General features: G+C 33.5%; 37 protein-coding genes, 1 other RNA gene and 1 pseudogene (2 of these 39 cut by a window edge). 20 read left to right on the forward strand and 19 right to left on the reverse strand.

Annotated features, from left to right (window positions below; translation table 11 throughout):
* Positions 1-246, reverse strand: partial view of a hypothetical protein gene (locus tag ACXX80_RS12100; protein WP_458553416.1) — the beginning only. It extends 261 nt beyond the left edge of the window; only the first 246 of its 507 coding nucleotides appear in the window; its start codon is at positions 244-246; its stop codon lies off the left edge, out of view.
* A gap of 117 nt (positions 247-363) precedes the next feature.
* Complete coding sequence (locus ACXX80_RS12105; RefSeq protein WP_458553417.1) at positions 364-1,203, reverse strand: UDP-2,3-diacylglucosamine diphosphatase; 840 nt, start codon at positions 1,201-1,203, stop codon at positions 364-366.
* A gap of 194 nt (positions 1,204-1,397) precedes the next feature.
* Between ACXX80_RS12105 and aroC the strand changes: the two genes are divergently transcribed.
* From aroC to ACXX80_RS12120, 3 genes are all read left to right on the forward strand, one after another.
* Positions 1,398-2,456 (forward strand): chorismate synthase, encoded by a 1,059-nt coding sequence (aroC, locus tag ACXX80_RS12110; protein ID WP_458553418.1) that lies wholly within the window; start codon positions 1,398-1,400, stop codon positions 2,454-2,456.
* A 149-nt stretch (positions 2,457-2,605) separates the two neighbouring features.
* A complete protein-coding gene (locus tag ACXX80_RS12115) occupies positions 2,606-3,886 on the forward strand; it encodes a dicarboxylate/amino acid:cation symporter (RefSeq protein WP_458553419.1) in 1,281 nt (426 codons plus the stop codon).
* Between the two features lie 216 nt (positions 3,887-4,102).
* Positions 4,103-6,310 carry a response regulator gene (locus ACXX80_RS12120; protein WP_458553420.1) on the forward strand — a complete coding sequence of 736 codons (2,208 nt, stop codon included), beginning with the start codon at positions 4,103-4,105 and terminating at the stop codon, positions 6,308-6,310.
* Between the two features lie 128 nt (positions 6,311-6,438).
* On the opposite strand, the pseudogene ACXX80_RS12125 reads toward ACXX80_RS12120, so the two are convergent.
* The 3 genes and pseudogenes from ACXX80_RS12125 to ACXX80_RS12135 all read right to left on the reverse strand — a co-directional run bounded on the left by ACXX80_RS12125 (position 6,439) and on the right by ACXX80_RS12135 (position 9,387).
* Positions 6,439-6,777, reverse strand: a pseudogene (locus ACXX80_RS12125) (Hsp20/alpha crystallin family protein).
* Positions 6,778-6,962: 185 nt separating this feature from the next.
* Positions 6,963-8,216: a DEAD/DEAH box helicase gene (locus ACXX80_RS12130; RefSeq protein WP_315208460.1), complete on the reverse strand. Its 1,254-nt coding sequence runs from the start codon at positions 8,214-8,216 to the stop codon at positions 6,963-6,965.
* 139 nt (positions 8,217-8,355) lie between these two features.
* Positions 8,356-9,387, reverse strand: a complete 1,032-nt coding sequence (locus tag ACXX80_RS12135; protein ID WP_458553421.1) for a formimidoylglutamase — start codon at positions 9,385-9,387, stop codon at positions 8,356-8,358.
* A gap of 105 nt (positions 9,388-9,492) precedes the next feature.
* Between ACXX80_RS12135 and ACXX80_RS12140 the strand changes: the two genes are divergently transcribed.
* Positions 9,493-10,377, forward strand: a complete 885-nt coding sequence (locus ACXX80_RS12140) for a DUF8428 domain-containing protein (RefSeq protein ID WP_458553422.1) — start codon at positions 9,493-9,495, stop codon at positions 10,375-10,377.
* A 50-nt stretch (positions 10,378-10,427) separates the two neighbouring features.
* Here ACXX80_RS12140 and hutI read toward each other — a convergent pair whose 3' ends face one another.
* Complete coding sequence (gene hutI, locus ACXX80_RS12145) at positions 10,428-11,666, reverse strand: imidazolonepropionase (RefSeq protein WP_458553423.1); 1,239 nt, start codon at positions 11,664-11,666, stop codon at positions 10,428-10,430.
* A gap of 12 nt (positions 11,667-11,678) precedes the next feature.
* Positions 11,679-12,752, reverse strand: a complete 1,074-nt coding sequence (locus ACXX80_RS12150; protein ID WP_458553424.1) for a glutaminyl-peptide cyclotransferase — start codon at positions 12,750-12,752, stop codon at positions 11,679-11,681.
* A gap of 88 nt (positions 12,753-12,840) precedes the next feature.
* On the opposite strand from ACXX80_RS12150, the gene ffs reads away from it, so the two are divergent.
* The 4 genes from ffs to fsa all read left to right on the forward strand — a co-directional run bounded on the left by ffs (position 12,841) and on the right by fsa (position 14,834).
* Positions 12,841-12,938, forward strand: an RNA gene (gene ffs, locus ACXX80_RS12155) — signal recognition particle sRNA small type.
* A gap of 80 nt (positions 12,939-13,018) precedes the next feature.
* The gene (locus ACXX80_RS12160; RefSeq protein ID WP_458553425.1) at positions 13,019-13,822 is read left to right on the forward strand and encodes an SDR family oxidoreductase; all 804 of its coding nucleotides are present in this window, start codon (positions 13,019-13,021) and stop codon (positions 13,820-13,822) included.
* A gap of 3 nt (positions 13,823-13,825) precedes the next feature.
* Complete coding sequence (locus ACXX80_RS12165) at positions 13,826-14,026, forward strand: hypothetical protein (RefSeq protein WP_458553426.1); 201 nt, start codon at positions 13,826-13,828, stop codon at positions 14,024-14,026.
* Between the two features lie 151 nt (positions 14,027-14,177).
* On the forward strand, positions 14,178-14,834 hold the full coding sequence (gene fsa, locus ACXX80_RS12170) for a fructose-6-phosphate aldolase (RefSeq protein WP_066078774.1): 657 nt from the start codon (positions 14,178-14,180) through the stop codon (positions 14,832-14,834).
* A gap of 114 nt (positions 14,835-14,948) precedes the next feature.
* On the opposite strand, the gene ACXX80_RS12175 is transcribed toward fsa, so the two are convergent.
* The 3 genes from ACXX80_RS12175 to ACXX80_RS12185 all read right to left on the reverse strand — a co-directional run bounded on the left by ACXX80_RS12175 (position 14,949) and on the right by ACXX80_RS12185 (position 18,546).
* The gene (locus ACXX80_RS12175) at positions 14,949-16,610 is read right to left on the reverse strand and encodes an MFS transporter (protein ID WP_458553427.1); all 1,662 of its coding nucleotides are present in this window, start codon (positions 16,608-16,610) and stop codon (positions 14,949-14,951) included.
* A 192-nt stretch (positions 16,611-16,802) separates the two neighbouring features.
* The gene (locus tag ACXX80_RS12180; RefSeq protein WP_458553428.1) at positions 16,803-17,504 is read right to left on the reverse strand and encodes a LytR/AlgR family response regulator transcription factor; all 702 of its coding nucleotides are present in this window, start codon (positions 17,502-17,504) and stop codon (positions 16,803-16,805) included.
* Positions 17,494-18,546, reverse strand: coding sequence for a sensor histidine kinase (locus tag ACXX80_RS12185; RefSeq protein ID WP_458553429.1), 1,053 nt, complete (start codon positions 18,544-18,546; stop codon positions 17,494-17,496). Before ACXX80_RS12185 ends, ACXX80_RS12180 begins: the two co-directional genes overlap by 11 nt.
* Before the next feature lie 274 nt (positions 18,547-18,820).
* On the opposite strand from ACXX80_RS12185, the gene ACXX80_RS12190 reads away from it, so the two are divergent.
* The 5 genes from ACXX80_RS12190 to ACXX80_RS12210 all read left to right on the forward strand — a co-directional run bounded on the left by ACXX80_RS12190 (position 18,821) and on the right by ACXX80_RS12210 (position 29,775).
* Complete coding sequence (locus ACXX80_RS12190; protein WP_458553430.1) at positions 18,821-21,850, forward strand: SusC/RagA family TonB-linked outer membrane protein; 3,030 nt, start codon at positions 18,821-18,823, stop codon at positions 21,848-21,850.
* A gap of 12 nt (positions 21,851-21,862) precedes the next feature.
* Entirely contained in the window at positions 21,863-23,467 is a 1,605-nt protein-coding gene (locus ACXX80_RS12195) for a RagB/SusD family nutrient uptake outer membrane protein (protein ID WP_458553431.1), read from the forward strand.
* 289 nt (positions 23,468-23,756) lie between these two features.
* The gene (gene nagB / locus ACXX80_RS12200; protein ID WP_458553432.1) at positions 23,757-25,694 is read left to right on the forward strand and encodes a glucosamine-6-phosphate deaminase; all 1,938 of its coding nucleotides are present in this window, start codon (positions 23,757-23,759) and stop codon (positions 25,692-25,694) included.
* 117 nt (positions 25,695-25,811) lie between these two features.
* Positions 25,812-27,779, forward strand: a complete 1,968-nt coding sequence (locus ACXX80_RS12205) for a beta-N-acetylhexosaminidase (RefSeq protein WP_458553433.1) — start codon at positions 25,812-25,814, stop codon at positions 27,777-27,779.
* 376 nt (positions 27,780-28,155) lie between these two features.
* Positions 28,156-29,775, forward strand: coding sequence for an ABC-F family ATP-binding cassette domain-containing protein (locus ACXX80_RS12210; RefSeq protein WP_458553434.1), 1,620 nt, complete (start codon positions 28,156-28,158; stop codon positions 29,773-29,775).
* A gap of 96 nt (positions 29,776-29,871) precedes the next feature.
* On the opposite strand, the gene ACXX80_RS12215 is transcribed toward ACXX80_RS12210, so the two are convergent.
* Positions 29,872-30,018 (reverse strand): hypothetical protein, encoded by a 147-nt coding sequence (locus tag ACXX80_RS12215; protein WP_458553435.1) that lies wholly within the window; start codon positions 30,016-30,018, stop codon positions 29,872-29,874.
* A gap of 231 nt (positions 30,019-30,249) precedes the next feature.
* On the opposite strand from ACXX80_RS12215, the gene ACXX80_RS12220 reads away from it, so the two are divergent.
* The 7 genes from ACXX80_RS12220 (at position 30,250) to ACXX80_RS12250 (ending at position 35,850) form a co-directional block, all read left to right on the forward strand.
* Positions 30,250-31,434 (forward strand): DUF418 domain-containing protein, encoded by a 1,185-nt coding sequence (locus ACXX80_RS12220; RefSeq protein ID WP_458553436.1) that lies wholly within the window; start codon positions 30,250-30,252, stop codon positions 31,432-31,434.
* Positions 31,435-31,519: 85 nt separating this feature from the next.
* On the forward strand, positions 31,520-32,059 hold the full coding sequence (gene pyrR, locus ACXX80_RS12225) for a bifunctional pyr operon transcriptional regulator/uracil phosphoribosyltransferase PyrR (protein ID WP_282716456.1): 540 nt from the start codon (positions 31,520-31,522) through the stop codon (positions 32,057-32,059).
* Between the two features lie 52 nt (positions 32,060-32,111).
* A complete protein-coding gene (locus tag ACXX80_RS12230) occupies positions 32,112-33,038 on the forward strand; it encodes an aspartate carbamoyltransferase catalytic subunit (protein ID WP_458553437.1) in 927 nt (308 codons plus the stop codon).
* 71 nt (positions 33,039-33,109) lie between these two features.
* Positions 33,110-33,442: a ribonuclease Z gene (locus ACXX80_RS12235; protein ID WP_282743709.1), complete on the forward strand. Its 333-nt coding sequence runs from the start codon at positions 33,110-33,112 to the stop codon at positions 33,440-33,442.
* A 96-nt stretch (positions 33,443-33,538) separates the two neighbouring features.
* Positions 33,539-34,444, forward strand: a complete 906-nt coding sequence (locus ACXX80_RS12240; protein ID WP_458553438.1) for a ribonuclease Z — start codon at positions 33,539-33,541, stop codon at positions 34,442-34,444.
* A 94-nt stretch (positions 34,445-34,538) separates the two neighbouring features.
* Positions 34,539-35,183 carry a pyridoxamine 5'-phosphate oxidase gene (gene pdxH, locus ACXX80_RS12245; RefSeq protein WP_458553439.1) on the forward strand — a complete coding sequence of 215 codons (645 nt, stop codon included), beginning with the start codon at positions 34,539-34,541 and terminating at the stop codon, positions 35,181-35,183.
* A gap of 163 nt (positions 35,184-35,346) precedes the next feature.
* The gene (locus ACXX80_RS12250; protein WP_458553440.1) at positions 35,347-35,850 is read left to right on the forward strand and encodes a CAP domain-containing protein; all 504 of its coding nucleotides are present in this window, start codon (positions 35,347-35,349) and stop codon (positions 35,848-35,850) included.
* A gap of 333 nt (positions 35,851-36,183) precedes the next feature.
* Here the strand turns inward: ACXX80_RS12250 and ACXX80_RS12255 are convergent, their stop codons facing one another.
* The 8 genes from ACXX80_RS12255 to ACXX80_RS12290 all read right to left on the reverse strand — a co-directional run.
* Positions 36,184-38,124 (reverse strand): OmpA family protein, encoded by a 1,941-nt coding sequence (locus ACXX80_RS12255; protein WP_458553441.1) that lies wholly within the window; start codon positions 38,122-38,124, stop codon positions 36,184-36,186.
* Between the two features lie 43 nt (positions 38,125-38,167).
* The gene (locus tag ACXX80_RS12260) at positions 38,168-38,563 is read right to left on the reverse strand and encodes a tetratricopeptide repeat protein (RefSeq protein ID WP_458553442.1); all 396 of its coding nucleotides are present in this window, start codon (positions 38,561-38,563) and stop codon (positions 38,168-38,170) included.
* A gap of 11 nt (positions 38,564-38,574) precedes the next feature.
* Positions 38,575-39,483 (reverse strand): PorP/SprF family type IX secretion system membrane protein, encoded by a 909-nt coding sequence (locus tag ACXX80_RS12265; RefSeq protein WP_458553443.1) that lies wholly within the window; start codon positions 39,481-39,483, stop codon positions 38,575-38,577.
* A 162-nt stretch (positions 39,484-39,645) separates the two neighbouring features.
* Entirely contained in the window at positions 39,646-49,830 is a 10,185-nt protein-coding gene (locus tag ACXX80_RS12270) for an HYR-like domain-containing protein (RefSeq protein WP_458553444.1), read from the reverse strand.
* 750 nt (positions 49,831-50,580) lie between these two features.
* Positions 50,581-52,521 carry an OmpA family protein gene (locus tag ACXX80_RS12275; RefSeq protein ID WP_458553445.1) on the reverse strand — a complete coding sequence of 647 codons (1,941 nt, stop codon included), beginning with the start codon at positions 52,519-52,521 and terminating at the stop codon, positions 50,581-50,583.
* A gap of 43 nt (positions 52,522-52,564) precedes the next feature.
* Entirely contained in the window at positions 52,565-52,960 is a 396-nt protein-coding gene (locus ACXX80_RS12280; protein WP_458553442.1) for a tetratricopeptide repeat protein, read from the reverse strand.
* 11 nt (positions 52,961-52,971) lie between these two features.
* A complete protein-coding gene (locus ACXX80_RS12285) occupies positions 52,972-53,880 on the reverse strand; it encodes a PorP/SprF family type IX secretion system membrane protein (RefSeq protein ID WP_458553446.1) in 909 nt (302 codons plus the stop codon).
* A gap of 150 nt (positions 53,881-54,030) precedes the next feature.
* Positions 54,031-57,671: the final stretch of a CLIPPER-2 domain-containing protein gene (locus ACXX80_RS12290; RefSeq protein ID WP_458553447.1), read on the reverse strand. It continues 18,670 nt past the right edge of the window; the window shows 3,641 of its 22,311 coding nt (coding positions 18,671-22,311); its start codon lies beyond the right edge, outside the window — the gene reads right to left on this strand; it ends in the stop codon at positions 54,031-54,033.

The raw sequence follows: 57,671 nt of genomic DNA on the forward strand, positions 1-57,671 counted from the left end.
TTCGATGTTCCAAACCCATTGATATATCCCTGTTAATTTTAAAGCATCAACATTGTTGCTGTTTCTCCAACCTAAGTCTAATTCTAAACGGTTGTTATCGCCTAAACCTCTTTGGTAAGAAAGTTCTCCACCAAATCCGTCATTATCACCTAAACGTAATCCCAATGCATTTTTTGAAATATCTTGTGCTTGTGCGGTAAATGCTAATCCAATTAACATTATTGCCGATAAAATAATTTTTTTCATAAGTAAGTTTTTATAGGTACAAATGTATAATTAAGTAGGGCATGAAGTTTATAAAATTTTATAGAAAAGTTATATAATTTACGTTTTTTAGGATTTTGATATTCTTCTATATTAGTATTACATTAGGATGTTTTGTTTGGAGAAAAGCGCTGAAGACACTATTTGATTACTTAAAATATCTTCCATTTCAAAAAGGTTCTCTTCTTCGACATAGTTTACTTCGGAATAATTATATAATTTCCAACGTTTTTTGTTGTACTCCAATGCTGTTAAATTCTCAACCCAATCTCCAGAATTTAAATATAAGGTAGTTCCATTTTTGGTTTCTTTATGAATCATTTTTGGTTCATGAATGTGTCCACAAATAACATAATCGTATTTTTTCTCGATGGCTAATTCAGTTGCAGTTGCCTCAAAATCAGAAATGTGTTTTACTGCTTTTTTTACGCTGGCCTTTATTTTTTTAGAAAAAGAATATGGTTCTCTTCCTATTTTGGACAAACACCAATTGACAAAACGGTTTGAAAGTATTAAATAGTCATAGCCTAAGCCACCAAGTTTAGCTATCCATTTTGAATGTTGCACTGAGGCATCAAAAACATCACCATGAAATATCCACGCTTTTTTGTCATCAAGATCTAAAACTAACTTGTCTACTAAAGCGAAATTACCCAGATTCATGTCACTAAATTTTCGGAGCATTTCGTCATGATTTCCTGTGATGTAGTAAACCTTTGTCCCTTTGGAAGCAAAGCTTATAATTTTTTGTATAACTTTTAAATGCGCTTTTGGAAAATATGATTTTCGGAATTGCCATACATCTATAATATCACCATTCAAGACTAACGTTTTAGGTTTTATAGAAGATAAATAATTATAAAGTTCTTTAGCATGACTGCCATAAGTTCCTAGGTGTACATCAGAAATGACCACTAACTCGACTTTTCTTTTTTTCAATGTATTTGAATTTGAAGTTTACCAAATTAATAGAATTATTAGCAATAGAAATGGAATAAAAGGTTAAGAAATCTAAGACAAGATTAAATTAATATCAATAAATGTGAAATGTTTCTTAAAACTTTATCCCGAAATCTCGGGATAAGCTTTTAAACTTTAAACTAAAATGGTACTTTTGTTAAAAACTAATTATAATGGCAGGAAATAGCTACGGAACACTATTTAGAATAACAACTTTTGGAGAATCACATGGTGAAGCATTAGGCGGTATAATAGATGGTTGCCCTCCTGGAATAACTATAGATTTAGATGCAATTCAATTTGAAATGTCAAGAAGAAAGCCGGGTCAATCGGCTATAGTTACCCAACGTAAAGAGCCAGATGATGTACAATTTTTATCCGGAATATTCGAAGGAAAAACTACAGGAACACCAATAGGTTTTATTATTCCTAATACCAATCAAAAATCAGACGATTACTCTCATATAAAAGATAATTACAGACCCAGTCATGCTGATTATGTATATGAGAAAAAATATGGTGTTCGTGATTACCGTGGTGGCGGACGAAGTTCTGCACGCGAAACGGCCAGTAGAGTAGTTGCTGGAGCGGTAGCAAAGCAAATGCTGTCAGAAATAAAAATCAATGCTTACGTTTCTTCTGTAGGTCCAATATTTTTAGAAAAACCATATCAAGAATTAGATTTTTCAAAAACCGAAAACAACCCTGTTCGTTGCCCTGATGAAGCATCAGCGGTAATCATGGAGGAGTATATACGAGATATTCGTAAACAAGGTGACACTGTAGGTGGAACCGTAACTTGCGTGATTCAAAATGTGCCTATTGGTTTAGGAGAACCTGTTTTTGACAAACTTCATGCTGAATTGGGTAAAGCTATGCTCTCTATTAATGCCGTAAAAGGATTTGAGTTTGGAAGTGGTTTTGATGGAGCAAGAATGAAAGGAAGCGAGCATAATGATTTATTCAATGTTGACGGTACTACTAAAACCAACCTTTCAGGTGGGATACAAGGCGGAATTAGCAATGGAATGGATATTTATTTCCGTGTGGCCTTCAAACCTGTGGCTACCATTATGCAAAAACAAGAATCATTGGATAACAAAGGTAATATTACTGAAATGACAGGAAAGGGACGTCATGATCCTTGTGTAGTACCACGTGCTGTGCCTATCGTTGAGGCTATGGCTGCAATTGTACTAGCTGATTTTTATTTGATAAACAAAACCTATTAATATTAATTTTTGAAGTTTTTCCTGCTTTACATTTTATGTTTCCTTGCTTGGTAGCAAACAAGAAATTAATTATTGTAAAGAAAATTCACTAAACACATATATTGTTGAGTGAAGTAACGGGTTAAAACTAAAACCTAACAATCAATTTAATGAATACCAAAACAACTAAAAAACCATCTTTTTTTTCAGGATTAACGGGACAAATATTAATTGCGATGGTTTTAGGTGCTATTTTAGGCATTGTAATTCACAATTCTATTTCCCCAGAAGCAGCCCAAGGCTTTAGCGCAAAAATTAAAATTCTGGCAACAGTTTTCATTCGATTAGTACAAATGATTATCTCGCCATTAGTTTTTACAACACTTGTTGTAGGAATTGCAAAGTTGGGCGATATTAAAGCTGTTGGAAGAATTGGAGGAAAAGCAATGGGTTGGTTTTTTACAGCTTCATTCATCTCTTTATTATTGGGAATGTTTTTTGTAAACATCCTTGAACCGGGAGTTGGCCTTAATTTATCAAATGTTGATTTAGCTTCTGTTTCTGAAGTTACTGCAAAAACTCAAAATATATCTTTTGAAAATTTTATTGAGCATATTGTTCCCAAAAGTATTTTTGAGGCAATGGCTACCAATGAAATTTTACAAATTGTGATTTTCTCTATTTTCTTTGGTTTGGCAGCAGCATCATTGGGAGATTATGTTAAGCCAGTTACAAACGCTTTAGATAAAACGTCACACATAGTTCTTAAAATGGTGAACTACGTAATGAAATTTGCTCCAATAGGAGTTTTTGGAGCTATTGCCGGAGTTTTTGCGGTAAGAGATTTTCAAGAATTAGCGATTACATATTTCAAATTTTTTGGTTCATTCTTAGTTGGAATTTCATCACTTTGGTTGGTATTAATAGTGGTGGGTTACATTTTTCTAAAAAGTAGAATGACTGTTTTACTTAAAAGAATTGTAAGTCCTTTGATTATTGCTTTTGGAACAACCAGCAGTGAAGCAGTTTTTCCAAAATTGACAGAGGAATTAGAACGTTTTGGAGTAAAAGACAGAATCGTTTCTTTCATGTTGCCATTAGGTTATTCATTCAATTTAGATGGAAGTATGATGTACATGACTTTTGCAAGTATTTTTATTGCTCAAGCCTACGGAATTGATTTAGATTTAGGAACACAAATGACTATGCTTTTAGTTTTAATGCTTACCAGCAAAGGAATTGCAGGCGTTCCAAGAGCAAGTTTAGTTGTAGTTGCCGCTACTTGTGGTATGTTTGATATTCCAATCGAAGGAATAGCATTAATTTTACCTATAGATCATTTTTGTGATATGTTTCGTAGTGCAACAAATGTTTTAGGAAATGCTTTGGCTACATCAGTCGTTGGGCAATGGGAAGGTGATGATGAAAATGAAACTGTAGATTCAGAATAGTTATAACGTTACATTTTTACAGTAAATAATATAGTTAAAACCTGTTCAATTAGTTGAACAGGTTTTTTTTATTTAAATTTTTTAATTATTCCTTATTTTAAAGGGAGGCATTGCTGTTTTTTAAAATGTGATTATTTAATTTATTTTAATTGATAATATGCATATTTCCCTCTTTTTTTATCAATAAAATGTATATTTGATAAACTTTAATTGTTTATGTATCATTTACGTATTGTTTTATTACTGTTGTTTGGGTTAAATTATTTAGGAAATAATTCAATTGCACAGACAAGAACATATTCTAAGAAAGAAATCACTAGACTAACTGATGAGGCTTCTCGATACCTAAAGGAGGCTAATTTTGAAAAATCTCTGGATATTTCTAAATTGGCACTTCGTTCCTCTATTAACGCTAATGATTTATATTTAACAGCTATTTCCTATATTACAATTGCGGCAAATTATGCTGAGATGGCTGAATTTGATAAAGCAATATTCTTCTATAATAAGAGTTTGTCTTATGCTGATGAGACCAGTAATGACACCTTAAAAAAACGGATAAATAATAATTTAGGCAATATCTATTGTTTTGAGAAAAAGCAATATGAAAAAGGGATAAATTTTTATGAAAACTCTCTTAAGTACAGTCAGAAATTAGCAGATACCAATCAGGTTTTTATGACTAAGCTTAATATTGCTTGGGCTTATTTTGATATTGGTCTTTTTGAAAAAGGATTTCCAAGTTTAGAATTCATCAACAAATACAATAAAAAATATGGTAATGAAACAAACGCTGTAGCGGTAAACATGCTGAATGGAATGTATTATAGTTACAAAGGTGACCATAATAAAGCTAAATTATCTTTTATTAATGCTATAAAATTTGGAAATGAAGGGGTTGAGAAGTCAGATTTATCTTTTTCATATCTTGAATATTCAAAATATTTATTAAAGAAAGGCGATTATAAAAATGCCTATGAAAATCTCGCACGTTACAACATCATTACTGATGAACTATATAACGAGGAAAAAATTAAAAAAGCTAATGTAGCCGGAATAAATTTAGAATTAGATGAATATAAAAGAGAGATAGATATAATTGAAACGGAGAAAGATGCTCATCTTCAGAGTTTAAGGAAGTCAAAAGTTATTGTATTCCTATTTGCAGTAGTTTTTTTCTTTTTGTTATTATTACTCTATATTTTATTTAAGAATAATAATTTTAAGAAAATAACCAATGCGGAGCTTTCTCAAACTAATATAGAATTACTGGTTGCAAAAGAAAAAGCAGAGGAAGCATCTATACTAAAATCACAATTTGTCTCTACAATCAGCCATGAATTAAGGACTCCTTTATATGGTGTGGTAGGAATTACAAATATGTTGCTTGATGAACATAAAGAATTAGCACATAGTCCACATTTAAGTTCTCTTAAATTTTCAGCCCGATATTTATTATCATTAGTAAATGATATTCTTCAAATTAATAAAATTGAAGACAATAGAATTATTCTTGAAAATTTAACTTTTAATATTTCTGATGAAATTAATATGATTAAAAGTTCCTTATCTTTTATAGCTAAAACAAATGATAATGTAGTCCATGTAAATGTTGATCGTAATATTCCGGAATATTTGATAGGTGATAAGTTAAGACTTTCTCAAATTATTATGAATTTAGTTAGTAATGCTTTGAAGTTTACAAAAAAAGGCGAAGTAAGTATTAATGTAAACTTGGTGAAAGTAGAGGGGACATCTCATTTTCTGGAATTTCAAATTCAAGACAATGGAATAGGAATTCATACTGATGATCAGAAAAAGATTTTTGATAAATTTGTTCAAGTTAGTAGAAAAGAAACTGATTATCAAGGGACTGGTTTGGGGCTTTCTATTGTTAAGCAACTGCTAGGGTTGTTTGATAGTGATATTTCACTAGAAAGTACCATAGGAAAAGGAACTTCATTTAAATTTGTGATTGCATTTGAATTTAACCCTGAGCGAACAACTGAAATAATCAATAACATTCAAGTTGATATGAGTTCAACCCAAATCGTCAATGTTTTAGTAGTAGAGGATAACCGTATAAATCAAGTTATTACCAGAAAAACAATCGAGAAGAACAACTACAAGTGCAGTGTTGTTGACAATGGTTACGCAGCATTGGAAATATTAGAAAAAGAGAATTTTGATGTGATATTAATGGATATTAATATGCCATTAATCAATGGTTTTGAAACCACAAGAAAAATTCGTCTTAAAGGTATTGGAATTCCCATTGTAGCGTTGACGGCATTTGATAAAGCTGAAATAACCGAAGAAGCTCTTTCTGCGGGAATCAATGATATCATCATTAAACCATTTGATTCGATTAAATTATTTGAGATTATCAGTATTCTAATATCAAAACCTAAAAGTATAGCTTAATCTATTTTTTCTAATCCTATTTTGAAAAATTGCCTGATGAGAATTTTAATAAATCTTATATTAAAATTAAAATCGTTAAATCTTTAAAACCAATTACTGATTCTAAGGATTTAACGATTTTAATATAATTATTTAATGGATATGGTTTTGTGTGCATTTTTCTTGCCATTTTCATTTTTGGATATGTCCACATGTAAAATTTCATCTTTATAACTAGCTTCAACTTTACTTTGATCAATGTATTTAGGTAAAGTAAAAGTTCTTCAGAATGATTGGTAATTAAATTCTTTACGAACTTAATTATCTTTTTTTTCTAGTTTCTTCTTTTCCTTCCTTTTTTTTGATGAAATCATAAGCATATTATTGTCAATTTCAACTTTGAAATCTTCTTTTGTCATTCCCGGAGCTGCTAATTCGACTTGTAATTCTTTAAAAAAATCATCGAAGAAGTATTTACATCGGGAAATAAACTGTTTCTTTTCACTTAAGTTTTAATTGTTTGAAATAAGTTGAATCAAAATTAATTATATTATTTATTTATAAACAGTATTTAGTTTGTAAAAATTTGTAAATTAGGTGATTAGTTATTAAAAACGTTTTTTACATAAACTTAAAAAGGCGTTTCTTACGGATGAAACCGGTATTAAATATTTTAATACCAGCGTTTTTTATTTTGTTTTGAAACTTCAGATTTTCTTGATTTATGAGCTCCACCACTACGGTTTGAATTTTTTTGTTGAGAACCAGGAGCAGTTTCCGGACTTCCAGAATGCCAATGATACGGATGATCATTTACCGTTTTTACATCCACTTTTATTAGTTTTTGGATGTCTTTCCAATAGGTATGTTCGTCTTTACTGCAAAAAGAGATTGCAATCCCTCCATTTCCAGCACGACCGGTTCTACCAATACGGTGAACATACGTTTCAGGAATATTAGGTAAATCAAAATTGATTACAAAAGGCAATTGGTCAATATCAATTCCTCTAGCTGCAATATCAGTAGCTACGAGAACACCAACTTCTTTGTTTTTGAAAGCATCCAAAACGCGTTGTCTTGCATTTTGTGATTTGTCACCGTGAATGGCTTCTGCGGCAATATTGTTTTTTCGTAATGCTTTTACAACATTATCAGCACCGTGTTTTGTTCTGGAGAAAACCAAAACATCTGATAGGTTTTCATTTTTAATTAAATGATATAGTAAGTTTCTTTTTTCTGCTTTTTCAACAAAATAAACGCGTTGCTCTACATTTTCAGCAGTTGAAGATACAGGAGAAACGGTTACTGTTGCAGGATCAGTCAAAAACATTTCAGCTAATTCTCGAATAGCAATTGGCATTGTAGCTGAGAAAAATAATGTTTGTCTGTTTTTTGGCGTAAGCTTTACAATTTTCTTTACATCATTTACAAATCCCATATCAAGCATTTGATCAGCTTCGTCAAGAACTAAAGTATGTAAATGGTCTAAATCAATAAAACCCTGTTTGTGAAGATCAAGCAATCTTCCAGGGGTTGCAATCAAAATATCTACACCATTTTTTAAAGTATCTACTTGTGGATTTTGTGAAACGCCACCAAAAATGGTAAGTTGTGTCAAGTTTGTGTATTTTCCGTAAGTATCAAAGCTTTGTCCAATTTGGACAGCTAATTCACGCGTTGGAGTAACTACTAAAGCACGAATTTGTTTAGCTTTTTTGGATGAGCCTACAATTCTGTGTAATTGATGTATGATAGGAATAGCAAATGCTGCTGTTTTTCCAGTTCCGGTTTGTGCGCAACCTATTAAATCTTTTCCCGATAATACAATTGGGATAGACTGTTCTTGAATAGGAGTAGGGTTAAGGTAGCCTTGTTCAAATACGGCTTTTTGTATACTTTTTGAGAGCGATAAATCTTCGAATAACATATTTTTGGTATTAAATATCATGTATTAAGTACATAGATAGCGCAACAAAGATAGTATTATTATTTTTGATGATAATTTATATGGTATTTAGGATTAGAACTTCTGGAATTTAAATCCAGAAATCCATCAATAAAACAGACTAAATAGTATTAGATTTAATAAAATCAGTTACTAAATATCCTATAAGTTTACCTATTAAATGATTGTTTTTTTCTTCACCTAAATCAGGTGCGCCTTCGCAAATGTGTAAATAGGCTGCATTTTTATTTTTTGCAAAATAGGAAATAAATTGACGAAGTTGCTCCACTGAGAAACCACTCAAAGTCATTGCGCTACAAGCAATATTAGGAATCGAATCTAAATCTATCTCAATTCCAAAAAAGTCGTCATTTATAAACTCTGAGGCTAGAGCCATTTCCTGATTGAAATCTTTTTCTTTTCGAATGTTTACACTATCATAAGTATTGTAGCGTACGCGGTCTTCTATTTTTTTAATGATGTCCAATACACTTTTGGAAGTATAATTTTCGTGTAAACCAAAAATAAAATATTTTTTTAAAAAACCTTCTTCAAATGCATAAGAGAAACCATTACCGCTGTGTCGTCCTTCTAAAATTCTAAAATCGGAATGAGCATCAAAGTTTATAGCATTGATGGGTTTTCCTTTAGCAAGCGCAGTTCCTTTTATGTTTCCATAGGAATTATTATGTCCGCCACCTATAATTATAGGTGTTTTCCCCAGTTTTATAATGCTGAAGATGATATGAGAAACATCTTTATCAATTTTTTCTACTAATTGACTTAATTTAGATCGATCATCAATATCATTAAAATCCAAATGTTCCACTTCTTTCATTTCGACGCTAACATTCAATTGGCCTAAAACAAAAAGTTGACTTCCTTTACAAAATCGATTATGCTGAATATTAGCGATGCTTTTAATGGCACTATCCCAGGCTGAGGCTGCACCAGGCCTGCCAAAATTAGCTCTTATGCCTATATCTTCCGGAATTCCAAACAATACATATTTTGCTTCACAAGTTTTAAGAAACTCAACAGGATCGGTCTCTTTTGGAACAGTTATCATTTTCTCTCCAAATTTTATTTCACCACTTCTATGGTTCGTAATTTTTGCAAGATCTTTGATGGTAAATGGGATAATTTTTTCCATTAAAAAAAATATTTTTTTTCCAAAAATAATATAATTACGTTAACTTACGTTATTACGTGGTTATATATTGTTAAATTTGTAAAATAAATTAAAGTAAATTAAAAGATGGAAAATCAAAAAAGCAGTTCAAGTCTTAAAGCGGTTATAGCAGTATTAGCTATTTTATTAGTGGGAAGTTTAGTTTATATTTTTAAAATGACTTCAGATACCGAAATCGTAAAAACAGAATTGAAATCCACATTAACTGAGAAAGAATCAGTTATGAAAGATCTACAAGAATTGAAATCAACATATGATGCTGCAATTGCAGAAAACACTTCTATGTCTGAAGAGTTAATTCAAGAAAGAGATAAAGTGGTTAACTTAATGTCTGATTTAAGTAAATCTAAAGGCGATGTAGCTTCATTATCTAAATACAGATCTCAATTCAATGCTTTGCAAGGGAATATGAAGGTTTTAATGGCTGAGAATGATAACTTAAAAAAGGCCAATACAACACTTACTACACAGCGTGATAGTACAGTTGTAGTATTAGGAGAGACTAAAAAGAATGTTGAAGCATTAACTGGTCAAAATGAAGAGTTGGCAAAAGCAGTTGAAATTGGTTCAAAATTGACGGTTTTAAACACTAGAGGTTCGGCTTTTAAATTAAGAAGTTCTGGTAAACAAATTGAAACTGATAAAGCGAGTAGAGCTGACGTTCTTAGAGTTAATTTTACAATTGCTGAAAACCAAATTGCTAAATCTGGTGATAAAACATATTATGTTCAAGTAATTGACAGTAAAAACAATGTTTTAGGAGACAAAAAAACAGAGACTTTTGGAGACAATACTTTAACATATAGTTTTTTAACTAATGTTAAATATGAAAACAAAACAATTAGTGTTACTGAAGATTTAAGAGGTAAAGATTTTGCTAAAGGAACATATTATATCAATATTTTTGATAGAGATATATTGGTTTCTAAAACAAGTTTTGTTTTAAGATAAGAACAATAATTAGACATAACAAAAAAGAGGAATATTATGTTCCTCTTTTTTTATGCGAAAATTTCACCTTCGATTAATACAGTATCAATTAGATTACTGCCGAAAGCGTATGGTAATTGATAGTACGAGGGAATAGGTTTAGTGAGTATAAGGTTAGCTTTTTTACCAATGGTTATGCTTCCGTGGGTTTCAGAAATCCCCATAGCATAGGCTCCGTTTATTGTGGCCGCATTTATGGCCTCTTCTGGAGTCATTTTCATTTTGATACAAGCAGTTGCAACTACAAAGTTCATATTTCCGGAAGGAGTAGAACCTGGATTATAATCTGTTGCAAGGGCTAGAGGAAGTCCAGCTTTTATCATTTCTCGTGCTGGCGTATATGGAATACTTAAAAAATAGGAACAGGAAGGCAACGCCACTGGCATTGTTTCAGTATTTTTTAAAGCCTCAATATCTTCTGTGCTCATAATTTCTAGATGATCTACAGAAAGCGCATTGTATTTTATTCCGGCCTGAATGCCTCCAATAGAGTTAAACTGATTGACATGAATTTTTGGCTTTAAGCCAAATTCAATTCCAGCTTCCATGATTTGTTGGGTTTCTTCAACAGTAAAATAACCGGTTTCACAAAATACATCGATGAATTCTGCCAGATTATTTTTGGCAATTTCAGGAAGTATTTCGTTAATGATTAAATCAATATATCCTTGATGATTTTCTTTATACTCTAATGGGAAAGCGTGAGCACCAAGAAAGGTTGCTTTAATGGTTATAGGATAGTTTTGAGCTAAACGCTGAATCACACGAAGCATTTTTAATTCTCCATTAACCGTCAATCCATATCCAGATTTAATTTCAACGGCGCCAGTTCCTAAACGCATGACTTCTTCAAGCCGTGCTTTGGATTGATCATAGATTTCGGCTTCAGTAGCTTCATTGAGTTTTTTAGCTGAATTTAAGATTCCACCGCCACGATTAGCAATTTCTTCATAGGTCATACCGTTGATTCGATCGACAAATTCTTGTTCTCTATTACCGGCATAAACAATATGAGTATGACTGTCGCACCAAGATGGTAAAACCATTTTCCCAGTGGCATCAATCGTTTTATCAGCATGTATTGGAGGTAAATTCTCCATAGCACCAAAATCAGCAATTAAATTGTCTTTAATTACTAAAAAGGCATTTTTAATCGTTGGAAGAATAGCCATTTCGGCACCAGAAACTTTAGCTTTAGCTGTTTCCCGAACCTGAAGTAACTCTTTTATATTGATAATTAACGTTGTCATTTTATATGATAATTACTCTGAAACTTTGATTTCAAACATTTTATTCCAGTTTTTACCGGTAACAAAAATGGTTTTTGTTTTTGGGTTGTAGGCGATTCCGTTTAAAACGTCAGTATCTTCTAATTTAGCAATTTTTGTAGTCAAATCTGCTAGATTGATTATTCCTTCTACCGCCCCGTTTTTAGGATTAATGACAGCAATAGCATCTTTTTGGTACACATTTCCATATATTTTTCCATCAATCCATTCTAGTTCATTAACTCCTTTTACTTTAGATTTTAGAGAGTAAACATTGATATGGTCAATTGCTTTAAAAGTTTCTGGATTTAATATGTGTATGGTTTCGGAACTATCAGTCATATATAAGTTTGTACCATCATTGACTAAACCCCAGCCTTCCATATTTTTGTAATATGGAACTGTTTTTTCTTTTTTGAAAGTATCTGCATTATAAACATACCCTTCATTATTTTTATACGTCAATTGATATACTTTGTTGTTTAGAATTGTAATTCCTTCGCCAAAATATTGAGCATCTAGTTCTACTTTCTTATAAACTTCCCCAGTTTTATAATTTGTTTTTCTTAAGCTGGAGATTCCTCTTTTTCCTGATGGACCTGAACCGTTCCCAGTTCCTTCATACAGTGTATCACGGTAAAATTCTAGCCCTTGAGTGTACGCCTGAATATCATGTGGATACGTATTTACGATGGTATACTTCAATAATTTTGGTGCAATATCAGAAACTAATTCTACTCTTGTGGTAGCTTCTGAACTTTGTCCCTCATAATACACTAGAGCCTTTAGGTTTTGATAGCCCAATTTTTGATCTTTTAATTCAAAAGTTAATTTGTCAACTCCTTTTTTGGAACCAATTTTTTTATCGTTCACATAGTAAATAATGCTGTCGATTGTTTTTGAATTTGAGTTCAAAATTTCCAAAGAAAGTGCCTCTTGAGGTTGATATTGTTCCTTAAATTTTGAATTATCAAAAGTAAATAAAGAATTTTCACCTTTTTTTGTATCACCACAATTAACCAGTAAGGTTCCTAATAAAATGATAGATAGTATGTTATAATTTTTCATAGCGTAAAATTTGAATACCCCAATATACAACGTTATTTTAATAGCTGCAAAGCACTTGCAAAAATATAAAAAGGTTGTATATTTGCACCGGCAAGTCCTACACGACCAGCTCCTGCAGACTCCCCCAGGATGGGAACATAGCAAGGGTACGTGGTTGAGCGGTGCGATGTAGGTCGCTTGCCATTTTTTTATTTCTTACAAAAGTAGTCTTCCTTCGGGAGGATTTTTTTATTTTTGAACCTTTCGTACAACAAACATCAATAATCATGAATAAAGTAGTTTTAATTACAGGAGGTTCTTCGGGAATAGGAAAATCTATTGGCGAGTTTTTGCATCAAAAAGGTTTTGTTGTTTACGGAACCAGCAGAAATCCGGAACGAGTTTTAAATTCGATTTTTCCATTGGTTGCTTTAGATGTTAGGGATACTGATTCGATTCATGCGGCTGTTGCCAAAGTAATTGCTATTTCAGGAAGATTGGATGTTGTAATTAACAATGCAGGAGTTGGAATTACAGGGCCTTTGGAAGAAATTCCAATGCATGAAATCAAGAATAATTTTGAGACCAATTTTTTCGGTCCAATTGAAGTGATGAAAGCCGTGTTACCACAAATGCGTTCGCAAAAATCAGGATTGATTATCAATATTACTTCGATTGCTGGTTATATGGGTTTGCCGTATAGAAGTGTTTATTCAGCTTCTAAAGGTGCTCTTGAACTCATCACGGAAGGATTGCGCATGGAAGTAAAATCTTTTGGCGTTCAAATTACGAATGTGGCTCCGGGTGATTTTGCTACGAATATAGCTTCGGGACGTTTTCATGCTCCGGTTATAAATGGTTCTGCTTATGAAAGTCCTTATGGAAATACATTAAAAACTATGGATGAACACGTGGATAGTGGGAGTAATCCTAATGAAATGGCTGAAGCGGTATATAAAATCATACAAACTCCGGAACCTAAAGTCCACTATAAAGTAGGTGTTTTTATGCAAAAATTTTCGATTGTCTTGAAGAGAATTCTACCGGATAAAGTATATGAAAAAATGCTTATGAATCATTATAAACTTTAGTCTATGAGTATTATTGCCGATTATTTACCAATTTTTTTTAGCATATTAATTATTGCTGGAATATTTTTTACTGTATTTTATATACTGAAATCATTAAGTGATAAAATTAATAATGCTGAACTTTATAGAGAAGATACACTTAATTTATTAGAGGAAATTAGAAATGAATTGCAAGAATTGAATAAAAAGAATTCTCTTAAGTAATTATAAGTTGTAATTTTGCACGAAATTTGCGTGAAGGATTGAAGCGACATCCCTCGCTTTTTAGCGAGGATATAGCGGAAAGCCTGACCCGAAGTTTTTCACGTAGGGTCACGCCCAAAGTATTAGAAACACACAATTAAATAGATATATTATGAAGTTTTTTATTGACACGGCTAATTTAGCTCAAATTAAGGAAGCACAAGCATTAGGCGTTTTGGATGGTGTTACAACTAATCCATCATTGATGGCAAAAGAGGGAATCACAGGTAAAAACAGCATTTTGAAACATTATGTTGACATTTGTAACCTAGTTGATGGAGATGTTAGTGCCGAAGTAAATGCTTTAGATTACGACGGAATGGTTAAAGAAGGTGAAGAATTAGCTGATTTACATGAGCAAATCGTGGTAAAATTGCCTATGACTAAAGAAGGTGTTATGGCTGCTAAATACTTTTCGGATAAAGGAATTAAAACAAATGTAACTTTAGTATTCTCTGCTGGTCAGGCTTTATTAGCTGCAAAAGCGGGTGCTACTTATGTTTCTCCGTTTATTGGTCGTTTAGATGATGTTTCTACGGACGGATTGGCTTTGATTGAAGAAATCAGATTGATTTATGATAACTACGGTTACGAAACTCAAATTCTTGCTGCTTCAGTTCGTCATACAATGCATATTGTAAACTGTGCAAAAATTGGTGCTGATGTTATGACTGGACCATTATCTGCTATTTACGGTTTGTTGAAACACCCATTGACTGATATTGGATTGGCACAGTTTGTTGCTGATTTCGAGAAAGGAAATAAATAAGAGTTGAGTATTTAATGTTTAGTTAAATACATTTAAGTTCTAAATAAAAAAATCCCATCAACCTAGATTGATGGGATTTTTTATTGGTTTGGTTTTGGTTAGTTTGTTTTGAAATTAGTGTCCTCCACCAACTTCTATTTCTTTTCCGATTCCTTGTTTTTCTAAAATTCCGATTACTTTCCAACCGTAAAATGCGATGAATGCAAAGCATAAAACGGGAATAAAATAGGAAGTATGGATACCAATGATATCAGCTAGTTTACCTTGTAACGGCGGGATAATTCCACCACCTAAAATCATCATTACTAAGAATGCAGATCCTTGAGATGTATATTTTCCTAATCCTGCAATTGCTAATGAGAAGATAGAAGGCCACATAATACTTAAGAATAATCCACCGCTCATAAAAGCAAAAATAGCTATCGTTCCTGTAGTAAATAAACCTATTAGCATAGCAGCCATTCCCATTAAACCAAAAATCATTAATGTTCTTGACGGTTGGTCTTTTCCTAAAAAGAAACCAGCGATTTGGAACAAAATTACAAATGCGTAGGCGTATAAAGGTGTTACATCTTGTCCTGAAATGGCATTTGCAGTCAATACAACTCCAAATGCTACATAAGGAACAACGATAAGTAAAATTTTCTTTAATTGTGATGATGGATTGAAAACCGTAATAGCTCCCGCCCAACGTCCAATCATTAAACTTCCCCAGTACATTGACATATACGGCGCTAACGCTGGACCTGAAATAGAACCAAAATCAGCTGTTACTAATAATTCTCCAAGATTACTTCCAATGGTTACTTCGACACCTACGTAAGCGAAAAGGGCTAACATTCCCAAAACTAATTGTGGGTATTTCATTGCTCCCCATCCTTCAGGATTTTTTTGTGCAGTTGCATTAGCAAAAAACAATCCAATAACAACTACCAAAAGAGTAGAAACCGTTAAGGCCAATCCTAAGTAATCTTTTTCTTTATTCTCAATAAAACGAGTGATAAATTCAGCATCTTCATAACGAGAAAAGATATAAGCAAAAATGGCAACTAAAATTACTGTGATGGCAATCAATGTTTTCATTGCCTTGTTAGCCGTTTCAAAAGTAGAATCGCTTTTTCCAGACGGTAACTTTTTAGAAAAATGAAATAAGGCTGCTGCCAATAAAAATAGACCTCCTACAAATACATATAGGATTCTCATTGAATCTAATGAATCTGGTTTCTGAGCAAATTCTTCAATATTTACACCTGCAATAACTCCAAATAAGGCGATAGAAACAACTATTGGTCCTATAGTAGTTCCCAATGAATTGATTCCTCCAGCTAGATTTAATCTACTTGATGCAGAATGTGCTTCTCCTAAAGAAGCCGCAAATGGTTGTGCAGAAGTTTGTTGTAGTGAAAAGCCTAATGCAACTATGAATAAAGCTCCTAAAATAAATAAATAACTTCCTTGTGTTACTGCTAAGATCATTAATACAGCTCCAAATGTACTGATTAATAGTCCGTAGATTATTCCTTTCTTGAATCCCCAAGCATTTAAAATATCCTTTTTTGCAATGCTACTAAAAATAAATAAAAGTAATGCTCCAATATAATATGCTCCGTAAAAAGCAAAATCTATAAGTTGACTTTGAAATTGATCTAAGCCAAATTTGGCTTTGCAAAAGGGGATAAAAATACCGTTTGATGCTCCAATAAATCCCCAAAAGAAAAATACGGTAATGAGCGTATAAAGCGCGGAATTATTAGACTTTGTTTGTTCTGAATTCATAATTTTAAATAGGTTAATGATTAAGTTAATGACTTTTTTAGCTGCAAGACCGTAAATATATTTGTTAAGTAAATTAAAAAAAAATTATTTAGAATAAATATTGTTAAAATTATAGAATAATCACTTTTTGTTAAAAAAAGATGCTTTTTTTTCGAATTTTTTGCTTTTTCAAATAAAATATTGAATTGGAAATTATTCTAAAATTTTACTTTTTACATCTTTAGCGTAATTTCTACCAATTGGAAGCGTGTAAGAAAGGATTTGTATTCTGTTGCCTTCAATAGATTTTACTTTATCAATTGCTATAGTGTATGATTTATGAATACGAATGAACCTGTCTGCAGGTAATTCTTCGGATAAAGAGGTTAATGATTTGTGGGTAATGTATGTTTTATCTGACGTTACTACTTTTATATATTCCTTCATTCCTTCAATAAACAGGATTTCATCGATTGTTATTTTTACCATTTTCTTATCGACTTTGATAAAAATATGAGGTTCAATTTTATGAGGTTCAATTTTGATATTATTTTTTAAATTGAAATCGGCTTCAATTTTATGAATGCATTTTATAAATCTTGGAAGTGGTATTGGTTTTACTAAATAATCTAATACATCTAAATCATAACTTTCGGCAGCAAATTCTCTAAAGGCTGTAGTGATAATAATTCTGGTCTTATATTCTATCAATCGGATTAATTCAAAACCAGTCATCATCGGCATATTAATATCCAAAAAAACGGCATCAACTGTATTGTTGTTTATAAACTCCAGAGCCTCTAGGGCATTATTGAATGTAGCAGTAATTTCAAAGTCTGCAAAATTATTAAAATAATTCTGCAATACTTTTATGGCTAATGGTTCGTCGTCAATCAAAACACATTTAATCTTCATTAGATAGCGGTATTTGTAAGCGAATGATATAAAAATTGAACTTTACCTGTTGTTCTAATTTATATTTTTTCTTGAAAATTAACTTTAATCTCTTTTTAGTATTCGTTAGTCCAATTCCTTTTTTTTCTTTTGAATTTGGTGACAGTACAAAATTATTCAGTATTACAAAATCAAGTATTGATCCATCAATAATTTTGCAATTTATCTTTATTTTAAGATTGTTATTATTTACCCCACCGTGTTTAAAGGCATTTTCCAAAAAAGAAATCAGCAGTAACGGTGGTACTTTGACCTCATCAATATTCGATTCCAGGTTTATACTTACTTCTACGTTTTCAAACCGAAGTTTTTCAATTTCAATATAATTTTGAATGTAATCAATTTCTTTTATTAATGGTACAAATTTAGTGTCTTCGATATCATATAATACATATTCCATCAATTTTGACAACTTAATTATCACATCGGGAACCTTATTAGAGGATTCCAGTGACAATGCGTATAAATTGTTTAAGGTATTGAAGAAAAAATGAGGCTGAATTTGAGTCTTTAAATACTTTAGTTTCATCTTGGATTGGTTCTCAATTATGGCTCTGTTTCGTTCTCTTTCTTTGAGCCAAATTTGAGTAAGGTAAATGGATGAGGCGATTGCAACAACATACAATTCACCAATGCATACGGCAACAATATGATTGATTTCAAATGGCGTATATTCTCTATCAGCTTCGGGCCAAATATCCTCAGAAATGATATAATAGGTTAATCCTGTTTTTAATAAATAGATAATCATTAAACTCAAAAGTAAAGCAAATGTATACTTGTAATATTTTGATGTTAATACATAGCGGGGAATTAGAACAAATAAATTGAAATAGACTAATGGAATATGAAGCGAGAATTCTAAGACGTTCGATTTAAATGAATATTCATAATCATTGAAATACGCTCCCCATCGAAGAAAGTTCATTAAAAAAAATAGTCCCCAGAACCAAAAATGATTTTGAAGCTTGATATCGAATTTTTCCTCTTTTGTATACTTCATTATCTGTTGGAATTATCTTTAGTAGTGACTATTTGTAAAAAAGTAAATTTTGTGCAACTTTAATCAATTTGATAATAAAAAAGAACTTTTTTTAAATAAAAATATCAAAAATATGCAAATTGGTAAAAAAAACTCATAATTATTACGGTTGGAAAACGCATTATTGACAGAATTGTGTCGTTGGTTTAAAATAAACTACCGTTGGTATAAATTATTTTTTTTAGAAAACCCATAAAGATAAATTTACGCCATAACTAACAAAAACTTAAAAAAAATGAAACAAATTATCTTAATCTTTATGATTGTTTTTACTTCGCAAGTTACCCTTGCGCAAGCGAAAACTGTCAAAGGTTCAGTAACCGATGCTGTCGGTTCACCACTGCCTGGCGCATCTATTGCAGTTCAAGGAGAATCAAATGGAACTATTACCGATTTTGATGGTAATTTTTCTATTGAAGTGCAAAAAGGCAAAACCTTGATAATTTCGTATTTGGGTTTAGAAACTCAAAGTATTGTAGTAGGTGATCAGGATACTATTACAGTTCAATTGAAAGAAGCAGCTTCAAATGCTTTAAATGAAGTAGTAGTGACTTCGCTGGGTATCAAGAAAACGCGAAAATCTTTGACTTATGCTGCTCAAGAACTAAAAGGAGAAGAATTAACCCGTGTCAAAGACGCTAATATTATTAACACTATAGCAGGGAAAATTGCTGGTGTAGCTGTGACAAAAAGTACTGGAGGAACTGGAGGTTCTACTAAAGTTGTTATTCGTGGAAACTCTTCAGTTAGTAATAACCAGCCGCTTTATGTTATTGACGGTATTCCTTTGTTTAATGGAACTTCTGGGCAACCAAATAGTGCTTTTGGAGATACAGCCGGAGGAAACCGTGATGGTGGAGACGTAGTTTCTCTTATTAATCCTGATGATTATGAAGGTATGACAGTTTTAAAAGGTGCAGCTGCATCTGTATTGTATGGAAGTCAAGGTGCAAATGGGGTTATTTTACTTTCTTCTAAAAAAGAAAAAGAGGGAAGATCAAATCTTAAAGCATCTTCAGTAACCACTTTCGAATCGGCAGCTTATTTGCCTAAATTTCAAAATGAATATGTTGCAGTTCCTAACGGAGAAGAAACTTGGGGAGCAAAAGGAGCTAGTGATGATCATGTAAAAGATTTCTTTGAAACAGGAAATACTCAAATTACTTCATTGGCTTTTTCATCTGGATCAGCAACATCTTCAACAACTTTATCATATGCTAATACAAGCGGTTCAGGAATTATTCCGGGAAACAGTATTAAGAAAAATAATTTTGGTATTCGTCAAACTGCTAAATTCTTCAATGATAAATTGAATGTTGCGGCTAATGCCAATTATACAACTCAAACAGTTTTTAACAAACCTGTGAACGGACTTTATTTCAATCCTTTGACAGGAGTTTATTTGATGCCAAGAGGAAATGATTTTAATGAATATAAAGAGAATTTTGAGGTTTTTGACCCTACGAGAAATCTGATGGCTCAAAATTGGATGACGGATAGAGATATCCTTCAAAATCCATTTTGGGGAATCAATAGAAATAAATCAGAAGATACTAATCAATTTTTTAACGGATCAATCGCTTTAGATTATAAAGTTAACAGTTGGTTTTCTATAGCTTCTAGATACAGTTATAACCGTGTTGAGAGTGGTTTTGATAAAAAAATATACGCAACAACTCAAGGAACACTTTCTCACATAAATGGTAGATACATAAATGTTAATACATTAAGTACACAACGTTACGGTGATTTGATTGCTACAATCAATACAAAATTCAATGATGACTTTAGTTTTAATGCAAACATTGGAACCAGTATTACAAATACATTAGGAAATCAAAGAACAACACTTGATTCCGGCATTGGTGGTGGTTTACAAAAAGCAAACTGGTTTACATTAGGGAATTTTGTTAATAATGCGGGTAATTTGCAAACTTTAGATTCCTCAAAAGAAGTACAGTCTTTATTTGCAGCTACAACTTTGGGATATAAAGACATGTTGTTTTTAGATCTTGCAGCTAGAAACGATTGGTCTTCAACATTAGTAAATACAAATAATCCAGGATTTTTTTATCCTTCGGTAGGAGTTACGGCTATTATTAGTGAAATGACAACTTTACCGGAGTTTATCAATTACGGAAAAGTTCGTGCAACTTATGCCAGAGTAGGTAATGATGTGTTTTCTTTTGTGACATCGCCAACTTATGGATTTACTTCTGAAGGGAATAAACCTCCATTAGTGGCTCCAAGACCAGGGGAATCATTGAGACCGGAATTAAAATCAGAGGTTGAGATTGGTACCGAATGGAAAATGTTTGATAACAGACTTGGATTTGAATTATCCTATTATAATTCAGAGACTAAACACCAATATTTGCAAATCCTTGCTCCGTTAACAAATCCTCTTGGTGTAAAATATTACGGTATAAATGCAGGTAGTATTAAAAATGTAGGTTTTGAAGCTGTAGTGACTGGAAAGATTGTTAAAGCGGATAAGTTCTCTTGGGATGCTACTGTAAACTATTCTCAAAATAAAAATACGGTACAAGAAATTCCTGCAGAACTAGGAGGAAAAGTAATTTTGACTGAAGCTGGAGTAAATAACTACAGATATGTTTTAGAGCAAGGAAAACCTTTTGGTGTAATTGAAGGCGTAAACATAAAAAAAGATGCTCAAGGTAGAGTATTGTTAAATGCAGACGGAACGATACAAAAAACTGGTTTTGAAGAAGTGGGTAATGCAAATCCAGATTTTATGTTAGGTTTCTCGAACTCGTTTAAATTTGGTTCCTTCTTTGCAAATGTATTGATAGATGCTCGTTTTGGGGGTGATGTAATGAGTTTAACCGAAGCTGTGAATGATGAGTTTGGAGTTTCGAAAGTAACAGGTGATGCCAGAAATGCTGGTGGAGTTACAATTAACGCAGTATATCCTGATGGAACTCCTTATGCAGGAAAATATCCGGCAGAGAGTTATTATAAGCAAACTGGCGGTAGAGCAGGAGCAACAGGAGAATATGTTTATGACGCGACCAATGTAAGTGTAAGAGAGGTTTCTATTGGCTATACTTTTAATGTCAAAAAAATATCTTTCTTACAATCGGCAAGTTTGTCATTAATTGCCAGAAATTTAGGTTTTATCTACAAAGACGCTCCATTCGACCCTAACATTTCATTAAGTACAGGTGAAGGTTTGCAAGGTATTGACGTTTACGGAATGCCATCTACAAGAAGTATCGGTCTTAATTTAAACGTAACTTTCTAATCACAAAAAATCATGAAATTAAATACTATAAAAAGAACAGCTATTTGTGTTTCTTTACTCGCAGCAGTAAGTTGTACAGATAATTTTGAAGATATCAATACCAATCCTAACGGGATCACGCCTGAACTATACGAACAAGATTTTAATCATATAAAAGGTTCATTTGATCCTATGTTCAATAACATATTAGTTCTTACTCCTGAATGGAAATACCAAGTACAGCAAGGATTGCAAGGAGATATTTGGTCGGGCTATATGGCTACCGGAACCGCTTTTAGAGGAGGAACTAACAATACGACATATGATTTAGTTGATGGTTGGAACGGTTTCGCTTGGGCTTCTGGTTATGGAGATGTAATGTATAATGCGTATTCAATTGAGCAAAAAGCAAAAGGAAAATATGATCAGTTTTATGCTTTGTCTTTGATTTTAAAAGTAGAAGGAATGCATAGAATAACGGATACTTACGGACCTATTGTGTATTCAAAATTTGGCACAACAGATCCTGTTATTGAATATGATTCTCAAGAAGAAGTCTATAATTTAATGTTTAAGGAATTAGATTTAGCAGTTGCAGAGTTGACAAAAAGAGCTGATGCAAAAGAGCCGTCAACTTTCTTAACTACTGATTTGTCAAGTTATAAAGAAGCAGAAAAAGCAGGTCCCGGAGAGCATTACAAGCAATGGGTTAAATTTGCTAATTCATTGCGCCTGAGATTAGCAATGCGTATTGTGAAAAAGAATCCAACTTTGGCGAAAGCCGAAGCAGAAAAAGCGATTGCACATAAATTTAGTGTTATGACTGTTAATGCTGATACTTTCAAAGTGATATCTCCCACATACAATAATCCTATTGCTACTATAAGTAATGCTTGGGGAGACATTCGTATGTCAGCTGATATGGAATCTATCATGGGCGGTTATTCTGACCCTAGATTATCTGTATTTTTCAATACATCAGTACAATTTCCTGGAGAATATAAAGGAGTTCGTACTGGAATTGAAATCGCTGCCAAAGCGGACCATGTAGATTTCTCTGGTATTGGTCCAATTGTCAATTCAAAAGAAATTGTTTTGATGAATACTGCCGAAGTATATTTACTAAGAGCTGAAGGTGCTTTAAGAGGTTGGAATATGGGTGGAACGGCTCAAAGTTTGTATGAAATGGGAATCACTGCTTCTTTCAATCAACATGGAGTTTCTGGAGCAGCTACTTACATTACTGATAATGTGAAAAAAGCAAAAGCTTACGTAGATCCAAACTTCCCTGTAAACAATGGAGCAGCTCTTAATAACGTTACTGTTGCTTGGGACGGTTCCGCGACAAATGAGGTGAAATTGCAAAAGATTATTACTCAAAAATGGATTGCCGGTTTCCCGGAAGGTCAAGAAGCTTGGTCTGAATATAGAAGAACAGGATATCCAAAATTATTACCGGTACTTAAAAATACCAGTGGAGGAACAATAAATTCTGCTTTGGGAATACGAAGAGTAAATTTTGTTCAATCTGAAAAAGATGGAAATCCAGGTGGTGTAGCTTCAGGAGTTGCTAAACTTGGTGGAGCAGATAATGGAGGAACTAGACTTTGGTGGGATACTACCGGACCTAATTTTTAATAAAATTAGTACAGATTAAAAATGGTGTAAGTAACTCATAATTATTTGCACCATTTTTTTATCAAAGACCTTTTAAAGGGAGAATGACTAATTAAATAATTTTGCTACTTACATAATAAAACAAGTCTTTCTTTTAAAACGGATTATGTATTAAATCATGTCGTTTGTTGAAATTCCATGACCGTTGGTATAAATTATTTTTTTAGGTAAATCGTTTTAGTTAATTTTATGCTATAGATTAAAACAATTAATATCAACGAAGTAATTAACTCGAATAAATATAAATAAAATGAAAAGTGCTTTAGAAATTAAACCTGACATCAGCTATAAAAGTGCCGGTAAATTTGAAGAAACGAGATTTGAAAAAATTCATAATGAAATTTTTAAAAACTCAGTAGAAGCGTCTGTCATTGTCGCTCAGGAAATTGCACAATTAATTAGATCAAGACAAGAAGAAAGCAAACCTTGTGTTCTAGGTTTAGCAACAGGTTCTTCGCCTATAAAAGTATATGAAGAATTGGTTCGAATGTATAAAGAAGAAGGTCTAAGTTTTAGTAATGTAATCACTTTTAATTTGGATGAGTATTATCCAATGACAAAAGAGAATAATCAGAGCTATCATTATTTCATGCACCAGCATCTTTTTAATCACATAGACATTAAACTTGAAAATGTCAATATTCCAGACGGTACAGTGGCTATTGAAGAACTGAACCAATACTGTATTGATTATGAAATGAAAATAAAAAATGCAGGTGGTCTTGATTTTCAATTATTAGGAATTGGGCGTACAGGTCACGTTGGATTCAATGAACCGGGTTCGCACATCAATTCAGGGACTCGAATAATTACATTGGATCATATAACAAGAGTAGATGCTTCATCGGATTTTAATGGTATTGACAATGTTCCTAAAAGAGCAATTACCATGGGTGTTTCTACGATTCTTAGATCTAAAAGAATTGTATTGATGGCATGGGGACAAAATAAAGCCGATATTATAAAAAGAACTATTCAAGGAGATATCAGCTCTGAAGTTCCGGCTACTTTTTTACAAAATCACACCAATACAACTTTTGTTTTAGACCAATCGGCAGCTTCAGAATTAACCCGATTCAAAACACCGTGGTTAGTGGGAGAATGCATTTGGACACAAGAGTTAAAAAGTAAAGCTATCGTTTGGCTGTGCCAAAAAACAGATCAATCTATTTTAAAACTGACAGACAGGGATTACAATAATAACGGAATGTCTGATCTTTTGGCTTTAGAAGGCTCTGCCTACGATTTAAATATTAATATGTTTAATGTGTTGCAGCATACCATAACTGGATGGCCGGGAGGAAAACCTAATACTGACGATACTTACAGACCAGAACGCGCGAATCCAGCTAAGAAAAGAATAATCCTTTTTAGCCCTCATCCAGATGATGATGTGATTTCTATGGGTGGAACTTTTTCAAAATTGATAAAACAAGGACATGATGTTCATGTTGTGTATCAAACTTCAGGTAATATTGCTGTTACAGATGATGAAGCTTTAAAGTTTGCCGAAGTTTGTAATGATTTTGTTGGTACAGATGAAACTAAAATTAATTTTAAAGCAGTAATCAATTTTCTAAATAACAAAACAGAAAATCAAATAGATTCTCTTGAAGTTAGAAAATTGAAAGGTCTTATTAGACGTCGTGAATCGTACGCAGCAACAAGATATATAGGATTGAAAGATGAAAATATTCATTTTTTAGACATGCCTTTTTATGAAACAGGACAAGTAAAGAAAAATCCAATAGGCGAGGATGATATTGCCATTGTAAAAGATATAATTGCAAAAATTAAACCCCATCAGGTTTTTGCCGCAGGTGATCTTGCTGATCCGCATGGAACTCATGAAGTTTGCTTGAATGCAATTTTCGCGGCAATGAAACAACTGAAACCGGAGCCATATATGAATGAGTGTTGGTTGTGGTTGTATAGAGGTGCTTGGCATGAGTGGGATATTCACGAAATAGATATGGCAGTTCCTTTAAGCCCAGATGAGGTTTTGCTTAAAAGACATGCGATTTTGTACCATCAATCCCAAAAAGACAGGGTAATGTTTCAAGGAAATGATTCCAGAGAGTTCTGGGTAAGAGCTGAAGACCGAAATAAAAATACAGCAAAATTGTATGATAATTTAGGTCTTGCTGAATATGAAGCTATCGAAGCTTTCAAGCGTTTCGACTACTAAATAAAATAATAGGCAGATTTTTATTTTGACAGCTGTGAGAAAAAAAATCTGCTTATAAATTTGTTCCTAACCAAGTTCAAATACTTTTCTATACTATTGTAATTACCCAAAAAAAGCATGAAATATATTTTAATTCTATTGTTCACAGGCATTGTTGCAAATGCTCAATTAAAAACTACATCATTAGATTTGATGCCATGGCCTCAAAATATTAATTTGACTCAAGGTACTTTTGCTTTAAGCAAAAACTTTAAAGTTAATATTACAGGTAATCCTAACCCTCGAATTTTTGTTGGTGCGACTAATTTTTTACGAAGATTAGACAACAAAACTGGTTTGTTTTTTGAACAAGGATTTTTAACAAAAAAGAATGAAGCGCCAGAGGCGCAAGTACAAATAAATTGTGTTAAAAACGGAAAAATAGGGTTGTATGAAGATGAAAGTTATCAACTTGAAATTCAGTCTAATAAAATTATTATTAATGCTACGTCTGACTTAGGAGCCTTACATGCACTTGAAACTGTATTGCAATTGTTGCAAAACAATGGGACTTCTTTCTATTTTCCAACAGTTATGATTACTGATTTTCCAAGATTTACTTGGAGAGGCTTAATGATCGATGTTGCCAGACATTTTCAACCAATAGATGTTATCAAAAGAAATCTTGATGCTATGGCAGCCGTAAAAATGAATGTTTTTCACTGGCACTTAGTCGATGATCAAGGTTGGAGAATTGAACTGAAAAAACATCCAAAACTAACAGAATTGGCTTCGGATGGGAATTATTATACCCAAGAAGAAATAAAAAATATTGTAAAATATGCTGATGATCGTGGGATTCTTGTAGTTCCTGAAATTGATGTTCCAGGCCATGGAACGGCGATACTTACAGCTTATCCGGAAATAGGCAGTAAAACAGTGAATTTGAATTTAAACTCTATTGAAAGTAAAACGCAAGTATCCGGAATAGCATCCTATTCTTTAGAAAGAAATGCTGGAATTTTTACACCAACATTAGATCCTTCAAATCCTAAAACGTATCAATTATTGAGTGAAATTTTTGATGAGGTTTGTCCCTTGTTTCCGGGGAGTTATTTCCATATTGGAGGTGATGAAAATGAAGGGAAAGATTGGGATTCTAATCCTAAAATTCAAGAATTTAAAAAGAAAAATAAACTGGCTAATAACCATGAATTACAAACTTATTTCACCATGCAATTAGTTCCGATGTTAAAAAAACATAATAAGGAATTAATGGGTTGGGAGGAAATAATGACTAAAAACATGTCCAAAGATGCGATAATTCATTCTTGGAAAGGAGTAAATGAAGGGGTTTCATCAGGGAGTTCATTAATTAATGCAGCAAAAAATGGATATAAAACCGTTTTATCAAATGGATATTATATTGATTTAATGCAAGGTGTTGCAGATCATTATTCAATCGATCCATTACCTAAAAACAATATGTTAACTGATGCTGAAAAAGCTAGGATTTTAGGAGGAGAAGCAACCATGTGGAGCGAATTAGTGACACCTTTGAACATTGATTCTAGAATTTGGCCAAGAGCGGCAGCAATTGCCGAACGATTGTGGTCAGATGAAAATATTACGGATATAAATAGCTTGCGCACAAGATTGAAAGGCATTTCTTTTAGATTAGAAGAGATTGGAATTACACATATAAGAAACAAAGAAGTCATTTTAAGAAACATCAGTAACAATCAAAAAACAGACGCATTAAATGATTTTTCTAATGTTTGTGAACCACTAAAAATATATTCGCGTAATAGCGGCGGAACCGAGTATCAAATGTATTCCCCTTTTACTTTATTTGCTGATGCTTGTACACCGGACGCAAGTGATGCTTTGGCTTTTGATGCAGTAGTGAGTCTTTATTTAGAAAATAAAAGTTTAGAAAATCAAGTTTCAGTTACTCATTTTTTAAAAAAATGGATAGATATGAATGCTAAGTTGATTGATTTGAGTAAAAATGCACCATTGGTTCAACCACTTTTACCTTTGTCAAAAAGCTTAAGTGCCATATCAGAACAACTGTTATTAAGCATAGAAAAAAAAAATCTTTAAATTCAGTTGTCTTTAATGATTTATTGGAACAATGCAATTCAAAAAAACATGCCGATGTAGAAATAGCAGTGTACAATAGTTTGAAAAAATTAATCAAATAATGAAAGTTCAAAAATAGAATAGGTTTGTTAAAATTGAGTTTGGTTATTTATATTTTGATTTATTTTATTTTGAATAAATATTAGTTTCTTTATAATTTAGAAAGTGGTTTGTTTTAAAGAGAATGATATTATAAACCTGGCATTTTGTGTCAGGTTTTTTTTTGATTAGTCTTTTAATGGTAAACTAAATAGAATTCATAAAAATGAACTTTTTTGGATTAAAAAAATTAGTATTTTTTTCGTATTTTTGCAAAAATTTTATAAAATAAATATTCATGTTAACAGTAAATAATTTATCAGTTCAGTTTGGCAAACGAATTTTGTTTGACGAAGTAAATACTACCTTCACACACGGTAATATCTATGGAGTTATCGGAGCCAATGGCGCTGGAAAATCTACTTTTCTTAAAATAATTGCAGGTGAAATGGATCCAACATCGGGACATATTCATTTGGAACCAGGAAAACGTATGTCGGTTTTAAACCAAAACCACAATATGTTTGATGAAAGCACCGTTCTTGAGACCGTTATGATGGGTAATAAAACCTTGTATGCGATCAAAAAAGAAATGGATGCTTTGTATTTAGATTACAATGATTCAAATGCTGACAGAATAGGCGAGTTGCAAGTGCAATTTGAAGAAATGAACGGATGGAATGCCGATTCTGATGCTGCATCGATGTTATCGAATCTTGGCATTACCGAGGAACATCATTATACTTTAATGGGAGATTTGGAAGGGAAAATAAAAGTTCGTGTTCTTTTGGCACAGGCGCTTTTTGGAAATCCTGATTTACTTATTATGGATGAGCCTACCAATGATCTGGATTTTGAAACCATTGCTTGGTTAGAAAATTTCTTGGCCAACTATGAAAACACCGTAATCGTAGTTTCTCACGACAGACACTTTTTGGATTCCGTTTGTACACATATTTCTGATATTGATTTCAGTAAAATCAATCACTATTCAGGAAATTATACTTTCTGGTATGAGTCAAGTCAATTAGCAGCGAAACAACGCGCGCAACAAAACAAAAAAGCAGAAGAAAAGAAACAGGAATTAGAAGAATTTATTCGTCGTTTTAGTGCGAATGTAGCCAAATCAAAACAAGCTACTTCGCGTAAAAAAATGATTAGCAAGTTGAATATTTCTGAAATAAAACCATCAAGTCGTCGTTACCCGGCTATTATTTTTGATCAAGAGCGTGAAGCAGGAGATCAAATTTTGAATGTGCAAAATTTAAGCGCTTCCATCGACGGAGAAATTTTGTTTAAAGGAGTAGATTTGAATATGGCCAAAGGCGATAAAATCGTTCTTTTCTCGAAAGATTCACGTGCGACAACTGCATTTTATGAAATATTAAACGCAAATCAAACCGCAGATTCTGGAACTTTTGATTGGGGAGTTACAACTAACCAAGCCTATTTGCCGGGTGATAATCATTCATTTTTCGAAAGTGATTATTCTCTTGTAGATTGGTTGCGCCAATGGGTAAAAACGGAAGAAGAGCGTGATGAGGTAAATATTCGTAGCTTTCTTGGGAAAATGATTTTCTCGGGAGAAGAAGCTTTAAAAACCTGTAGGGTATTATCCGGAGGAGAAAAAGTGCGTTGCATGTTGTCACGAATGATGATGGAAAGAGCCAATGTTTTAATGCTTGACGAGCCTACAAATCACTTGGATTTAGAATCGATTACGGCTTTTAATAACTCATTAAAAAACTATAAAGGTTCCGTAATCTTTACTACACACGATCATGAATTTGCTCAAACTGTTGGAAATAGAGTTGTCGAATTGACACCAAATGGTGCTATTGATAGATATATGACGTTCGATGAATACTTAGATAACGAAGGTGTTCAGGAATTAAGAGCTAAAATGTATACAATATAAAAGTAATACAGTTTTTATAACAGAAAATCTCCCGCAATTTGTGGGAGATTTTTTTGTTTAATGGATATTCACTAAAATAATTATAATTATTTCTGTCTATTTTCTGTTGAAAATTTTACTCACAATAAATGCGATAATGGCTAGCACAGCAATCACAATAAAAATACCTACGCCAACTCCTGCTTTAAATATACCTTCTATAATTGAACAACTTGTAAACGATAGTAATACTACTAAAAGCATTAACAATCTGGTTAGTTTTTTTTGCATGATTTTTTTCTTTAATTAGAAATATAAAATTACTAAATAGGAGCGCTTATTTGTTATATAATTTTTACTGTTTATTGTAAAATTTTTCAATAGTTTTAAAAAAAATCACAAAATGCACCTTTATAAATATTTTTTAAACCACTATTTATGTAAAAAAAATATATTTTTGAGTTTTATAATTTTTATTTAATCCAAGCTATTAATATGACCAACATTACTTTAAATTTAAAATCTCCGAGAATAGAAGTGGTAGATGCCTTACGTGGTTTTGCAATTATGTCTATTATGTTACTTCATAATGTAGAACATTTTGAATATTATCATTTGCCTGAAAATTTTCCAGCTTGGCTTGTCGATATGGATAAAATAGTTTGGGACTCTATGTTTTTCATTTTTGGAGGAAAATCATATGCCATTTTTGCGCTTCTTTTTGGGTTTAGTTTTTACATTCAAAATGATAATCAAGCTAAAAAAGGAAATGATTTCCGAGGTCGATTTTTTTGGCGTATGGTGCTATTATTAGTTTTTGGACTAATAAATACGGCATTTTATCAAGGAGATATTCTGACTTTATATGCTTTTCTGGGGCTTTTACTGATACCGGTTGTTAACTGGAGTAACAAAGCTATTTTTATTACAGCTGTTATTTTGATGCTGCAACCTTTAGAATGGGCAAGATGTATTTATTATATGCTAAATCCAGATTATGTTGCACCACCTAATTTGTCTAATGGTTATTATGAAAGTATTGCACTTTTTATGAAAAATGGTTCTTTTGTAGATTATGTAGTAGGAAACTTGACATTAGGAAAAATCGCTTCTTTATTATGGTCATGGGAAAATGGTAGGTTTTTTCAGGCTCCGGCTTTATTCTTATTTGGAATGTTACTGGGTCGAAAACAACTTTTTAACACAACCGATGCAAACCAACAGTTTTGGAAGAAAGCATTACTCTATTCAAGTATTTTATTTGTACCATTATTTGTTTTAAAAACTCATACGGTAGACGTAATAGCAAGAGTAACATTATCTAATAAACTCACCATTATATTTGCTTCTTGGTCAAACGTAGCATTTATGTTAGTTCTTGTTTCAGGATTTATTTTATTGTATCAAAAGGATTCTGTTAATAAAGTGTTTTCTAAACTGATTCCTTTTGGAAAAATGAGTTTGACTAATTACATCATGCAATCCATGATTGGTTCCTTTATTTATTACCGATACGGATTGGGGCTTTTTGAATATACAGGAGCAACATATTGTTTATTGATAGGTATTGTTTTATTTTTTATACAATTAACATTTTGTACTTGGTGGCTTAAAACGCATAAACAAGGACCTTTAGAAACGATTTGGCATAAAGCTACATGGATTTCTTGGGGCAAATAATAAATGCCTCTATTTTCTCTCTTTATTATTATAAAATCATAAATCGGAATTCGTATATTTGCAAAACCAAACAACACACTTTACAATGAGTCAAAAAGTATTACTTACTGCAAAAGAAGTTACTATCATATTACATCGTTTGGCTTGTCAATTAATTGAAAAACACTTAGATTTTTCAGACACTATTTTAGTAGGTATTCAACCTAGAGGCGTTTTTTTAGCAGAACGTTTAAAAGAAATATTAGAAAAAGAATACCAAACGCCTGAAATTCAATTAGGCTATTTGGATATTACCTTTTTTAGAGATGATTTTCGAAGAACAGATAAGCCATTAGAAGCAAATAAAACCAAGATTAATTTTATCGTTGAAAACAAGAAAGTTATTTTCATTGATGATGTTTTATTTACTGGACGAAGTATTCGTTCGGCTTTGACAGCTATTCAATCTTTTGGTAGACCATCAGAAATTGAACTTCTAGTTTTGATTGACAGACGTTTTAGCCGCAATTTACCTATTCAACCGGATTATAGAGGAAGACAGGTAGATGCCATCAATAACGAAAAAGTCAAAGTGAGTTGGAAAGAAAATGATGGTGAAGATGGTGTCTATTTAATTACAAGTTAGATTATAATTTGTTTAAAAGTCTAACATTAAAAACTAATAATCGTATATAGAAATGAAAGAATTAAGCGTAAATCATTTATTAGGAATAAAATACATCAACAAGAATGATATTGACTTAATTTTTGAAACAGCCGATCATTTTAAAGAAGTTATCAATCGACCAATTAAGAAAGTACCTTCCTTACGAGATATTACCATTGCCAATATTTTTTTCGAAAATAGTACTAGAACAAAACTCTCTTTTGAGTTAGCACAAAAACGTTTATCAGCGGATGTGATTAGTTTTTCGGCAGCACAATCTTCAGTCAAAAAAGGGGAAACTCTAATAGATACCGTTAATAATATTCTTTCGATGAAAGTAGATATGGTAGTCATGCGACATGCAAATCCAGGTGCTGCTTATTTTCTTTCCAAAAACGTAAAAGCCAGTATTGTAAATGCGGGAGATGGCGCACATGAGCATCCTACACAAGCCTTATTAGACAGTTATTCGATTAGAGAAAAATTAGGCGAAGTGGCCGGAAAAAAAGTAGTGATTGTAGGTGATGTTTTGCATTCAAGAGTTGCCTTGTCCAATATTTATGCTTTGCAGATGCAAGGCGCTGAGGTGAAAGTTTGCGGGCCAAAAACACTTATTCCAAGACATATTGAATCGCTGGGTGTAACGGTAGAACCTGATTTAAGAAAAGCATTAGAATGGTGTGATGTTGCGAATATGTTACGCGTGCAGAATGAACGTATGGATGTCAATTATTTCCCGTCCACAAGGGAATATGCACAGCAATATGGAGTTGATAAACCGCTTTTGGATTCGCTTAATAAAGAAATCATAATTATGCATCCTGGACCAATAAATCGTGGTGTCGAAATTACCAGCGAGGTGGCTGATTCTAATCAATCGGTGATTTTAAATCAAGTTGAAAATGGTGTAGCGATTAGAATGGCCGTAATTTATCTTTTGGCATCAAAAATCCAGTAGTTTGATATAAAACTTTGTAAATTAGCTATTTATAAACTTCTCTACCTTGAGTAGACTTAGAAATTAAAAAGATGAAAGTAGATCAAAAAGGACACACAATTAGCATTAGAGATACGCAAGGTGATTTTACCTCTTTTTTAATGAAGGTTACTCATCAATATAAGACATTTGAAAAGCATAATTTAATCATAGATCTTTTGTTGTACAAAGATTTATCGGCAGGTAATATAAAATTATTTATGCCTTTATCAAAACTTCATAAAAAAGCTAAAAAATCATTTGTTATTGTTACTTCTGATTTTGATTACAATGCCGTTCCAGAGAAATTAACTGTTGTTCCTTCTTTATTAGAAGCACATGATATTATAGAAATGGAAGAGATTGAAAGAGATTTAGGCTTTTAGATAAGTTTATTTGGTTACTTGTTTAGCCGCCTGATTTATTTAACCATATAAGCATAACCGATTAAACAGTTAAACAAATAACCGAATAAATTTAAATTGAAACTAACAATCCTTGGTTGCTATGCTGCAACACCCCGAACTTTTACGAATCCAACCTCACAGATTCTAGAAATAAAAAACAGACTTTTTCTGATTGATTGCGCAGAAGGAACCCAAGTGCAATTGCGAAAAAATAAAATCCGATTTTCTAAGATTAATCATATTTTCATTTCTCATTTACACGGAGATCACTTTTTTGGATTAATAGGTTTAGTCTCTACTTTTACTTTACTGAACAGAACAACTGATTTGCATATTTATGGTCCAAAGGGAATCCAAGAAATCATCAAGTTACAATTGAGATTATCTAATTCTTGGACTAATTATGGTTTGTTCTTTCATGAACTGGAATCCAATGAAAGCGTGGTTATTTTTGAAGATGAAAAGGTTTTAGTAAAAACCATTCCTTTAAAGCATCGTGTTTACACAAATGGGTTTTTATTCCAAGAAAAAACAGGAGAACGCAAACTTAATCTCGATGCCGTCCAAAATTATGAAATTGATACGTGTTATTATCAAAAAATAAAAAATGGAAAAGATATTACTTTAGATGATGGGCGAGTAATTGAAAATGACAAATTAACATTTGATCCTATTCCTGCAAAAAATTATGCTTTTTGCTCAGATACCGCATATAATGAAGCGATAATTCCAATCATTGAAAACATTGATGTTTTATATCATGAATCTACTTTTCTGCAATCTGAAGAAAATTTAGCTAAAAAAACCTTGCATTCCACGGCAAAAGAAGCGGCTACAATTGCTTTGAAATCTAATGCAAAGCAATTAATTTTAGGGCATTATTCTACTCGATATGAAAATATTGATCTTTTTAAAGAAGAAGCAGCAACTATTTTTCCGGAAGTGCTTTTAGCTGATGATGGGAAAAGCTTTGAGTTTTAATATAAATAATTTATTTTATCTGAATTCACATTTGGATATTTGAATCTTCCTAAATTGGATCATTCAAATATCGAATAATCATAAATTTAAAAACATGAACGATTTAAGTAACTACAGAAAATCTTACGAAAAGAGCGAACTATTAGAATCAAATATCCCTGAAGACCCAATAAACCTTTTTAATAGATGGTTTCATGAGGTAGAGGATTTTGGTGGGGATAGCGAAGTTAATGCTATGACGGTATCTACAATAGGTTTAGATGGATTTCCAAAGGCCAGAGTTGTTCTGTTGAAAAAATTTAATGAGGAAGGGTTTATTTTTTACACCAATTATAATTCAGAAAAGGGTAGGGCTATTGCCCATAATCCTAAAATTTGTCTTTCTTTTTTTTGGCACACTATGGAGCGTCAGGTTATTATTAAAGGTATAGCTCATAAAACTACTGAAGTCATTTCAGATAATTATTTCGAATCCAGACCTGATGGCAGTAAATTAGGAGCAATAGTTTCTAATCAAAGTGAAATTGTACCTTCACGTGAATATTTAGAAAATAATCTAAAACAGTTGGAAAAGGATTTTGATAGTATGGTAATTCCTAGACCGAAACATTGGGGAGGATTCCTAGTAACACCTTTAGAGGTAGAATTTTGGCAAGGAAGACCTAATAGATTGCATGATAGAATTAGATATAGTAGTCAGGAAGATTTTTCTTGGAAAATAGATCGATTATCTCCTTAGTGTAAGAAAAATATATATTTAATTATTTTTATAGTGTAGTTCGTCGATTTTTTTTGGTAGTTTAACGATAAAATAAGTATGTTTGAATAAGAAATAAGAACATATTATTTATTTATTAAAGAAGTTTGCCCCACAATCTACTTTAAACTTAAACTACTATATTATGAAAACAAAATTACTTCGTGCATTATTCCTAGTTACTGTTATTTGTACATTGAATTCTTGTTCTTCAGATGATTCTGAGACTCAAGCTACAGAAGCATCTGCAGAAAAAGTAGTTAGTTATTCTTATAATTCAATTGAATTAGAAACAATGACTTTAATTAACAAACACAGAATTAGTGTTGGATTAAAACCTTTGGAAAAAATCAATCACATGTCATTTAAGTCAGAAGAGCATGATAATTACATGATTGCAAATAATGTAGTTAATCATAATGATTTTGTAGCTCGTTCTCAAAATATCATTAAAACTTTAGGGGCTAAAACGGTAAGTGAAAATATAGCTTACAACTATAATACTCCTGAGGCTGTTTTAGATGCTTGGTTAGCTAGCCCTAGTCACAAAGCTAACATTGAAGGTGATCATACTCATTTTGGAATTGCAATTAAGGAAAATCCTGCAAATGGTAGAAAGTATTACACAAATATTTTCGCAAGAATATAGTTAGAGTTTGTTTTTTAAAACTAAAAGGCTGTCTTCTCCCCAAAAGGCAGCCTTTTATATTTAGCAGAATCTAAAAAGATAATTAATAATGTTTAGCTAATTTAGTGTGGTTGTTTGAATAAAAGTCTAATGAAATAATTTTCATTGGACTTTTTTGTTTTGAGTAATTATCTTAGTGGTTTTAGTTAACTCTAAAAAGAGATTATTTTAAGGTCTTAGAGCAAAATAAATTGTACTTAGTTTATATAACAATTCATTATTTTTAAATAGTGGTATTCAAAAAAAAAATAGGCTATCTAATTAAAGATAGCCTATTAAGTTTTATGATAAGAATTACAAAGCAGTAATAATAAATTCGCTTCTTCTGTTGAGTTGGTGTTCTTCTTCGGAACAAACTACATCATCAGCACATTTGTTTACTAGTTGAGTTTCACCATATCCTTTACCTGTTAATCGGTCAGGATTTACGCCATTTTTAACTAACCAGTTAATGGTTGATTTGGCTCTTCTATCAGATAATGCTTCATTGTATTTGAAGGTTTGTCTGCTGTCAGTATGAGAACGGATGTCGATTTTCATTGTTGGATTCTGATTTAATACATCTAATATTTTTTCTAAATCCAGAGCTGCTTCTTGTCTGATATTCGATTTGTCTAAATCAAAATAAATCATTTTGATACCAAAACATTTACCCAAATCATCACCAACGGCTACTTTACATATTTCTTTTTCTAATGCAATAGGTAAATATGTTTTACCGGTTGTTGTGTTGATAGTGATTTTTTCTTCTTTGGTTGTGTATTCTGGTTTTTCAGCTCTTACATTGTAACTCTTTCCACATTCAACCATAAAGCTATATTTTCCTTTATCATCAGAAGTGCCACTATTGACAATCTTGAATTGATTGTCGTATAATGTTATTTTAGTGTTAGCCAGTAGTTCACTTGTTTTGATATCGGTGATTTCGCCATAAAGAAGTTGCTCGCAAATAAGTCTTCTTGTTTCCAAAAATTTATAAATATCATCATAACCTTGACCACCGTCTCTATTGGAAGTGAAAAAACCTCTTCTTGATTTTGTATCGATTAAATAAGCAAAATCATCTTTAGGAGAGTTGACATCGGCCCCTACATTTTGAACTTCACTCAAAGTACCATCTTCATTTATTTTAGACATAAAAACGTCTAATCCTCCAAGTCCAGGATGTCCATCAGATGCAAAGTAAATTTCATTTTCATCATTAATAAAAGGGAAAGTTTCTCTTCCTTCGGTATTAATTGTATTTCCTAAATTTTGCGGTGTTCCAAAAGTATCATCTTCATTTATGGTTACTTTGAACAAATCAGACTGTCCTAATGTTCCAGGCATATCAGAGGCAAAATACAATGTTTTTCCATCAGGACTTAATGCAGGATGTGCAGTACTATAATTGTCACTATCAAAAGGGAGTTCGGTAACATTAGTCCATTTGTCATTCTCCAGGGTGGCTTTGTATATTTTTATTAAAGTTATTTTATTTCCATCTTTTCCTTTTTTTCCATCCAGATAGTTGTTTCGTGAAAAATACATAGTTTTTCCATCACTGCTAAAAGTAGGAGTGGATTCGTGAAATTTCGAATTTATGGTTCCATCAAACTTTTTTGCAGCACCCGGTGTCATGTCTTCTCCTAAATCAGCCGAGTATAAGTTTGTGAAATATTGATTGGTCCATTTGTGCTTTCTTTGTCCAAGACTTCCTGTATCTCTAGCAGAAGCAAAAATTAATTTATTCGAATATAGTGCAGTTCCATAATCGGAATAGATAGAATTTATTCCAGCATCTTCAACGTTGTACCTTCCAGAATTTGCTTTTATAGCTTCTAAATAGTTGGTATTTTTTTTAAATAGCTTAGCTCTGCTATCGCTTCCTGATTTTTGGTTGAATAGTTCCATCATCTCATTTGCCTTATCATTTTGATCGATTGCTCTTAAAGACTGAGCATAACGATAATAATATTCAGGTTCTAAATTGGCGGTATCCATAGTAAACAATTCACCATACCATGTAGCGGCTTTATCGAACTGTGCATTAAAGTAATAAGAATTGCCCAACTTTTTGAACATATCAGCTGATTTATATCCTTTTTCAGCAACTCTTTCATAAGTTTTGATGGCGTCTATATAGGCATAGCCATCATACTTTTTATCGGCTGTAGCCAATTTTGCTTTTTGGGAATAAATGTTAATAGAAAAAACACTTACTATTGTTATGTAAAGGAGTATATTTTTGTTCATAATAATTGTTTTTAAAAGAATTTTTGGAGTTGTAATTTTATCGTTATTTTCGATTCTTTTTATCTTTTATTGCCCCTGATTTTTGTTTTAATTTTTCCAATATTTCATTGGAACTATCATTTTGACCAATAAATAGTAAACACTTAGCATATTGATAATAATATTCAGGTTCTAAATCATTGCTTATGGCAAATAATTCACAATACCATTTAGCAGCTTTGTCAAAATCTGCATTTGAGTAATAGGAATCTCCAAGTTTTTTAAATAAATCTACAGATCTATATCCTTTTTCAGCAATCCTTTCATAAGTTTTGATGACATCTACATAAGCATATTTATCACTTATTTTATCCGTTACATAAAATTTAGAATCTTGTGCATTTCCTTTAAAAGAAACAAGACATATTATTGTTATGTAAAAGAATATAATTTTTTTCATATACTGAATCTCTAGAAGAATCTAGGAGTTATAATTTTATCATTATTTTTAAATATTTCATAACGTAAAAATATTTCATGAGAACCAGAACTGTAGTTATTCAAATTAGTGGTTTCATGATCATAACCATATCCTATATACATTCCGTCAGTAACTTGAAACCCAACCATCGCACTTATTGCAGCAGACCATCTATAAGCTAGACCTACAACAAATTTATCATTGAACATAAAGTTCCCTGATACATCCATTTGAAGTGGAGCTCCCCCAACGACTTTAGTCAAAAATGCGGGTTTGAATTTTATGGATTCATTGACATCAAATACATAACCTGCGATTAAATAATAATTAATTTTTTCTTTAAAAATGGCAACTTCATTATCGTCATAACGATTGCTTTCAATGAAATTTGGTATTGAAAACCCCACATAAGCTTTGTCAGAATGTAAATAAACCCCAGCTCCAATATTAGGAGTAAATTTATTATTGAAATCATGCAGACTAGGATCATCATCAACAGGATTCAATCGGTTGACATCCAAATTGAAAAAGTTAGCAGTTGCTTTTATTCCAAAAGATAGTTTAAAAGTTTCAGAAGTAGGAACGGTGTATGATAAATCAGCCGAAATGGTATTTTCAGTGGTAGGCCCAATTTTATCATTTATAATCGATACCCCTAAACCTAAATTACTTCCGTTGAGAGGTGTATTGACAGATGCAGCATTAGTTACTGGAGCACCATCAAGTCCTACCCATTGAGTACGGTGTAGCGCAAAAATACTTAAAGCACCTCTTGATCCAGCATAAGCGGGATTAATATTGATTGTGTTGTACATGTATTGAGTAAATTGTGCATCTTGTTGCGCATAACTTACAAAGGCTGTAAACATCAAAACGAAAGAAAATAATTTTGTTTTCATAGTAGATATTTATTATTTTAAATTATCTATCGAACTCATTTATAAGAATCCGGCAGGTCGGCTTGATAAATTTCCTCAGGGTTTATTATTTATAATAATATGGGCTAAAGGTATTGTTTTTATTATACCTGAGGATTTTTTTGACCTCAGGTATAATATTATTTATTTTGTTAAGTATAAATATCCGTCTTTTTTATTGGTAATGATTTTTCCATTATTGTCAACAGAAGTATAATTCAATATATAGAAGTAAGTTCCTGTAGGTAAACCCGAAGATTGTTGAACAGTTGATCTACCACCAGAGATTCCATCAAATGAATTACTAGTATTATTATATCCTTTGGTTTCAAAAACCAATACTCCCCAACGGTTATATATCTCTACCGTGTTTTCTGGATAACAAATAGTATCATCAATATTATCGATTATGAATTTTTCATTAATTCCGTCACCATTTGGAGAGAAAGCATTATGAACCACCACAAGTCCACAAGCTAATACAATACTATCACAACCAGTATTTACCGTCATTGTAACTCTTACAGTTCTTGGGCAATTTGCATCATTAATTTTATATTCAAAAGTATAATCTCTAACCGAAAGACCATTAGCATTAAGTGTGCTTCCTTGTAGCCCACCAGAATTATTTACATCTACCCAAGTCCCGTTTGTTGGAGTTCCAGCTGGTAACAAATCATTTAGATTGGTAGTTGTTGTTTCTCCATCATTACAAATTGAACTGCTTATTGTCACAATGCTATTAGGAATAGTAACATTGATAATTTGAGTAAATTCAGATGCATTTCCACAAGTATCAGCTACAGACCATTTTCTTACAATTGAATAAGAATTTTCTGTTCTGTTAATGATATTTTCAGTAAAAATAGCTGGTGAAACTGTGGAGCAATTGTCAACAAATACAAGTTCAGGCTTAGCAGGAATTGCATCACAATTTACATTAATTGTTGAATTGAACGGAGAGGCAGTTGTTGGACCAACAGTATCTACTATATTAACTGTTTGTGAAGCCGTACTTGCATTTCCACAAGCATCAGCAGCAGTCCAAGTTCTCGTTACAGAATAAGAACCCGCACATGATCCGTTTGTAGTCACATCTGCAAAAGTTAAAGTTACAGTTGAACCGCATCCGTCAGTAGCAATGGCTTGAGCGAACACAGGCGTTGCAGGGCAAGATATAGTTGACGTAGAAGGTAACGCAGTAATAACAGGAGCAACTGTATCTTGAATATTTATGGTTTGTGAAGCCGTAGCAGTATTTCCACAAGTATCAGTAGCAGTCCAAGTTCTCGTTACAGAATAAGAACCAGCACATTGACCGTTTGTAGTCACATCTGCGAAAGTCAGAGTTACAGTTGAACCACATCCATCAGTTGCAATTGCTTGAGTAAATTCAGGCGTTGCAGGGCAAGAGATTGTTGACGCAGAAGGTAACGAAGTAATAACTGGAGCAACTGTATCTTGAATATTTATGGTTTGTGAAGCCGTAGCAGTATTTCCACAAGTATCAGTAGCAGTCCAAGTTCTCGTTACAGAATAAGAACCAGCACATTGACCGTTTGTAGTCACATCTGCGAAAGTCAGAGTTACAGTTGAACCACATCCATCAGTTGCAATTGCTTGAGTAAATTCAGGCGTTGCAGGGCAAGAGATTGTTGACGCAGAAGGTAACGAAGTAATAACTGGAGCAACTGTATCTTGAATGTTTATGGTTTGTGAAGCCGTAGCAGCATTTCCACAAGCATCAGTAGCAGTCCAAGTTCTCGTTACAGAATAAGAACCCGCACATGATCCATTTGTAGTCACATCTGCGAAAGTCAAAGTTACAGTTGAACCACAACCATCAGTTGCAATTGCTTGAGTAAATTCAGGCGTTGCAGGACAAGAGATAGTTGACACAGAAGGTAACGCAACAATAACTGGAGCAGTTGTATCTTGAACATTTATAGTTTGTGAAGCTGAAGCAGTATTTCCACAAGCATCAGTAGCAGTCCAAGTTCTCGTTAAAGTATAGTTGTTGGCACAGTCACCATCGGTTCTAACTTCCCCAAGATAAGCTACTATTGGTGTGGCATCACAATTATCTGTTGCATTTATGTTTACTGCTATTTCTACCGCAGGTATTGCATTACATTCAACAGTTACATTCGCAGGCACACCTGCCAATATAGGTGGAGTAGTATCTTCAACGGTAATGGTTTGCACTAATTTAGTTACATTGCCACCACAATCGGTCAAAGTGTAGGTTCTAGTTAAGATGTATGGGTTTCCTTTACAACCGGAAGCGTCATTGTTGGAATCAGAAACAATAACGTTTACCGTTCCGCTACAGTTATCGGTTTCATCAATTATAGCATTAATATCTGCAGGAGGTATGTCAGCAATACATTGTAAACCAGTAATATCAGTAGGTGCTGTTGCTGTCGGTGCAATAGTATCATCAATAGTATAAGTATAAACCCAGTCGTGTGTGTTTCCTTCACAATCGGTGAATTTGTAAGTATAAGTTACATTGCCCTCACAGGCAGGAGTTTCAGAAATCACAGCAGGAGAAGCTGTTAAAGCGTTCCCGCAATTATCGGTAACCACAGGAAGAGTCGGAGCAACGATATCAGCGGCACAAGCGACAATAGAACCAGTATTAGCTGGCATAGTGAAATCTAAACTTTCGATGGTATAGGTATACACCCAGTCGTGTGTGTTTCCTTCACAATCAGTGAATTTGTAAGTATAAGTCACATCGCCCTCACAAGCAGGATTTTCAGAGATTACTACAGCGGCAGGAGACAATACATTTCCACAATTGTCTTTTACTTCAGGAACAATTGGTTCTGCTAGAGAAGCTGCACAAGCAATAGTTGAACCAGTATTAGCTGGGAAGTTAGTTGTGAAATCTAAACTTTCGATGGTATAGGTATACACCCAGTCGTGTGTGTTTCCTTCACAATCAGTGAATTTGTAAGTATAAGTTACATTGCCCTCACAAGCAGGAGTTTCAGAGATTACTACAGCGGCAGGAGACAATACATTTCCACAATTGTCTTTTACTTCAGGAACAATTGGTTCTGCTAGAGAAGCTGCACAAGCAATAGTTGAACCAGTATTAGCTGGCATAGTGAAATCTAAACTTTCGATGGTATAGGTATACACCCAGTTGAGTGTGTTTCCTTCACAATCAGTGAATTTGTAAGTATAAGTTACATTGCCCTCACAAGCAGGAGTTTCAGAGATTACTACAGCGGCAGGAGTCAATACATTTCCACAATTGTCTTTTACTTCAGGAACAATTGGTTCTGCTAGAGAAGCTGCACAAGCAATAGTTGAACCAGTATTAGCTGGCATAGTGAAATCTAAACTTTCGATGGTATAGGTATACACCCAGTTGAGTGTGTTTCCTTCACAATCAGTGAATTTGTAAGTATAAGTTACATTGCCCTCACAAGCAGGAGTTTCAGAGATTACTACAGCGGCAGGAGACAATACATTTCCACAATTGTCTTTTACTTCAGGAACAATTGGTTCTGCTAAAGAAGCTGCACAAGCAATAGTTGAACCAGTATTAGCTGGCATAGTGAAATCTAAACTTTCGATAGTATAGGTATACACCCAGTTGAGTGTGTTTCCTTCACAATCAGTGAATTTGTAAGTATAAGTTACATTGCCCTCACAAGCAGGAGTTTCAGAGATTACTACAGTTGCAGGAGACAATACATTTCCACAATTGTCTTTTACTTCAGGAACAATTGGTTCTGCTAGAGAAGCTGCACAAGCAATAGTTGAACCAGTATTAGCTGGCATAGTGAAATCTAAACTTTCGATGGTATAGGTATACACCCAGTTGAGTGTGTTTCCTTCACAATCAGTGAATTTGTAAGTATAAGTCACATCGCCCTCACAAGCAGGAGTTTCAGAGATTACTACAGCGGCAGGAGACAATACATTTCCACAATTGTCTTTTACTTCAGGAACATTTGGTTCTGCTAGAGAAGCTGCACAAGCAATAGTTGAACCAGTATTAGCTGGGAAGTTAGTTGTGAAATCTAAACTTTCGATGGTATAGGTATACACCCAGTTGAGTGTGTTTCCTTCACAATCAGTGAATTTGTAAGTATAAGTTACATTGCCCTCACAAGCAGGAGTTTCAGAGATTACTACAGTTGTAGGAGTCAATACATTTCCACAATTGTCTTTTACTTCAGGAACAATTGGTTCTGCTAGAGAAGCTGCACAAGCAATAGTTGAACCAGTATTAGCTGGCATAGTGAAATCTAAACTTTCGATAGTATAGGTATACACCCAGTTGAGTGTGTTTCCTTCACAATCAGTGAATTTGTAAGTATAAGTTACATTGCCCTCACAAGCAGGAGTTTCAGAGATTACTACAGTTGCAGGAGACAATACATTTCCACAATTGTCTTTTACTTCAGGAACAATTGGTTCTGCTAGAGAAGCTGCACAAGCAATAGTTGAACCAGTATTAGCTGGCATAGTGAAATCTAAACTTTCGATGGTATAGGTATACACCCAGTTGAGTGTGTTTCCTTCACAATCAGTGAATTTGTAAGTATAAGTCACATCGCCCTCACAAGCAGGAGTTTCAGAGATTACTACAGCGGCAGGAGTCAATACATTTCCACAATTGTCTTTTACTTCAGGAACAATTGGTTCTGCTAGAGAAGCTGCACAAGCAATAGTTGAACCAGTATTAGCTGGGAAGTTAGTTGTGAAATCTTCGCTTTCGATGGTATAGGTATACACCCAGTCGTGTGTGTTTCCTTCACAATCAGTGAATTTGTAAGTATAAGTTACATTGCCCTCACAAGCAGGAGTTTCAGAGATTACTACAGCGGCAGGAGACAATACATTTCCACAATTGTCTTTTACTTCAGGAACATTTGGTTCTGCTAGAGAAGCTGCACAAGCGACAGTAGAACCAGTATTAGCTGGCATAGTGAAATCTAAACTTTCGATGGTATAGGTATACACCCAGTTGAGTGTGTTTCCTTCACAATCAGTGAATTTGTAAGTATAAGTTACATTGCCCTCACAAGCAGGAGTTTCAGAGATTACTACAGTTGCAGGAGTCAATACATTTCCACAATTGTCTTTTACTTCAGGAACATTTGGTTCGGCTAGAGAAGCTGCACAAGCAATAGTTGAACCAGTATTAGCTGGGAAGTTAGTTGTGAAATCTAAACTTTCGATGGTATAGGTATACACCCAGTCGTGTGTGTTTCCTTTACAATCAGTGAATTTGTAAGTATAAGTTACATTGCCCTCACAAGCAGGAGTTTCAGAGATTACTACAGTTGCAGGAGTCAATACATTTCCACAATTGTCTTTTACTTCAGGAACATTTGGTTCTGCTAGAGAAGCTGCACAAGCAATAGTTGAACCAGTATTAGCTGGGAAGTTAGTTGTGAAATCTAAACTTTCGATGGTATAGGTATACACCCAGTCGAGTGTGTTTCCTTCACAATCAGTGAATTTGTAAGTATAAGTTACATTGCCCTCACAAGCAGGAGTTTCAGAGATTACTACAGCGGCAGGAGACAATACATTTCCACAATTGTCTTTTACTTCAGGAACAATTGGTTCTGCTAGAGAAGCTGCACAAGCAATAGTTGAACCAGTATTAGCTGGGAAGTTAGTTGTGAAATCTAAACTTTCGATGGTATAGGTATACACCCAGTCGTGTGTGTTTCCTTCACAATCAGTGAATTTGTAAGTATAAGTTACATTGCCCTCACAAGCAGGAGTTTCAGAGATTACTACAGCGGCAGGAGTCAATACATTTCCACAATTGTCTTTTACTTCAGGAACAATTGGTTCTGCTAGAGAAGCTGCACAAGCAATAGTTGAACCAGTATTAGCTGGCATAGTGAAATCTAAACTTTCGATGGTATAGGTATACACCCAGTCGTGTGTGTTTCCTTCACATTCAGTGAATTTGTAAGTATAAGTCACATCGCCCTCACAAGCAGGATTTTCAGAGATTACTACAGCGGCAGGAGACAATACATTTCCACAATTGTCTTTTACTTCAGGAACAATTGGTTCTGCTAAAGAAGCTGCACAAGCAATAGTTGAACCAGTATTAGCTGGCATAGTGAAATCTAAACTTTCGATAGTATAGGTATACACCCAGTTGAGTGTGTTTCCTTCACAATCAGTGAATTTGTAAGTATAAGTTACATTGCCCTCACAAGCAGGAGTTTCAGAGATTACTACAGCGGCAGGAGACAATACATTTCCACAATTGTCTTTTACTTCAGGAACAATTGGTTCTGCTAGAGAAGCTGCACAAGCAATAGTTGAACCAGTATTAGCTGGGAAGTTAGTTGTGAAATCTAAACTTTCGATGGTATAGGTATACACCCAGTCGTGTGTGTTTCCTTCACAATCAGTGAATTTGTAAGTATAAGTTACATTGCCCTCACAAGCAGGATTTTCAGAGATTACTACAGCGGCAGGAGACAATACATTTCCACAATTGTCTTTTACTTCAGGAACATTTGGTTCTGCTAGAGAAGCTGCACAAGCAATAGTTGAACCAGTATTAGCTGGCATAGTGAAATCTAAACTTTCGATGGTATAGGTATACACCCAGTCGAGTGTGTTTCCTTCACAATCAGTGAATTTGTAAGTATAAGTTACATTGCCCTCACAAGCAGGAGTTTCAGAGATTACTACAGCGGCAGGAGTCAATACATTTCCACAATTGTCTTTTACTTCAGGAACAATTGGTTCTGCTAGAGAAGCTGCACAAGTAATAGTTGAACCAGTATTAGCTGGCATAGTGAAATCTAAACTTTCGATGGTATAGGTATACACCCAGTTGAGTGTGTTTCCTTCACAATCAGTGAATTTGTAAGTATAAGTTACATTGCCCTCACAAGCAGGAGTTTCAGAGATTACTACAGCGGCAGGAGTCAATACATTTCCACAATTGTCTTTTACTTCAGGAACATTTGGTTCTGCTAGAGAAGCTGCACAAGCAATAGTTGAACCAGTATTAGCTGGCATAGTGAAATCTAAACTTTCGATGGTATAGGTATACACCCAGTTGAGTGTGTTTCCTTCACAATCAGTGAATTTGTAAGTATAAGTTACATTGCCCTCACAAGCAGGAGTTTCAGAGATTACTACAGCGGCAGGAGACAATACATTTCCACAATTGTCTTTTACTTCAGGAACAATTGGTTCTGCTAAAGAAGCTGCACAAGCAATAGTTGAACCAGTATTAGCTGGCATAGTGAAATCTAAACTTTCGATAGTATAGGTATACACCCAGTTGAGTGTGTTTCCTTCACAATCAGTGAATTTGTAAGTATAAGTTACATTGCCCTCACAAGCAGGAGTTTCAGAGATTACTACAGTTGCAGGAGACAATACATTTCCACAATTGTCTTTTACTTCAGGAACAATTGGTTCTGCTAGAGAAGCTGCACAAGCAATAGTTGAACCAGTATTAGCTGGCATAGTGAAATCTAAACTTTCGATGGTATAGGTATACACCCAGTTGAGTGTGTTTCCTTCACAATCAGTGAATTTGTAAGTATAAGTCACATCGCCCTCACAAGCAGGAGTTTCAGAGATTACTACAGCGGCAGGAGACAATACATTTCCACAATTGTCTTTTACTTCAGGAACAATTGGTTCTGCTAAAGAAGCTGCACAAGCAATAGTTGAACCAGTATTAGCTGGCATAGTGAAATCTAAACTTTCGATAGTATAGGTATACACCCAGTTGAGTGTGTTTCCTTCACAATCAGTGAATTTGTAAGTATAAGTTACATTGCCCTCACAAGCAGGAGTTTCAGAGATTACTACAGTTGCAGGAGACAATACATTTCCACAATTGTCTTTTACTTCAGGAACAATTGGTTCTGCTAGAGAAGCTGCACAAGCAATAGTTGAACCAGTATTAGCTGGCATAGTGAAATCTAAACTTTCGATGGTATAGGTATACACCCAGTTGAGTGTGTTTCCTTCACAATCAGTGAATTTGTAAGTATAAGTCACATCGCCCTCACAAGCAGGAGTTTCAGAGATTACTACAGCGGCAGGAGTCAATACATTTCCACAATTGTCTTTTACTTCAGGAACAATTGGTTCTGCTAAAGAAGCTGCACAAGCAATAGTTGAACCAGTATTAGCTGGCATAGTGAAATCTAAACTTTCGATGGTATAGGTATACACCCAGTCGTGTGTGTTTCCTTCACAATCAGTGAATTTGTAAGTATAAGTTACATTGCCCTCACAAGCAGGAGTTTCAGAGATTACTACAGCGGCAGGAGACAATACATTTCCACAATTGTCTTTTACTTCAGGAACAATTGGTTCTGCTAGAGAAGCTGCACAAGCAATAGTTGAACCAGTATTAGCTGGGAAGTTAGTTGTGAAATCTAAACTTTCGATGGTATAGGTATACACCCAGTCGTGTGTGTTTCCTTCACAATCAGTGAATTTGTAAGTATAAGTTACATTGCCCTCACAAGCAGGAGTTTCAGAGATTACTACAGCGGCAGGAGACAATACATTTCCACAATTGTCTTTTACTTCAGGAACAATTGGTTCTGCTAGAGAAGCTGCACAAGCAATAGTTGAACCAGTATTAGCTGGCATAGTGAAATCTAAACTTTCGATGGTATAGGTATACACCCAGTTGAGTGTGTTTCCTTCACAATCAGTGAATTTGTAAGTATAAGTTACATTGCCCTCACAAGCAGGAGTTTCAGAGATTACTACAGCGGCAGGAGTCAATACATTTCCACAATTGTCTTTTACTTCAGGAACATTTGGTTCTGCTAGAGAAGCTGCACAAGCAATAGTTGAACCAGTATTAGCTGGGAAGTTAGTTGTGAAATCTAAACTTTCGATAGTATAGGTATACACCCAAGTACTTACTAAGTTACCACAATCAGTATATGTATATCTATATGTTCTTGTACCTTCACAAGTTAAAGGACTAGGGGAGTCAACTATAGATTCTAAAACACCTAAAATAGTACCCGAACAATTGTCTGTTGCGGTTGGAACAGTTGGAGGAATTGCTAATGCTAAACAATTCACTATACTGGCTCCATTCGAACTATTTATTAAGGGAGGGGTTGAATCTAATACATTAACAGTTTTTGTTGTTAATACTATGTTGCAAGGTACAGGTGTACCAGAATCTGAAATTCTTAGTGCGACTATATATGAACCACATGTTGTAAACGTTTTATTAATATTAATACCAGTGCCTTCGTTATTAAATGTTATTCCATCGTATGAAAAATCCCATTCATAAGTAAGATTATTTGGTAATGTTTTATCTATGGATGAACTAGCATCAAAAGAAGTTGCAATATTACAACTTGGATTTGATGAAAAAGTAAAGTTAGCTTGTGGCGCATCATATATTATAATATTTTTTGAAGTAATAATTTTACAACCGTAGGAATCGGTTACTTGTAGTGCGACTGTATGTGTACCGGCTGAAGTAAATACATGATTATTATTTACACCTGTAGCTTCAATATTAAAAGTTATTCCATCATAACTATAATCCCATTGATAAGATACAATACTATCTTGAAAATCAGGAGCATTACTAGAAGTATAAATATTAGAATTATAAAATGTTGAAGTACTGGCATCAAAGCTCATTTGTGAATTTAAACATGTAGCTGTAGATTGAGTGAATTTAGCAGTTGGGATTGAATTAATACCAACATTAAGAGGAACATTAAACGTATCTTTTAAAGCTGAATTTGGAGAACCACCAGCTAAGGAAGATCCGACTTCAATAGTTAAATTATTACAATTTGTTGTGCTGCATAAATTAAAAATAGTACTAAATTTTATTTTTAATTCAAAAAATAGACCAACACTTCCATCACATTTTTCTTTCCCTAATTTTGCTTCATAAACGATTCCGGTATCAACATATTTAGTGCCATTCCATTTGTATAATGTATTATCTGTAATTGAAGGACTAGCACCAGGGCTTATAGAAAAAAATGTGGCATAATCACTCCCATTTTTTGTAGGATCACCTGTTGAAGCACTACAATCAGTATTCATGTAAAATGAAAATGAACTGTTCCCTGTTGCAACCCGATCAAATGCTAAATAGAGGTAATCATGGTCTTGTTGGTACCAAAAGTTTAAAATGTCAGCTGTTCCAGTTGAAACATCTTGTCCGTCGACAACATCTGGGATTCCCCATTCTACACCAGTCGCTGTAGAATTACAATTATTTCCATCAAAAATGATAGTTTGTGAATATGTTTTACTGGTAAACATGTAGAAAACTATTAATAAAAGAGTAATTTTTTTCATAATATCAATTTTAAATAGGATTTGAGCTTACTATTAAAGAAATTATTTTAAAAATTAATGTAGCTAATTTAATACGAAGCTAATTACATTAAATTATTATTATAAATTTTATCATCGAATAGCCAATAACTCGTTAAACGATGATTTATACCAAATAAATACTTAAAAAAAAATAACTAATTTTTGGCATTTGTATTTCTTTTTGTTTAAAATTTTGTGTTAATTTTTTAGGACAATTAAATAAGTTTATTACTTTCTTAAAGATAATATTTAGAATATTTTAATAGTAATAATACTAATAACATATTAATTGTATCTTTCTATTTCGATTAAATTCTAATTTTTTCAGGTTTTAAATTTTCTTTTTTTGATTTAAAGAGCCTTTGTAGCTTGATTAATTTTAATATCATAATATTTAAAAACACATTTATTCTTTATGAAATTAAAATTACAAAGAATTAGTAGTATTGATTTTTATTCTCTATAACTAACCTAAAAAATCGTTTAAATGTGTTTTTTTATGAAAAATTTAGTTGTTAAATTAAAAAATTAACAGTTATTTTTTTTTTTTACAAGTAGAATGGTAATACTTTTTATAATTTAACTTAATTTTTTTAGGACTTTAATTGCATTACCTAATTTAGCTTACTATAATTTTATGTTTATTCTTAAAATAAATAAACCTCGAAAGTGAAACTCCCGAGGTTTAATTAAGTGAATAGTATTAACTATTTTAAGTAAAGAAAGATATTACAAAGCAGTAATAATAAATTCGCTTCTTCTGTTGAGTTGGTGTTCTTCTTCGGAACAAACTACATCATCAGCACATTTGTTTACTAGTTGAGTTTCACCATATCCTTTACCTGTTAATCGGTCAGGATTTACGCCATTTTTAACTAACCAGTTAATGGTTGATTTGGCTCTTCTATCAGATAATGCTTCATTGTATTTGAAGGTTTGTCTGCTGTCAGTATGAGAACGGATGTCGATTTTCATTGTTGGATTCTGATTTAATACATCTAATATTTTTTCTAAATCCAGAGCTGCTTCTTGTCTGATATTCGATTTGTCTAAATCGAAATAAATCATTTTGATACCAAAACATTTACCCAAATCATCACCAACGGCTACTTTACATATTTCTTTTTCTAGTGCAATAGGTAAATATGTTTTACCGGTTGTTGTGTTGATAGTGATTTTTTCTTCTTTGGTTGTGTATTCTGGTTTTTCAGCTCTTACATTGTAACTCTTTCCACATTCAACGGTGAAGCTATATTTTCCTTTATCATCAGAAGTAGCAGTATTGACCACCTTAAATTGATTATCGTATAAGGTAATTTTAGTGTTAGCCAATAGTTCACCTGTTTTGATATCGGTGATTTCACCATAAAGAAGTTGCTCGCAAATAAGTCTTCTTGTTTCTAAAAATTTATAAATATCATCATAACCTTGACCACCATCTCTATTGGAAGTAAAAAAGCCTCTTCTTGATTTTGTATCGATTAAATAAGCAAAATCATCTTTAGGAGAGTTGACATCGGCCCCTACATTTTGAACTTCATTCAAAGTTCCCTCTGCACTTATTTTAGACATAAAAACATCTAATCCTCCAAGTCCAGGATGTCCATCAGATGCAAAGTAAATTTCATTTTCATTATTAATAAAAGGGAAAGTTTCTCTTCCTTCGGTATTAATTGTATTTCCTAAATTTTGCGGTGTTCCAAAAGTACCATCTTCATTTATGGTTACTTTGAACAAATCCGACTGCCCTAAAGTTCCAGGCATATCAGAGGCAAAATACAATGTTTTTCCATCAGGACTTAATGCAGGATGTGCTGTACTGTAATTGTCACTGTCAAAAGGGAGTTCGGTTACATTTGCCCATTTGTCATTCTCCAGAGTGGCTTTGTATATTTTTATTAAAGTTATTTTATTTCCATCTTTTCCTTTTTTTCCATCCAGATAGTTGTTTCGTGAAAAATACATAGTTTTTCCATCACTGCTAAAAGTAGGAGTGGATTCATGAAATTTCGAATTTATGGTTCCATCAAACTTTTTTGCAGCACCCGGTGTCATGTCTTCTCCTAAATCAGCCGAGTATAAGTTTGTGAAATATTGATTGGTCCATTTGTGCTTTCTTTGTCCAAGACTTCCTGTATCTCTAGCAGAAGCAAAAATTAATTTATTCGAATATAGTGCAGTTCCATAATCGGAATAGATAGAATTTATTCCAGCATCTTCAACGTTGTACCTTCCAGAATTTGCTTTTATAGCTTCTAAATAGTTGGTATTTTTTTTAAATAGCTTAGCTCTGCTATCGCTTCCTGATTTTTGGTTGAATAGTTCCATCATCTCATTGGCCTTATCATTTTGATCGATTGCTCTTAAAGACTGAGCATAACGATAATAATATTCAGGTTCTAAATTTGAGGTATCCATAGTAAACAATTCACCATACCATGTAGCGGCTTTATTGAACTGTGCATTAAAGTAATAAGAATTGCCCAACTTTTTGAACATATCAGCTGATTTATATCCTTTTTCAGCAACTCTTTCATAAGTTTTGATGGCGTCTATATAGGCATAGCCATCATACTTTTTATCGGCTGTAGCCAATTTTGCTTTTTGGGAATAAATGTTAATAGAAAAAACACTTACTATTGTTATGTAAAGGAGTATATTTTTTTTCATAATAATTGTTTTTAAAAGAATTTTTGGAGTTGTAATTTTATCGTTATTTTCGATTCTTTTTATCTTTTATTGCCCCTGATTTTTGTTTTAATTTTTCCAATATTTCATTGGAACTATCATTTTGACCAATAAATAGTAAACACTTAGCATATTGATAATAATATTCAGGTTCTAAATCATTGCTTATGGCAAATAATTCACAATACCATTTAGCAGCTTTGTCAAAATCTGCATTTGAGTAATAGGAATCTCCAAGTTTTTTAAATAAATCTACAGATCTATATCCTTTTTCAGCAATCCTTTCATAAGTTTTGATGACATCTACATAAGCATATTTATCACTTATTTTATCCGTTACATAAAATTTAGAATCTTGTGCATTTCCTTTAAAAGAAACAAGACATATTATTGTTATGTAAAAGAATATAATTTTTTTCATATACTGAATCTCTAGAAGAATCTAGGAGTTATAATTTTATCATTATTTTTAAATATTTCATAACGTAAAAATATTTCATGAGAACCAGAACTGTAGTTATTCAAATTAGTGGTTTCATGATCATAACCATATCCTATATACATTCCGTCAGTAACTTGAAACCCAACCATCGCACTTATTGCAGCAGACCATCTATAAGCTAGACCTACAACAAATTTATCATTGAACATAAAGTTCCCTGATACATCCATTTGAAGTGGAGCTCCCCCAACGACTTTAGTCAAAAATGCGGGTTTGAATTTTATGGATTCATTGACATCAAATACATAACCTGCGATTAAATAATAATTAATTTTTTCTTTAAAAATGGCAACTTCATTATCGTCATAACGATTGCTTTCAATGAAATTCGGTATTGAAAACCCCACATAAGCTTTGTCAGAATGTAAATAAACCCCAGCTCCAATATTAGGAGTAAATTTATTATTGAAATCATGTAGACTAGGATCATCATCAACAGGATTCAATCGGTTGACATCCAAATTGAAAAAGTTAGCAGTTGCTTTTATTCCAAAAGATAATTTAAAAGTTTCAGAAGTAGGAACGGTGTATGATAAATCAGCCGAAATGGTATTTTCAGTGGTAGGCCCAATTTTATCATTTATAATCGATACCCCCAAACCTAAATTACTTCCGTTGAGAGGTGTATTGACAGAAGCAGCATTAGTTACTGGAGCACCATCAAGTCCTACCCATTGAGTACGATGTAGCGCAAAAATACTTAAAGCACCTCTTGATCCAGCATAAGCGGGATTGATATTGATTGTGTTGTACATGTATTGAGTAAATTGAGCATCTTGTTGCGCATAACTTACAAAGGCTGTAAACATCAAAAAGATTAGAAATATTTTTGTTCTCATAGTAGTTTTATTGTTGGGGTTAAACTAGTTCTTTTGAAAGACATACAATTCCGATTAGAATAATGTTATTAGTACTAAATGTATTAGCTAATTCTATATTTTAATCCTGAGGAAAATTTAGTAATCCTCAGGATTTAAAATTAGTTAAAATTATTTGGCAAGGTATAAGTACCCGTCCTTTTTATTAGTTTGAATATCACCATTTCCATCAACGGAAGTGTAATTTAAAATGTAGAAATACGTTCCAGTTGGTAAACCAGTCGATTGGCTAATAGTTGTTCTTCCACGAGAGATACCTTCGAAATTATTACTCTGGTTGTTATAGTTTTTAGTTTCAAAAACTAATACACCCCAGCGGTTATAAATTTCAACTGTATTCTCAGGATAACAAGAAGTATCACCAATGTTATCAATTGTAAATACATCATTTATTCCGTCTCCATTTGGAGAGAAGGCATTATGAACTAGAATTGTTCCACAACCTAATACTAGAGACTTTTCAACATCTACAGAGTCTGAAGCGCTGATACTAGTGTTATTTGGTGTAAATCCATTTGCAGTAGCAGTATTAGTAACAATATTATTTACTAGATCAATTTTAGTTATCGTATAGTTTTCGTTAAATAGTTGAGAACGACCAGGCGCTAAGCTCGCTATAGTTGTACTCAATCCAGTTAATGGGTCAGTTACTAGTATTTGATACAAAGTTACAGTACCCGTGTTTTTCACTTCGATAGTATAACTAATTACATCTCCTGCTAAACTATAACCATCTGTCGAAGCGGTTTTAATAACTTCTAATTTTGCACTTTGTACTAATGGAGTAGTAGTAGCCGTATCATTTTCTACAGTAGTTCCAGAAATATCTTTCACATCTTTTCCGTTAGGATCTTTACCAGTTGCTAGAGCCGAGTTAGTCACTTTACCACCATCAACATCAGCTTGAGTAAGGATATATGTTCCAGTTACTGTTGCATTTGCTCCAGCTAGGAGAGAAGCGATTGGGCTATTCGTGATAGTCAATCCTGGCATTGGATCGGCAATAGCGATATTAGTAACTGTTACATTTCCAGTGTTTGTTATTGTGAAACTATAATTGATTTTTTCACCCGCTTGAGCAAAACCATCATTATTAGTGTCAGCAAACACGCCTTTTTTCACCAAGACAATACTTCCTTTTTGCGTTAGCGGAGTGTCAGTAGATGTGTTGTTATCAACTGAAGTACCAGAGATATCTGTTACGTCATTTCCTTTTGGATCTTGAGCCGTAGCTAAAGCCGTGTTGACTACTTTACCCGCATCGATATCTGCCTGAGTAATGGTGTACGTTCCTTTGATAGTGGCATTAGAAGCGCCTACTGCAAGAGTTGCAATTGGGTTTCCAGTAATGGTTAAACCTACCATTGGATCGGTTACTACTACATTCGTAAGCGAAGTATTTCCAGTATTGGTTACTGCAAAAGTATACGTAATTACATCACCCACTTTACCCGTTCCACTCACTGTTGCTGTTTTCACAAGAGCAATACTTGGATTTTGCGTTAGCGGAGTGTCAGTAGGGGTGTTGTTATCAACTGAAGTACCAGAGATATCTGTTACGTCATTTTCTTTTGGATCTTGAGCCGTAGCTAAAGCCGTGTTGACTACTTTACCCGCATCGATATCTGCCTGAGTAATGGTGTACGTTCCTTTGATAGTGGCATTAGAAGCGCCTACTGCAAGAGTTGCAATTGGGTTTCCAGTAATGGTTAAACCTACCATTGGATCGGTTACTACTACATTCGTAAGCGAAGTATTTCCAGTATTGGTTACTGCAAAAGTATACGTGATTACATCACCCACTTTACCCGTTCCACTCACTGTTGCTGTTTTCACAAGAGCAATACTTGGATTTTGCGTTAGCGGAGTGTCAGTAGATGTGTTGTTATCAACTGAAGTACCAGAGATATCTGTTACGTCATTTTCTTTTGGATCTTGAGCCGTAGCTAAAGCCGTGTTGACTACTTTACCCGCATCGATATCTGCCTGAGTAATGGTGTACGTTCCTTTGATAGTGGCATTAGAAGCGCCTACTGCAAGAGTTGCAATTGGGTTTCCAGTAATGGTTAAACCTACCATTGGATCGGTTACTACTACATTCGTAAGTGAAGTATTTCCAGTATTGGTTACTGCAAAAGTATACGTAATTACATCACCCACTTTACCTGTTCCACTCACTGTTGCTGTTTTCACAAGAGCAATACTTGGATTTTGCGTTAGCGGAGTGTCAGTAGGGGTGTTGTTATCAACTGAAGTACCAGAGATATCTGTTACGTCATTTTCTTTTGGATCTTGAGCCGTAGCTAAAGCCGTGTTGACTACTTTACCCGCATCGATATCGGCCTGAGTAATGGTGTACGTTCCTTTGATAGTGGCATTAGAAGCGCCTACTGCAAGAGTTGCAATTGGGTTTCCAGTAATGGTTAAACCTACCATTGGATCGGTTACTACTACATTCGTAAGTGAAGTATTTCCAGTATTGGTTACTGCAAAAGTATACGTAATTACATCACCCACTTTACCCGTTCCACTCACTGTTGCTGTTTTCACAAGAGCAATACTTGGATTTTGCGTTAGCGGAGTGTCAGTAGGGGTGTTGTTATCAACTGAAGTACCAGAGATATCTGTTACGTCATTTTCTTTTGGATCTTGAGCCGTAGCTAAAGCCGTGTTGACTACTTTACCCGCATCGATATCTGCCTGAGTAATGGTGTACGTTCCTTTGATAGTGGCATTAGAAGCGCCTACTGCAAGAGTTGCAATTGGGTTTCCAGTAATGGTTAAACCTACCATTGGATCGGTTACTACTACATTCGTAAGCGAAGTATTTCCAGTATTGGTTACTGCAAAAGTATACGTGATTACATCACCCACTTTACCCGTTCCACTCACTGTTGCTGTTTTCACAAGAGCAATACTTGGATTTTGCGTTAGCGGAGTGTCAGTAGGGGTGTTGTTATCAACTGAAGTACCAGAGATATCTGTTACGTCATTTTCTTTTGGATCTTGAGCCGTAGCTAAAGCCGTGTTGACTACTTTACCCGCATCGATATCTGCCTGAGTAATGGTGTACGTTCCTTTGATAGTGGCATTAGAAGCGCCTACTGCAAGAGTTGCAATTGGGTTTCCAGTAATGGTTAAACCTACCATTGGATCGGTTACTACTACATTCGTAAGCGAAGTATTTCCAGTATTGGTTACTGCAAAAGTATACGTAATCACATCACCCACTTTACCCGTTCCACTCACTGTTGCTGTTTTCACAAGAGCAATACTTGGATTTTGCGTTAGCGGAGTGTCAGTAGGGGTGTTGTTATCAACTGAAGTACCAGAGATATCTGTTACGTCATTTTCTTTTGGATCTTGAGCCGTAGCTAAAGCCGTGTTGACTACTTTACCCGCATCGATATCTGCCTGAGTAATGGTGTACGTTCCTTTGATAGTGGCATTAGAAGCGCCTACTGCAAGAGTTGCAATTGGGTTTCCAGTAATGGTTAAACCTACCATTGGATCGGTTACTACTACATTCGTAAGTGAAGTATTTCCAGTATTGGTTACTGCAAAAGTATACGTGATTACATCACCCACTTTACCCGTTCCACTCACTGTTGCTGTTTTCACAAGAGCAATACTTGGATTTTGCGTTAGCGGAGTGTCAGTAGGGGTGTTGTTATCAACTGAAGTACCAGAGATATCTGTTACGTCATTTTCTTTTGGATCTTGAGCCGTAGCTAAAGCCGTGTTGACTACTT

It is taken from the genome of Flavobacterium sp. GNP002 (genome assembly GCF_054343795.1).

Excerpts from the sequence above, each read along its gene's own strand:
- ACXX80_RS12120 (WP_458553420.1), top strand. The coding sequence starts at position 4,103 with ATGTATCATTTACGTATTGTTTTATTACTGTTGTTTGGGTTAAATTAT.
- ACXX80_RS12195 (WP_458553431.1), top strand. The coding sequence starts at position 21,863 with ATGAAATTAAATACTATAAAAAGAACAGCTATTTGTGTTTCTTTACTC.
- hutI (WP_458553423.1), bottom strand. The coding sequence starts at position 11,666 with ATGACAACGTTAATTATCAATATAAAAGAGTTACTTCAGGTTCGGGAA.
- ACXX80_RS12220 (WP_458553436.1), top strand. The coding sequence starts at position 30,250 with ATGACCAACATTACTTTAAATTTAAAATCTCCGAGAATAGAAGTGGTA.
- ACXX80_RS12190 (WP_458553430.1), top strand. The coding sequence starts at position 18,821 with ATGAAACAAATTATCTTAATCTTTATGATTGTTTTTACTTCGCAAGTT.
- ACXX80_RS12275 (WP_458553445.1), bottom strand. The coding sequence starts at position 52,521 with ATGAAAAAAAATATACTCCTTTACATAACAATAGTAAGTGTTTTTTCT.
- ACXX80_RS12135 (WP_458553421.1), bottom strand. The coding sequence starts at position 9,387 with ATGGAAAAAATTATCCCATTTACCATCAAAGATCTTGCAAAAATTACG.
- ACXX80_RS12140 (WP_458553422.1), top strand. The coding sequence starts at position 9,493 with ATGGAAAATCAAAAAAGCAGTTCAAGTCTTAAAGCGGTTATAGCAGTA.
- ACXX80_RS12280 (WP_458553442.1), bottom strand. The coding sequence starts at position 52,960 with ATGAAAAAAATTATATTCTTTTACATAACAATAATATGTCTTGTTTCT.
- ACXX80_RS12175 (WP_458553427.1), bottom strand. The coding sequence starts at position 16,610 with ATGAATTCAGAACAAACAAAGTCTAATAATTCCGCGCTTTATACGCTC.
- ACXX80_RS12265 (WP_458553443.1), bottom strand. The coding sequence starts at position 39,483 with ATGAAAACAAAATTATTTTCTTTCGTTTTGATGTTTACAGCCTTTGTA.
- ACXX80_RS12185 (WP_458553429.1), bottom strand. The coding sequence starts at position 18,546 with ATGAAGTATACAAAAGAGGAAAAATTCGATATCAAGCTTCAAAATCAT.
- ACXX80_RS12160 (WP_458553425.1), top strand. The coding sequence starts at position 13,019 with ATGAATAAAGTAGTTTTAATTACAGGAGGTTCTTCGGGAATAGGAAAA.
- ACXX80_RS12255 (WP_458553441.1), bottom strand. The coding sequence starts at position 38,124 with ATGAACAAAAATATACTCCTTTACATAACAATAGTAAGTGTTTTTTCT.
- ACXX80_RS12215 (WP_458553435.1), bottom strand. The coding sequence starts at position 30,018 with ATGCTTTTAGTAGTATTACTATCGTTTACAAGTTGTTCAATTATAGAA.
- ACXX80_RS12250 (WP_458553440.1), top strand. The coding sequence starts at position 35,347 with ATGAAAACAAAATTACTTCGTGCATTATTCCTAGTTACTGTTATTTGT.
- ACXX80_RS12150 (WP_458553424.1), bottom strand. The coding sequence starts at position 12,752 with ATGAAAAATTATAACATACTATCTATCATTTTATTAGGAACCTTACTG.
- ACXX80_RS12285 (WP_458553446.1), bottom strand. The coding sequence starts at position 53,880 with ATGAGAACAAAAATATTTCTAATCTTTTTGATGTTTACAGCCTTTGTA.
- ACXX80_RS12230 (WP_458553437.1), top strand. The coding sequence starts at position 32,112 with ATGAAAGAATTAAGCGTAAATCATTTATTAGGAATAAAATACATCAAC.
- pdxH (WP_458553439.1), top strand. The coding sequence starts at position 34,539 with ATGAACGATTTAAGTAACTACAGAAAATCTTACGAAAAGAGCGAACTA.
- ACXX80_RS12205 (WP_458553433.1), top strand. The coding sequence starts at position 25,812 with ATGAAATATATTTTAATTCTATTGTTCACAGGCATTGTTGCAAATGCT.
- ACXX80_RS12115 (WP_458553419.1), top strand. The coding sequence starts at position 2,606 with ATGAATACCAAAACAACTAAAAAACCATCTTTTTTTTCAGGATTAACG.
- ACXX80_RS12130 (WP_315208460.1), bottom strand. The coding sequence starts at position 8,216 with ATGTTATTCGAAGATTTATCGCTCTCAAAAAGTATACAAAAAGCCGTA.
- ACXX80_RS12210 (WP_458553434.1), top strand. The coding sequence starts at position 28,156 with ATGTTAACAGTAAATAATTTATCAGTTCAGTTTGGCAAACGAATTTTG.
- nagB (WP_458553432.1), top strand. The coding sequence starts at position 23,757 with ATGAAAAGTGCTTTAGAAATTAAACCTGACATCAGCTATAAAAGTGCC.
- ACXX80_RS12235 (WP_282743709.1), top strand. The coding sequence starts at position 33,110 with ATGAAAGTAGATCAAAAAGGACACACAATTAGCATTAGAGATACGCAA.
- ACXX80_RS12180 (WP_458553428.1), bottom strand. The coding sequence starts at position 17,504 with ATGAAGATTAAATGTGTTTTGATTGACGACGAACCATTAGCCATAAAA.
- pyrR (WP_282716456.1), top strand. The coding sequence starts at position 31,520 with ATGAGTCAAAAAGTATTACTTACTGCAAAAGAAGTTACTATCATATTA.
- ACXX80_RS12260 (WP_458553442.1), bottom strand. The coding sequence starts at position 38,563 with ATGAAAAAAATTATATTCTTTTACATAACAATAATATGTCTTGTTTCT.
- fsa (WP_066078774.1), top strand. The coding sequence starts at position 14,178 with ATGAAGTTTTTTATTGACACGGCTAATTTAGCTCAAATTAAGGAAGCA.
- ACXX80_RS12270 (WP_458553444.1), bottom strand. The coding sequence starts at position 49,830 with ATGAAAAAAATTACTCTTTTATTAATAGTTTTCTACATGTTTACCAGT.
- aroC (WP_458553418.1), top strand. The coding sequence starts at position 1,398 with ATGGCAGGAAATAGCTACGGAACACTATTTAGAATAACAACTTTTGGA.
- ACXX80_RS12165 (WP_458553426.1), top strand. The coding sequence starts at position 13,826 with ATGAGTATTATTGCCGATTATTTACCAATTTTTTTTAGCATATTAATT.